Consider the following 57,016-nt stretch of genomic DNA (forward strand, 5'->3'; position numbering starts at 1 on the left):
TGGTGAGGAGCGGACTCTGGGTCAGCTCCGTGCGGACTGTCTGACGGGGATCGTGACCGGTCGGCTCGTTCCTGGGGATCGCTTCACGGCGACGACTCAGGTGGGCGAGGCCATATCCACAAGCGAGGGCGTGACCACAAGCTCGATCGTGGGTTCGGGCTCAGCCGCGGGCGCGACTACGAGCACGGACGCGGAGACGAGTGCGACAGCGAACGTCAGCACTGACACGGATGCCGGAGATGCCGGTCCTGTCTGTACATGCGGTGGTCAGGCGCCCGTCGTCCGCCGGACGGTCGTGCGGGTGACGCCCACACGGCCGGTCGTACGGGTGACCGTGCCGGCGAGCACGCTCCTGGGTCTGGATGACGCGCCCGGTGACCTGGACGGGTTCGGCCCGGTCCCGGCGGACGTCGTCCGAATCCTGGCCGAGGACGCCACGTGGCAGCGGCTTCTGACCGACCCGGTTACCGGTGTGCTCACCGACTACTCGACCACGTCGTACAAGCCGGGCCGGGTACTTCGTTCGGCGGTGGAGGCCAGGGATGGGACGTGCACCTTCGTCGGCTGCGACTCTCGGGCCGCAACATGCGATCTGGACCATATCGAGCCGTTCGACCACGACCAGGAAGCCGGTCAGTCCGCAGTCGGGAAGGACGCGCGTGGGCAGACCCGTGCCGACAACCTCCACGCGCTGTGCCGACGGCACCACTTGCTCAAGACGCACGCCGGTTGGGGTGTCGTGCGCGACCCGAGCACCGGGATCACGACCTGGACCACACCGGCGGGCCGGACGCATACCCGACCGCCGACGGTCTTGGACGCCCGGGTCGATCTCGACGATGTCGACCCGGCAACGAGCGGGGACCTGACTCTGCGTGCCCTCACCGGGCGCCGACTGCCTCGTGCCTATGCCGCGACCGCACCGGAGACGGCCGCACCCTCGACCGCCGACACCTCTGATCCCTCCGAATTCACCGCCCCATCCGAACCCGGCGAGCCGCCGTTCTGAGCCGGCAGCCGCCCAGTAAGCGAGACGACGTATCCCGGGCGATCGCCGACGCCGTTGCTTCGCCGCGGCCGTCCGGCGCCGCCGCGGCCCGCGCCGACCCCTGTCAACCCGGCGGGTTGTGATGCACCCGGCCGCGGCGCGTCCGTAGCCTGGAGGCCTGTCCGCACGCGAGGGGGTCGCTCATGGCTGGTCTGTGGGGTAGGAAGTCACGCGCGAAGAGCTGGAAGCGCGGCCTGTGGGGAAGCACGACCAAGGGCCGGAGCAAGAACCTCGCCAAGCGGCTGTGGGGGAGCAGCAAGCGCCGCAAGGGCGGCCTGTGGTGAGCCGCGGTTCCTAGGGGCCCTTCGGCTTCGCCTTCGTTTTCGCCTCTGGCTTCGCCTCCGCCTCGCTGAGCTCGTGGGCCCGCCGCAGCACGTCCAGCTGCGCCGAGCTGTACAAAGCCTGCAGGGCTTGCCCGACGGCGTTCCGCGCCGCCTCGGCCTGGCGGGTTGTCGTGGCCTTCGGTTCCAGCGTCACCGACCCGTTGGCGCCGACGAACGGCGCCATCCGTTCGGCGAGCGCCTGCCGCGTGGCCTCGTCGGCGTCCGCGGGGAGGTCGCGGAACGCCTCGTCGACCGCCTCGTGGGGGTTGGCCGCGAGCACGCCGCGCAGCGTGTCCATCGACTCCGCGGAGAACAGCTGGGCGTAGATCGTCAGGAGCGCGCGGTCGTTGTCGCGGAGCGGCCGTGCGACGTCGTGGAACGTGGCGGGCACGTCCGGCGTCGCGCCCGGCCGGGACAGCGCGGCCAGCTCCTGCCGGATGCCCTGGATCCGTTCGACCGTGGCCTCGAGCTCGGCGTCGATCTCCTGGAACAGGGAGGGGCGTCCGTCGTGCGCCGCTGTTCCCAGCTCCGCCACCTGGGCCAGCGACAGGCCCAGGCCGGTCAGCCGTTTGATCTGGAGGAGGCGCGTCAGGTGGCGCACCTCGTACCGCTTGTTGTAGCCGTTGGGCTCCCGGTCGGGCTCGTCGAGCAGGCCGACCTGGTGGTAGTACCGCACGGTCTTGACCGTCGTGCCCGACAGCTCGGCCACCTCGCGCGTGCTCCAGGTCATCGTGCGCGGCGCTCGCGTATCCAGACCAGGACGACCATGGCCACGTTGACGCCCGCGAGGATCAGCAGGGACGCGTCGCCGGTGTCGGTCGACCGGTCGATGGTGTAGCCCTCGCCGTCGGCCATCAGGGTGTTGACGCTCGAGAACAGGACGTTGTTCGCGACGTGGAACGCGACCGGTGCCTCGATGCCGCGGCTGATGATCGCCATGAGGGCCGTGGCGGCGCCGATGAACGTGTAGTAGCCGAACAGCCAGGGATCGCTGGAGCCGTGCACCACCGCGAAGGCCAGGCTGGACACCACGAGGCCGACGGCGAGGGCCGGGCGGACGGCGCGCACCCAGGACGCGGCGGCGGGCAGCACCGAGCTGCGGAACATCAGCTCCTCGCCCACGGCCTGGAGCGGGGTGCTCAGGAGCGTGACGACCAGCATGAGGACCGTGGTCCCCGAGACGCCGAACGCGACCCAGCCCGGCGACTCGGGCGCGACCAGCGCGACGACGCCGATCCCGGCCCCTACCAGCAGGGCAGCGCCCACCAGGTACTCCGCCAGGCGCGTCCCGTCGAACGCCCGGGGCGAGCTGATCAGGCTGCGCCACGGGACCCCGGCCAGCCGCGCCAGCAGCAGGATCGCCAGGACGCCCGCGAGGATCACGCTCAGGTTGATCGCCAGGAGCTTCAGCGGCGTGAACGTGGCCGACATCGGGTCGTCCGAGCCCTCGAGGACGCCCACGACCTGGTAGAGGACGACCTGCAGCACCACCATCGCCAGCGGCGGCACGACGATGACCACCAGCGGCTTCCACCAGCTCATGCGGAGGTGGGCGCCGAAGGGGCGCGAGAGGTCGAGGCCCTGGGGCCGGCCGGATTCTGGTGTGCGCACGATGAACGATCCTTCACTCGGGAGCGGATCGGCTGATCCACCCCCGAGTGGACTATGTGCCCCAAGGGCAGAGGCAAGCGCGCGCCTCAGGGCACGGCCTCCGCCCGGTCCGAGGGCCCGGACTGGCACGCCTCCGACGCGCGCTCGTCCGTGGTGGGCCGCGGGGTGCGCGGGGTGGCCGACGGCGTCGGCCGTGCGGGCGAGCACTCGCGCGGGTTCGTGCTCGGCGCGGGCTCGGGAGACCGGGGCGGCTCGGTGACCTCGGGCCTCGGCGACACGGAAACCCGCGACCCGGGAGGGGTCTCGTCGCCCCCGGGCCACAGCATCGCCGTGCCGACCCCCGCGCCGCACAGCAGCGCCACGGTCGCGGCCAGCGCCCAGACGGCCGCCCGACGGCGGGGCTGCGTGGGGCGCTGCCCGGACCTGAGGATCTCGACCTGGGAGTCGGGGTCGTCGTCCAGGGGAACCAGGTCCGGGTCCGGCCGGCGGTGCCCCGAGGTGACGGCGTGGAGGCGGGCCAGGTCCAGCTCCCCGTCGACCTGGTCCAGCGCCCGGCGGGCTCGTGCCAGGGGGTCGTTCTGCGCTCTCGTCAGCGGTCTCATGTCAGTCCTCCTGGCCTTCGGTCACCGTGCGGTACGCGGCCCGTAGCCGCCGTCGGGCCCGGTACACCCGGGCGGCCGCGGTCGCGGCCGAGCACCCGAGCACGCGGGCGATCTCGCCGGTGCTGAGCTCCGCGGCCGCCAGCAGCTCGACCACCTCGCGGTCGGCCGGGCGCAGGAGCGCCAGGGCCCGCTGGAGCAGGTCGAGCTCGTCGACCAGCCGTGCGTCGTCCGGCCCGGGTGGTGCGGGATGCCGCACGGCGCGATCCGCGAGCGCGGTGCGCCGCTGCTCGGCCCGGACCTGGTTGGCCAGCACCCGCCGGGCGATCGCGAGCAGCCAGGCTCGTGGCTCGTCCGGGACCTCGCCCTTGCGCCAGGCGATGAGGAACACCTCGGCCACGACGTCCTCGGCCTCCGCGGCGCTCAGCCGGGTGCGCACGTAGCGGTGCACGGCGCGCGCGTGCTCGTCGACCAGTACCTCGGTCTGCTGAGGTGTGAGCGTGCCCGGGTCGAGGTCACGCTGCTCGGCATGGGTGGACAGGGTTGTCTCCAGTGGATGGGAGCGGGTCTGCGAGATGGTCGGTGTCCGGCAGGGCCCTCGTCATGACACCTTGCCGATGTGGACCACGTCACATCCCGAAGCCATCATGGTTCACGCTCCGCCGCACACTGACCGTTGCGTGACCATCGAAAAGAACACCCCAGTCCAGCCGTCCACCGTCCCGACCCACCGTCGCGGTGCCTGGAGCTCCGCCGGCCGCGGTGTCGTCGCTGCGGGCGGCGCGCTCGCCGTCGCGCTCCTGGCGACGGCCTGCACGCAGGCCAGCGCCGCCGTCCCGGAGGAGCCGTCGGCCGTGCCGTCCGCCGTGTCTCAGCCTGCCGAGGCCGCGCCGAGCGACTCCGGCCCCTCCGACGAGAGCGACGAGCGCGAGGCCACGCCCGCCCCGGCAGCCCCGAGCGAGACCCGGCCCTCCGACGAGAGCGACGAGCGCGAGGCCACGCCCGCGCCCGCCGCTCCGAGCGAGACGCGGCCGTCCGACGAGGGCGAGCCGCGGCCCGTCCCGACGGTGCCCGGCGAGCGGGCGGAGCAGGAGCTCGCCGTCACCGGCTGAGCAAGTCCCGGTCTGCCTTCCAGGCCCTGACAGCGACGAGGCGCCCGCCCCGGTTCTCCCGGGGTGGGCGCCTCGTGCGTCCGGCGGCACCGTGCCCCTCCGTCGTTGTGCATCAATATGCAGGCTAGCGAGAATAGTCACCCTGCGTGTAGCGTGCCGGAGCGAGACACCCGCTCAACGTCATCTGGAGGATCGATGGAGATCACACGACGGACGGCCGTCACCGGGGCAGCGATTCTCGGCGCCGCCGCCGCGGTCGGACTGCCCACGTCCGCGTCCGCGTCGGGGCGGACGGCGCCCGCGGCACCTGTCGCACCCGCTGCGCCCGGGCCCGGCACGGCCGAGCGCTGGGGCCTGCACGAGATCGTTCTCGACGGCCCCGACAAGGGCAACCCCTTCGTCGACGTCACCCTCGCCGGCGTGTTCCGCAGCGGGGACCAGCGGATCAAGGTGCCCGGCTTCTACGACGGCGAGGGCACCTACCGCATCCGCTTCTCGCCGCCGCGGACCGGTGCGTGGAGCTGGAGCGTCGAGAGCAACGTCCGGGCGCTGCGCAGGTCCGGGCGGGTCACCGTGGTGGAGCCCGCCGCGGGCAACCACGGGCCGGTCCAGGTCGTGCCGGACGGGTACCACTTCGTGCACGCCGACGGGTCGCCGTACCGGCAGATCGGCACGACGTCGTACTCGTGGGCGCTGCAGGGCGAGGAGAAGTGCGCGCTGACGCTGGACACCCTGAGCAAGGCGCCGTTCAACAAGATCCGCATGCTGGTGTTCCCGAACGTCCCCGCCGCGTACACCGACCCGTTCGTGCGCACGGGCACGGAGCCCGGCGCCTGGGACCCGACCCGGTTCGATCCCGCGTACTTCCGAAACTACGAGCGCCGCATCGCGCAGCTGCTGGAGCTCGGCATCCAGGCCGACGTGGTGCTGTACCACCCCTACGACGAGGACCGCGGCTACTCGGACATGGCGCGCGCCGACGACGAGCGCTACGTGCGGTACGTCAGCGCCCGGTTCGGCGCCTACCGCAACGTGTGGTGGTCGATGGCGAACGAGTACGACGGCGTGGACAGCAAGTCGCTCGACGACTGGGACCACCTGTTCCAGGTGCTCGTGGCCGCCGACCCGCACGACCGGCTGCGCTCGATCCACAACGCCAACATCTACTACGACGCCCGCAAGCCCTGGATCACGCACGCGAGCGTCCAGAGCGCCGGCGCCTCGATGGACGGCCTGCGTGCCCACCTGCACCGGCAGTTCGCCCTCAAGCCGGTCGTGTTCGACGAGGTCGCCTACGAGGGCAACATCTCCGAACGCTGGGGCCAGCTCTCCGGCGAGGAGATGACCAGCCGGTTCTGGAACACCTTCGTCGGCGGCACCTACTGCGGCCACGGCGAGACGCTCAACCCCGAGCAGAAGCCCAGCATCTCGTGGCTCGGGCAGGGCGGGACCCTGAACGGCACCAGCGCCCCGCGCCTCGCCTTCCTCAAGCAGGTCATGGAGGACGGCCCGGCTCCGGGCATCAACGCCCTGCAGCCCGACTGGGACTACGAGATCGCCGGCGTCGACAACCAGTACTTCGTGAAGTACTTCGACGACGCCACCCCGACGCAGTGGGCGGCCGTGCTGCCGAACGGCGCCGGGCTGGCGTTCAAGGCCGACATCATCGACACCTGGAACATGACGGTCACCCCGGCCGGCACGTTCAACATGGCCAAGGTGCCCCGCGGGGCCCAGGACCCGGCCCGCCCGAACATCGAGCTGCCGGGCAAGCCCTGGATCGCGGTCAGGTTCACGAAGGCGTGAGTCGCCCGCCCGCCGACCGCGCCGACCGCGCCGTCCCCGTCGTCGAGGCGCCGCGTGTCGAGCACCACCGTGAGCCCCTCGGCATCGGGGAGCGCGCGCCGCGGCTGTCCTGGCGCATCGTGTCGGCGCCCGAGGGATGGCGACAGACCGCGTACCGCGTCAACGTCGAACGGGACGGCGCGACGACGTCCCACGAGTCGCAGGACCCGGACCAGGGCACGGAACAGGGCGCCGACCAGGTGCTCGTGGCCTGGCCGGGCCGGCCCCTGGGCTCGCGGGACGTCGCCGTCGTCCGCGTCGCCGTGCGCGGCGCGGACGGGGCGTGGTCGGCGCCATCACCCCCCACCACCCTGGAGGCGGGGCTGCTCGACCCCGCCGACTGGGTCGCGCGGCCCGTCGGCGCCACGCTGAACGAGAACCCGAACACGGACGACCGGCGCCCCTCGATCCTCCGCAAGGAGTTCGAGGTGCGCGCCGGGCTCGTGCGCGCCCGCCTGTACGCCACGGCGCACGGGCTCCAGGAGGCCGAGATCAACGGGCGGCGCGTCGGCGCCGACACCCTCGCGCCGGGGTGGACGGTCTACGGCGAGCGGCTGCGCTACGCCACCCATGACGTGACCGAGCTGCTCGAGACCGGCGCGAACGCGATCGGGGCGTGGCTCGGCGACGGCTGGTACCGGGGCCGGCTCGGCTGGCGGGGCGGGTTCCGCAACGTCTACGGCGACGACCAGTCCTTCCTCGCGCAGCTCGAGCTCGTCTACGCCGACGGCGGCCGCGAGGTCGTGCCGACCGACTGGTCGTGGCGGTCGGCGCCGAGCCCGATCCTGCGCAGCGGGATCTACGACGGCGAGGACCACGACGCGCGGGCGGAGCAGCCCGGCTGGTCGCGGGCCGGGTTCGACGACTCCGCCTGGGACGGCGTGCAGGAGCGGCGCCGCGACCCCGCGACCCTCGTCGCCCCTACCGGGCCGCCCGTGCGCGTGACGCAGGAGCTGCGGCCGGTCCGGCTGCTCACCGGCCCCAGCGGCTCCCGCATCCTCGACTTCGGCCAGAACCTCGTCGGGCGGGTGCGCATGCGCGTCAGCGGCCCGGCGGGCACCACGGTCACCCTGCGCACGGCCGAGGTGCTGCAGGACGGCGAGATCTGCACGCGGCCCCTGCGCGCCGCGCGGTCGGCCGACATCTACACCCTCGCCGGCCGCCCCGTCGAGGAGTGGGAGCCGAGATTCACGTACCACGGCTTCCGCTACGTGGAGGTGTCCGGCTGGCCGGGCGGCCCCGGCGGGCTGGACGACGACGTCGCGGCCGGCGCGCTCGTCGCCCGGGTCCTGCACACCGACCTGGAGCGCACGGGGTGGTTCACGTCGTCCGACCCGCTGCTGAACCGGCTGCACGAGAACGTGGTCTGGAGCATGCGGGGCAACTTCGTCGACCTCCCCACCGACTGCCCGCAGCGCGACGAGCGCATCGGCTGGACCGGGGACCTCCAGGTGTTCGCGCCGACGGCGTCGACGCTGTTCGACGTGTCCGGCATGCTGTCGGGCTGGCTGCGCGACCTCGCCGTCGAACAGCTCCCGGACGGCACCGTGCCGTGGTTCGTGCCGGTGATCCCCGCGGTGGACAAGTGGACGCCCATGCGCCCCGGCGCGGCCTGGGGCGACGCCGCGACGCTCGTGCCCTGGACGCTGTACGAGCGGTTCGGCGACGAGGGCGTGCTGCGCGCCCAGTTCGACAGCGCCCGGCGCTGGGTCGACCTGGTCGACCGCCTGGCCGGCCCGTCGCGGCTGTGGGACACCGGGTTCCAGCTCGGCGACTGGCTCGACCCGGCGGCGCCCCCGGAGGACCCGGCCGACGCGCGGACCGACCGCTACCTCGTGGCGACGGCGTACTTCGCACGCTCGGCGCGCACGGTGGCCCGCATGGCCGAGGTGCTGGGCCTGGACGCCGAGCACGCCAGCTACGCGGCGCTCGCGGACGAGGTCGCCGCCGCCTTCGAGGGCGCGTACGTGGCCGGCGACGGGCGGATGTCGAGCGACGCCCCGACGGCGTACGCGCTCGCGCTGCGGTTCGGCCTGATCACCGACCCGGTCCTGCGGGAGGCCGCGGCGTCCCGCCTGGCCGAGCTCGTGCGCCAGGCGGACAACCGCATCGCGACGGGCTTCGTCGGCACGCCCCTGGTCTCGGACGCGCTGAGCGCCGACGGCCACCTGGACACGGCGTACGACCTGCTGCTGGAGCGCGACTGCCCGTCCTGGCTCTACCAGGTGGAGCAGGGCGCGACGACGGTCTGGGAGCGCTGGGACTCCCTGCTCCCGGACGGTACGGTCAACCCCGGCCAGATGACGTCGTTCAACCACTACGCGCTCGGCGCCGTCGCCGACTGGATGCACCGCGTGGTCGCCGGCCTGGCGCCGGACGCGCCCGGGTACCGGCGCATCCGCTTCGCGCCCCGGCCCGGCGGCGGGCTCACGCACGCTGCCGCCCGCCACCTGACGCCGTACGGCGAGACGTCGGTCTCGTGGCGGACCGAGGGCGGCGAGCTGCGGGTCGAGGCCGTGGTGCCGATCGGTGCCACCGCGGTGCTGGACCTGCCCGGGGCCGCGGCGGAGGAGCTCGCGCCCGGGACCCACCGCCGGACGGCGCCGCTGCCCCCGTGAGGCGGCGACCTGTCAGCCCCGGGTCGCCTCCTCCAGCAGCTCCAGCACGTGCCGGTACGGGGCGCCGGTCGCGCGCGTCATGCCGATCTCGCAGGTCCGGTTGCACGAGGCGTGCGCGTCGCCGCCCAGTGCCCGCACCTCGGCCGCCTCCCGTGCGGTGGCGGACGCCGTCAGCTCCGGGTGCAGCATGCCGCGGTCCCCGGCGAACGCGCAGCAGCCCCACGCGTCGGGCACGGTCACCTCGTCCGCGACCGCGCGCGCCAGCGCCGTCAGGTCGTCGTCGAGCCCGAGGCGGGCCGACGAGCAGGTGGGGTGCAGGGTCAGGGTGGCGAGGGTCGGGGCCACGTCGAGCCGGGGGAGCAGCACCCGCGCGGTGAACCGGACGGCGTCCTCCACCTCGATGCCCGACTCCGCAAGGGTCTGCCGGAAGCCCTCCGTGCAGCTCGACGCGTCGGTGACGACGGTGAGGCGGCCGTCGTCGGACGCGGCGCGCAGGGCGTCCACGACCCGCGCCGCCATGGCGCTCCGGCCGGCGTCGTGGCCCTTCGACGCCCACGGGGTGCCGCAGCAGAGCCCGTCCGTCCCCGGCGGGACGACCAGCCGCGCGCCCGCCCGCTCGGCCAGCCGGGCGAACGCCGCCGTGACCCCGACGCCGTCGCCCTCCGGCCCGGACCCTTCCGGCCCGAACATCGTGTTGACGCACGCCGGGAGGTAGACCGCCACCGGCGCGTCCGGGCCCGCGCCGACGGCGTCCCCGAGCCGGCGCCGGGCCGCGCCGCCCGGCGGCAGGTCGGGGGTGTGGCGCGGGACCGTGTCCGCGCCGAGCACCGCCCGGGCCAGGTCCGTCGCGGCCGTGACCGGGCCGGACGGCAGCCGGCCGGCGAGCGTCAGCGCCGCGGACGCGCCGCGCGTGACGGCGCCCCACGACCCCGCGGCGGCGGTCCAGGCGGCGTCGAGCACGGGTCGGTGCTCGGCACCACGCAGGCGCTTGACGAGGTCGCCGGTGTTGATGAGCACGGGGCAGGCCGTCTGGCACATCCCGTCCACCGCGCAGGTCTGCACCCCGGCGTACTCGTAGTCCCGGTCCAGCTCGCGCAGCAGCGCCGTGTCACCTGCGGCCTCCGCGCGGGCCGCCGCGCGCCGGGCGACGATGCGCTGCCGGGGAGTGAGGGTCAGGTCCTTGCTGGGGCAGACCGGTTCGCAGTACCCGCACTCCACGCACCGGTCCACCTCGGCCTCGACGGGCTCGGCGAGCTTGAAGTTCTTGAGGTGCGCCTCAGGGTCGTCGTCGAGTACGACCCCCGGGCTGAGGATCCCCTCCGGGTCGAGGAGCCGCTTCAGGGACCGCATCACGTCGTAGAGCTCGTCCCCGTACTGGCGGCGCACAAAGGGGGCCATGGCGCGCCCGGTGCCGTGCTCCGCCTTGAGGTTCCCGCCGGCGCCGAGGACGAGGTCGACCAGGTCCTCGGTGAACGCGGCGAGCCGGCCGCGCTGCTCGTCGGTCTCGAACCGGTCGGTGAGCATGAAGTGCACGTTCCCGTCCTTCGCGTGGCCGAAGATCACGCTGTCGCGGTAGGCGTGCCGCTCGAACAGGTCCTGCAGCGCGGCGCACGTCGCCGCGAGCGCCGGGACGGGCACGACGACGTCCTCCAGCAGCGCGGTGGTGCCCCGTGGGCGGGCGCCGGCGACCGCGGCGTACAGGCCCTTGCGCAGCTTCCAGGCGGTGGCGCGGTGGGCGGCGTCGGCCAGGAGCGGGGCGGGCCGCAGGAGGGGCAGTGCCGCGAGCGCCCGGGATCCCGCGGCGGTCATCGCCTCGAGCTCGTCCCGCGTGTCCGACTGGTACTCGATCAGCAGGGCGGCCTCGGTGGTGACGTCCAGGCCGACGAGCGCCGCGGGCGGGTCGGCCTGTGCCTGGCCGACCCGGAGGCTGGTGGCGTCCATGAGCTCGAGGGTCGCGGCGCCGGTGGCGACCAGCTCGGGGAGCGCGCGGGTGGCGGCCTCCAGGTCGGGGAGGATCGCCAGCGCGGTCGCGGTGTGCGGGCGGAGCGGCACGGTGCGGAAGACCGCCTCGGCGACGAACGCGAGGGTGCCCTCGCTCCCGACGACGAGGTGGGCGAGGAGCTGGGCCGGCGACGTGAAGTCGAGGAACGCGTTGACGCCGTAGCCCATGGTGTTCTTCATGGCGAAGGCGCGCCGGATCCGGCCGACGGAGTCCGGGTTGCCCGTCACCCGGCGGCGGAGGCGTTCGAGGCCGTCGACGAGGTGCGGCTCGGCCGCCCGCAGCGCCGCGTCGGCGTCGGGGGAGCCGGTGTCGACGACGGTTCCCGACGGCAGCACGAGCACGAGCGAGTCGAGGGTGGCGTAGGAGTTCTCGGCGGTGCCGCACGCCATCCCGCTGGAGTTGTTGCTGACGACGCCGCCGACGGTGCACGCGACCTCGCTGGCGGGGTCGGGCCCCAGCCGGCGGCCGTGCCGCCGCAGCCGCGCGTTGACCTGGCGCACCGTGGCGCCGGGCTGCACGCGGACGCGGGCGCCGTCGTCCAGCACCTCGATCCGGGTGAAGGAGCGCCGGGTGTCGACCAGGATGCCGTCGGTGCCGGCCTGTCCCGACAGGCTGGTCCCGCCGGAGCGGAACGTGACGTGCGCGCCGCTCGCGGCGGCGGCGCGCAGGACGCGGCCGACGGTCGCGGCGTCGTCGGCGACGACGACGGCCTGCGGGGTCAGCAGGAAGTGCGACGCGTCGGCGGCGAGGGCGACGCGGTCGAGCGCGCGGGTGCTCGACGACCCGCCGGGTCCGACGGCGTCTGCCACGGCCCGGGGGATGGAGCCCGTGGTGCTGCTGAGGGTGGTCATCGCTCTCCTCGTCCGGCTAGTCTGAGGGTACATTCACAGAGGAATGATTATGCACCCACGATGGAGGGGCCGATGACCGCTTACTGGGAGAGCACGGCGCCGGGGGCCGGGCGCAGGCCGGCACGCGCGGACGCCCCGAGCGACGCCCGCGTGCTGAGCCTCAACGGGACGTGGCGGTTCCGGCTCGCCCCGACCGCCGACGGGACGGGTCCCGGGTTCGTCGCGGACGGGTTCGACGACTCGGGCTGGGACGAGATGCGGGTGCCCTCGCACTGGGTGCTGGAGGAGTTCACGCCGCTGGCCGGCGGGCCGGCGCGGTCGATGCTCGGCACCGCGGAGGGCCCGCTGTACACGAACACGGCGTACCCGATCCCGCTGGACCCGCCGCACGTCAGCACCGAGAACCCCACCGGCGACTACCGGCTGGTCTTCGAGCTGCCGGACGACTGGGTCGACGGCACGGTCCTGCGGTTCCAGGGCGTCGACTCCTGCGCCAAGGTCTGGCTGAACGGGACCGAGCTGGGCTGGTCCACGGGCAGCCGGCTCCCGTTCGAGCTGGACGCGCCCGTGCGGCCCGGCCGCAACGTGCTCGCCGTCCGCGTGCACCGGTGGTCGTCGGGCACCTATCTCGAGGACCAGGACATGTGGTGGCTGCCCGGGATCTTCCGGGACGTGGAGCTGATCGAGCGGCCGCCCGGGGCGATCGACGACCACTACGTGCACGCCGACTACGACCACGAGACCGGCACCGGCACGCTCCGGGTCGACGCGACCACCGAGGCCGTGGTGGAGATCCCCGAGCTCGGGATCCGCATGGCCACCGGCGAGACCGCCCGGGTCCCGGTCGAGCCGTGGAGCGCGGACGTGCCGCGCCTGTACCGCGGCACCCTCCGGTCGACCGTTGAGACCGTCGAGCTGGCCGTCGGGTTCCGGCACGTCGAGATCACCGGCGGCGTCTTCACCGTCAACGGGCGGCCCGTCACCTTCCGTGGCGTGAACCGGCACGAGCACCACCCGGACACCGGCCGCACCCTGGACCGCGAGACGATGGTCCAGGACATCGTCGCGATGAAGCGCGCCAACGTGGACGCCGTGCGGACCAGCCACTACCCGCCGCACCCCGAGTTCCTCCGGCTGTGCGACGAGTACGGCCTGTGGGTGCTGGAGGAGTGCGACCTCGAGACGCACGGCTTCATCTACGCCGGCTGGGAGAAGAACCCGCCCGCCGACCCGGCCTGGCGCGACGCGCTCCTGGACCGGGTGCGGCGCATGGTCGAGCGGGACAAGAACCACCCGAGCGTCGTCATCTGGTCGCTCGCGAACGAGAGCTGGACGGGCGAGACGTTCACGGTGCTCCGGCAGTGGGTCGCCGACCGGGACCCCAGCCGCCCCGTGCTCTACGAGCGCGACCCGAGCTACCGCGACTCCGACTTCTACTCCCTCATGTACCCCTCCCTCGAGGACCTGGACCGGATCGGGCGACGCGCGGAGGACACGCCAGACGGCGTCACCCCGGCCGAGGACGAGCGGCGTCGGTCGCTCCCGTTCCTGCTCGTGGAGTACGCGCACGCCATGGGCAACGGACCCGGCTCGCTCCAGGACTACCGCCGCATCATGCTGGAGCACGACCGGATCTGCGGCGGGTTCGTCTGGGAGTGGATCGACCTGGGCATCAACGCCGTCACCGCCGACGGCACCGCGCACGTCATGCACGGCGAGGACATCGACTACGAGCCGTGCGGCGGGCGTTTCAACCTCGACGGCCTCCTTTTCAGCGACCGGACGCCGACCCCCGCCCTGGCCGAGCTGGCCAAGGCGTACGAGCCCGTGCGCGTTACCGTCGGGGCCGACGGCGTGCTGGTCGACAACCTGCGCCACACGGCCGACACCTCGGACCTGACGTTCACCTGGACCCTGACGGACGACGGCGAGCCGGTGGCCGACGGGGTGCTCGACGTTCCCGCGGTCGGCGCGGGCGGGCAGGGGCGGGTCGCGGTGCCGGTGCCGGCGCACCCGCCCCGGGGCACCCTCGTGCTCACGGTCGAGGCGCGGACCGCGGCCGACGCGGTGTGGGCACCCGCCGGGCACGTCGTGGCCTGGGGGCAGCACGTGCTCGCTGAGCCGCCCGTGCGCCCGCTGCCGCGATGGTCCGACGACGGGGACCGGGCTCCCGGCGGTGCCGACGTGACCCTCGGGCCCGGCACGTTCGACGCGGCCACCGGCCGCCTGGTCCGCCTCGGCGACCTCGCGCTCGACGGGCCCGTGCTCGACGTGCACCGCGCGCCCACCGAGAACGACCACGGCCAGGGCGACCTGAACGATCTCGCGTCCGTCTGGTCCGCGACCGGGCTGGACCGCATGCTGCACCGCACGGACCTGGTCGAGCGGGCCGACGACCACCTGCGGGTGGCCGGCCGGACGGCACCCACGACGCACGCGCACGGCGTCGACTGGACGATGCTCTGGCAGCCGGACGGCGCCGCCCTCGTGCTCACCGTCGAGGTCGAGCTGACCGGCCCGTGGGCGGACACCCCGCACCGGCACCGGGACATCCTCCTGCCCCGGCTCGGGCTGCGGCTGTCGCTGCCGTCCGCCTACGCGCGCGCCCGCTGGTTCGGGCGCGGGCCGGGGGAGACCTACGTGGACTCGTTCGAGGGGTCGCGGCTCGGCACGTTCGACCGCGCCGTCGACGACCTGCAGACCCCGTACCCGGTGCCGCAGGAGAACGGCAACCACGTGCAGACCCGCTGGCTGGAGCTCACGGGTAAGGACGTGCCGCCGCTGCGGGTCGACGGCGTCGAGGGGTACCCGACGTTCGACTTCACCGCGCGCCGGTGGACGTCGCAGGACCTGCAGCGGGCCCGCAAGCCGCACGACCTGCGGGACTCCGGACGCGTCTGGCTCAACCTCGACCACCGGCAGCAGGGCATCGGGTCGGCGTCCGTGGGGCCCGCGTTGCCGGAGCGCTACCGCGTGCCGCGCGAGCGCACCACCTGGTCGGTCCGGCTGCAGGCCGGGTGAGCGGGAGGGTCCGGGACCTCAGCCTTCCGTGGGGAGGCCGAGCTCCCGGACCCGCTCGAACAGGTCGTCGTCGCCCACCTGGCCGCCCTTGAGCAGCAGCTCGGCGCCGTCGACCGCCGGGTCGGCGCTGTGCGCCCGGAGCAGCACGACGTTCGCCCAGGGGTTGGCGGCGATCGAGAGCGAGTCCACGCCGAGCAGCGTCGTGACCCGGCTGGAGCTGTCGCCGCCGCACACGACGACGCGGCGCGTGGCGCCCGCGCGCAGCACCCGGGCGACGGTCGCGGCCGCCGCCCGGGCGATCACGTCCAGGGTCGCGGCGGGGGAGGCCTGGGCGAGGTCGGCGTCGTCGGAGGTCAGGACGATGCTGCGGCCGGCGCCGAGCGCCTCCAGCACGTCCGCGTCCCCACTCCCGTCCTCACCCTCGGACCCGCCGGCGGCCAGCGGCCGCACCAGCCACCCCGCCGCCGCGGCTCGGTCGGCCTGCCGCCGCGTCTGCGGGGACCGGCTGCCCGACACGGCGAGGACGGGCCCGCGCGCCTCGGTCCGGGTCGGGAGCCGGACGGCGGACCGGGGCGCGGCCACCGCCACCGCCTGGCTCAGCCCGCCCGAACCGATCGCGAAGACCGGCGCCTCGATCCCCAGGAGCGCCGCGCCGATCGCACTCAGGTGCCCGTCGTCGAGCGCGTCGAGCACGACCGCGGCGGCGTCCGATCCCCGCAACCGCTCGGCGATCACGGCCGGCGACCCGTAGGCGGTCCACGGCAGCGAACCGACGGTCAGCGCCGTCTGCCGCCCGAGGTGCACCGCGAGGTCCGACTCCGTCATGGGGGTCGACGGGTGCGCCGACATCGTGGGCTGCCGGTCCAGGCGGTGGACCACGCCGCTCTCGGCCGCGAAGTGGTGGCCGAAGGCGGTGTAGCGCCCGAAGTCCGGCTGGGCGAAGAGCAGCGGCACCGGCCGGTCCGAGACGATCCGCCGGCCGAGCTCGATCACCCGCCCGAGGCTGCCCACCTCGGGCGAGGAGTCCGCCGTGGAGCACGCCTTGTACTGCACCAGGTGGGGCCGCAGGGCGGCGAGGCGGCGCAGCACCGGCTCGACCTCGCCGTCCAGCTCCGCCGTCGGCAGGGAGCGCGCGACGCCGGCCACGCCCACGACGTCGTGCGTCGCCGCCGCCCGGAGCAGCGTGGCCTGGTCGGGGAGGCCCACGAAGAGCCGCCCCGACCACCCGCGCCGGGCGAACTGCAGCAGCGCGTCCACGCTCCCGGTGAAGTCGTCGCCGTAGAACGCGACGCGCGGCTCACGCACGGGCCGGACCGAACCGTTCCGCGGCCCGGCGCAGCGGGCCGGAGGCGGCCAGGGCCTGCTCCAGGGTCTCGCCGCGCTCGGCCGACGCCCAGGCGTCACGCATGCTGGCCACCCCCGCGGCCGCGCCGTCCGGGTGCCCGTGGATGCCCCCGCCGGACAGGACCAGCAGGTCCGTCGACCGCACGGCGGCATAGGTCGCGTGGGCCAGCCCGCCCCACTGCCCCGAGGACAGCACCGGGACGGTCGGCGTCAGGCCGAGCAGCGGCGTCCGCACGGCGTCGATCGAGTCGAGCACCTCGGCGTCCGACTCGTAGAACTTGTTGCTGATGCCGTTGGTGTGCAGGTGGTCGGCCCCGGCCAGACGTGCCAGCTTCTGCCATGCCCGGAACGCTATCCCCACCTGGTCGCTGCGGGCCACGGACCCGAGCATGGCCCGGTGCCCGTGGATCGGCACCTGCGTGTGCCGCCGCAGCAGGTCGAGCCCGGCGAGCCCCATCAGGTTCACGCACGCCATGACGCAGGTGCCGCCGGCCGCGACGACGAGGTCGTGGTTGGCCTCGATCCGGTCGAGGTCGTCGGTGATGTTGAACGCGTACATCGGCATGACGCCGGTGCGGTCCGCGTGCCGGTGCAGCACCGGCATCACGGCCTCGACCCGGGCGCGCAGGGGGGCGCTGGGCCCGTTGCCCTGCAGCTCGTCGTCCTTGATGAAGTCGATGCCTGCCGCGGCGAGCTCACCGACCACCTCGGCGAGCTCGGCGGGGGCGAGCCCGATGCTCGGCTTGATGATGGTGCCGACCATGGCGCCGTCGGGCCGCCCCATGAGCCGGCGGGTGCCCTCGATGCCGAACGCGGGCCCGCCGTAGCGCTCCTCGAACGGCGCGGGCAGCTCGAGGTCCAGCAGGCGGATGGCCGCGAGCTCCTTGATCTCGAAGAGGTTCCCGGCCACGGCGGCCAGCAGGTTCGGCATCGACGGGCCGAAGTTGTCGAGCGGGAAGCGCAGCCGCAGGATGGCGCGGCGCCGCGCCGCGGGGTCGCCGACGGAGCCCGGGAGCGGGGACGCCCCCGTGAGCGGCACCTCCTGCACGCTCTCGACCTGGGCGGCGAACCGGGCGCGGACCTCGTCCGACTCGCGCTCGACGCGGACGAAGGTGCCGGTGGACTGCTCGCCGGCGAGGATCTCGGCCGCGCGCTCGAGCGCGATCGACGTCTCGATGACGTAGGTGGCGATGACGTGGGCGCCCGTGTGGCGGGGCGCGTCGGTCACGGGGCGGGGTGCGGTCTCGGAGGTCGTCATGGTCGTCCTCACCAGACCACGGGGAGCCAGACGGACATCTCGCCCGCCCCGCGGTTTCCCCAGGAGAAGTACGGGACGAGCCGGGCCGGGACCGGGCGCAGGGGCCCGTCCTCCAGGTCGTCGTAGAGCGCGCCGCCGTCGTGCACCGGCAGCTCCACGAGCTCGCCCTCCAGCGCGACCACGCGGACGTCGCCGATCGTGGCCTCGACCGGGCGCAGGGCCGTGCCCCGGCGCAGCGCGGCCTGCTCCAGGCGCGCGCCCGCGGGCAGGTCCGCGCTCTCGAGGCAGTACACGACCGGTCCGCGCCGCACGGTGACCTGGTTGGTGACCTCCTCGGCTAGCCGGTGGGCCCGCAGCGTGCGGACGGGCATCGGCAGGTCCAGGACGACGACGTCGCCCGCCGCCCACGTCCGCGCGACGCGCGTGTAGGTGCCGGGCGCGGAGACCTCGACCGGCTCGCCGTTCACCGTCAGCGTCGCGCCGGACGACCAGCCAGGAACCCGCAGGTGCAGGGGCAGCGCGCCCGCCGCGTCCGTGACGGTGAACGTGATGCGCCCGTCCCACGGGTAGTCGCTGTCCTCGCGCAGCGCCAGCCGGGCGCCGTGCCCGTCCGCGACGTCGACGTCGCTGCCGCCGTACAGGTGCACGTACACGCCGTCGTCGGCGAGGGACGCCACCCGCTCGTGGAAGGTCGCGAGCACGCGCGCGATGTTCGGGGGGCAGCAGAAGCAGGACAGGTAGCGCTGCCGCAGCCGCTCGTCGGACGGCGGCGGTTCCGGGACCACCACCTGCCCCGTGTCGCCCGGGCGGCGCAGCGGGTACGGCAGCCCGCGCACCTGGCGCAGCGCGTTGGTGTAGAAGTACTCGGAGCCCGCCAGGCTGACGCTCCCGAGCAGGCTGTTGAAGGCGATCTGCTCGATGACGTCGGCGTAGCGCGCCTCGCCCGTCAGGGCGAGCATCCGCTCGCTCCAGAAGATCATGCCGATGTTCGCGCACGACTCGGCGTGCGCCGTGGTGTTCGGCAGCTGGTAGGCGCGGCCGTAGGCCTGGTGCACGCGGCTGATCTCGCCCTGCCACGGGTACCCGTCGGGCGAGGCGCCGTCGTACAGGGCCCCGCACCCGCCCGTCACGTAGATCTTGGTGCCGACGACGTCGGTCCAGAGCCGCTCGAGCACGGCGCGCAGCTCGTCCTCGCCCGTCTCGGCGACGAGGTCGGCGAGCCCGGCGTACAGGTAGTTGGCGCGCACGGCGTGGCCGGCGGCGACCGTCTGGTCGCGCACGGGGAGGCGGTCCTGGTTGTCGTCGCCGCCGTCGAAGTCGTCACGCACGCGGACGAACGCCTGCGCGAGGCGCAGGTAGCGCTCCTCCCCGGTCGCCCGGTACAGGTCGATCACGCCCATGTAGTGCGAGGGGCAGATGGCGCTGCGGGCCAGCTCCAGCGGCTTGTCGGCGGCGAGGTGCTCGAGGAACCCGGCTGCGGCGCGGGCGGCGTCGAGCAGGACCGTGCTGCCGGTCACCTCGTGGTGCCGGACCGCCGCGGTGATCAGGTGGCCGAGGTTGTAGGTCTCGAAGTTGAAGCGGTCCGCCAGCGGCGCCGCCTCCTCGTCGTTGCGCGCCGCGATGGCCGTCGGCGTGTGCAGGTACCCGTTCTCCTGCTGCACCGAGGCGATGAGCCCGGCTACCTCCTCGACGGTCGCCGCGAGCGCGTCGTCGGGGTCCGTCTCGAGCCGCGCGACGGCGGCCTCGAGCCACTTGTAGAGGTCGCCGTCCATGAAGGGCGGGCCCACGTGCGTGCCGGTCTCCAGACCCGCGGCGATGCGGAAGTTGCGCAGGCCGGGGCTCGTGGCGGCGTCGCTGAGCGAGTCCCAGATGGTCGGGATCGTGACGTCGCGCGTGCGCTGGTGCACGTCGCCCCAGAAGCCCCGGCGCCATCGTGCCTGGTCCGCGCGCAGCGCGGCGAGCGGTCGGTGGGCCCGGCGCTCGGTGGTGGTGGGCATGTGTTGCGTCCTTCCGACGGCGAGTGTCCGGCTGGTCGACGCCTCGGCGAGAGGGCCTCCCGGATCGATTGACCCACATCGTGAATAGAATTTCAACCCTGAGTGTTGACACATGTACCGCTCCGTCCCTACCGTCGTTCGCACACGCTGGGCAAGGCATGGCCGTCAAGGAGGACGCGAAAATGACAACTCGACGCACCAGACCGTTCGCGGTCGCGAGCACGGCGCTCGTCGCGATCGCACTCACGGCCGGCTGCGCCGGCGGGGGCGGCCCGGCCGGCGGCGGGGAGGCGGCGGACCCGGACACGTTCACGGTGCTCACCCCCAACGAGAACGAGACGCTCGAGGCACAGCTCACGGCGCTGTCCGAGAACCAGTGCAAGGCCGAGAACGAGGCGCTCCCGCTGGAGCACCAGAAGGTCGCCCAGGCCGACGTCGTGCAGAAGGTGACGCTCCTGGCCAGCCAGGGCGCCCTGCCGGCGCACTTCGTCGCGGGGACCGACATGGTGCGCCCCGACGGCGACCTCGGCGCCTCGGACCGCGTGCTCGACTACGAGGAGCTGCTCACCGAGGCGGGCGTCTGGGACGACGTGCTCCCGGCCGCCGCGTCGACCGTCGAGGGCGCCTACGGCCAGATGGTCTCGCTGCCGTACCAGTACAACCTCGAGGGGATCTGGTACAACACGGCGATCTTCGACGAGCTCGGGCTCGAGGAGCCCCAGACGTTCGACGAGCTCCTGGCGGCCGCCGGCGAGGTCAAGGACGCCGGGTACCAGCCGTTCGCCCAGGCGGGCGCCGCGGGCTGGCCGCTGACGCGCCTGATGGGGATGTACATCTTCCGCGAGGTCGGCCCCGACGCGATGGAGAAGATCCGCGACGGCGAGGCGAAGCTCACCGACGAGCCGTACGTCGCCGGGGCCGCGGCATTGGCGGACATGGCCGCCGACGGGCTCTTCGGCGACGGCTTCAACTCCCTCGAGCCCGACGCCGCCACGGCGGCCTTCCTGTCGGGCCGCGCCGCCATGACGTACGACGGGACCTGGCTGCTGGGCAACATCAACGACCCCGCGCAGGACGAGATCGGCGCCGAGAACGTCGGGTTCATGCCGTTCCCCGCCGTCGAGGGCGGCGCGGGCACCGCGGACCAGTGGGCCGCGAACGCCGGGGCCGCGATGGCGCTGGACCCCGCGCAGGCGGGGCCGAAGGTGAAGGACTGGATCGCCTGCATCGCCGAGAACTACGGCCAGCAGGCCCTGCAGGACGCCGGCGTGCTGTCCGGCTTCCGGGTCAACGGCGAGGTCACCGACGTGCCGGAGACCACGGCGGCCGTGCAGGAGAAGCTCGAGGGGGTCGACGAGACCGTGCTCTGGTTCGAGGCGCTGCTGGACGCGAAGTCCAACTCGCTGGCGTCGACGAACGTCAGCCTGCTGACGACCGGCCAGATGACCCCGGAGCAGTACATGACCGAGCTGCAGGCGAGCGTCGATGCCGCGCGCTGACGCACCACCCGCACGGCGTACGCCCACGAACCGGGTGTTCGGCGACCGCACGGCGATCCTGTTCCTGCTGCTCCCGACGCTGGTCGTCTACGTCGCGCTCAAGGTCGTCCCCGTCGCCTGGTCGCTGGGCCTCTCGCTGTTCGAGGGCAACGCCCTGCGCGGCATGGAGTTCGTGGGCCTGGACAACTTCGCCACGTTCTTCACCGACGACGCCGCGCTGCACGCGCTGGTCGTCAGCGTGGTCTTCGCCGTCGTCGCGACCGTCTGCCAGGTGACGCTCGGGTACCTGCTGGCGCTGCTGTACGTCTTCGTGCTCCGCAGGGGCTCGGCGTTCGTGCGCACCGCCGTCTTCTTCCCGATGGTGCTGCCGACCGTCGCCGTCGCCCTGCTGTTCCGCAGCCTGGTGGGCGTGGGGGACAACCAGGGGCCCGTGAACGACGTGATCAACCTCTTCGGCGGCGAGAGCGTGGAGTTCCTCGTCTCGACGGCGGGGACCATGGTGGTCGCCGTGGCGATGACCCTGTGGAGCTCGATGGGCTTCTACGCGGTGCTGATGTACACGGGGCTGCTGGACATCCCCGAGGAGGTCATCGAGTCGGCCCGGCTCGACGGCGCCAGCGGCTTCCGCCTCGTGCGGCACATCGTGGTGCCCCTGTCGCTGCCGATCCTGCTGTCGTCGGTCATCTTCAGCCTGAACGCGACGCTCAAGGTGTTCGACAGCCTGCTCGCGCTGAACAACGGCGGGCCGGGCACCTCGACGGCGCCGCTGACGCTGTACATGTACCGGACCGCCTTCGAGTACGCCGAGTACGGGTACGGGAGCACGATCGCCGTGGTGCTGACGCTCCTGTGCCTCGTGTTCACGCTCGCCGTCTTCCGTTCGTCGAGCAAGCGCGTGGAGGACTGAGATGACGATCACCCGTCCCCCGGCCACCCGGCCCGCACCGCGACCGGCGCCGGAGCCACCGCGCAGACCCGGGCAGGCGGCGCGCACGGTGCGTGCCACCCTGCGGCGCGTGCCCGTGTGGATCGCCGTCACGCTGCTGCTCGTCGTCGTCCTGTACCCGCAGCTGTGGATGGTGCTGGGCTCGTTCAAGACCCCGACGGAGTTCTTCGAGAACCCCACCTGGGCGCTGCCCGAGACGTTCAACCTCGACAACTACGTCACGGCCTTCACCCGCGGCGACGTCGCCCTGAACTACCGCAACAGCATCCTGGTCACCCTGCCGTCGGTCGCCCTCATCATCCTGCTCGGGGTCGCCGCCGGCTACGTGCTCGAGGTGATGATCTGGCGGGGGCGGCGGCAGGTGCTCCTGTTCGTCCTGGCGGGCATCATGGTGCCCGGCCAGATGATCCTCGTGCCGCTGTTCAGCGTCTACTTCCAGCTGGGCCTGACGGACACGCTGTGGCCGCTGATCCTCACCTACACGGCGATGGGCCTGCCGCTGACGACGTTCCTGATGGCGGCCTACTTCCGGTCGGTGCCGCGCGAGATCTTCGAGGCCGCCGCCGTGGACGGCTCGTCCGCGCTGCGGTCGTTCTTCGTCATCGGGCTGCCGCTGATGAAGAACGCCATGCTGACCGTCGGGCTCGTGCAGTTCTTCGCGGTGTTCAACGACCTGCTCGTGGCGCTCACGTTCACCACGCGCCCCGAGCTGGCCACCATCCAGGTGGGCCTGCTGAGCCTCTCGGACGAGTACGGCTCCACGCAGTACGGCCCGCTGTTCGCCGCGATCAGCATCAACCTGCTCGTGCTGCTGGTCGTGTTCGCCTTCCTCAACAAGAAGATCATGGCGGGCCTGGCCGCGGGCTCGCTCAAGGGATGAGTCGAAAGGGATGGAAAAGATGACCGGACCGAGGATCGCCTTCCTGCACACCGGAGCCGTCGTGATCGCGCCGGTCATGGACCTGGCGCGGGACCTGCTGCCCGACGCGACAGCGATCAACTACCTCGACGACAGGATCGTGGCCGACCTCGCCGACCCGGAGCGCGCCGCGTCGGTGCCCGACCGGGTCGCCGGCCTCGTCGAGGCGGCCCGCACGGCGGGGGCGGACGTCGTCATGCTCACCTGCTCGTCCATCTCCCACCTGGCCGCCCCGACGGGCGACCGGGTGGGGGTGCCCGTGCTGCGCATCGACGAGGCGATGGCGGACCAGGCGGTCGGGCTCGGCGGGCGCATCGCCGTGCTGGCCACCCTGCCGACGACGTGCGCGCCCACCACGGCCCTGATCCGCGAGCGGGCCGAGGCCGCCGGGGTCGCGCCGACGATCACGAGCGAGGTGATCGACGGCGCCTTCGCGGCGGTGGCGGGCGGCGACCGGCCGACCCACGACCGCCTGGTCGGCGCCGCGATCGAGCGGGTGGCCGCCGAGGCCGACGTCGTCGTGCTGGCGCAGGCGTCGATGGCCGGCGCGGCCGAGGCCGTCCAGGTCGGCGTGCCCGTCCTGACGAGCCTCGCGCCGGGCATCGAGCGGCTGCGCGAGGTCGTGGCCGGCGTCAGGCCGTGAGCTCCTCCGCGGTGCGCAGGTCGGTCACGAGCGTGGTGACCCAGCGGCCCGCGAGCGCCCCCCGGATGGCCTCCAGCTTCCGGGGGCCGCCGGCGACGCCGACCCGGCGGGGGATGCGCAGCAGGTCCTGGGCGGGGATCGCGATGACCCGGTCGTCGAGGTCGCCGCGCACCAGGGTCCCGTCTGCGCGGAAGATGCGGTGGCAGATGTCGCCGACCGCGCCGTCCGCGAGCAGCGCGTCGCGCTCCTCGGGGGAGAAGGCGTTGCCGGAGGTGGCGAGCACGCTCGACGGCTCGACGCTGCCGATGCCCATGATCGTCATCGTCAGCTCGCGCCAGTGCCGCAGCACCTGCTGCATCGAGGCGTCCTCCAGGAGGCTGTCGCGGATCGCGGGGTTGGCCACGAGGCCGGGTGCGGAGACGTACACGGGGTCGGCGCCGATCCGGCGGGCGAGGTCGCCGAGGATGCGGTTCGAGTGGCTCTGGGCCTCGGGCGCGCCGACGCCGCCGAGGAGCTGGACGACCTCGATCGCGCCCCTGGTCGTGAAGGGCCGCAGCCGGTCGACCATGGCGAGCACGGTCTCGCTCCACGAGCTGACGCCGATGCGGTCGCCCCCGGAGAGCGTCGCCTCCAGGTAGGCGGCGGCGCCGGCGCCGATCGCCGCGAGCGTCTCCGGCTCGTCCGCGTCGGGCTCGATGTCGACCACCACGGCCTCGGTGAGCCCGTACCGGTCCTCGAGGCGTTCCTCGAGGTCGGCGTACACCCCGGGCGCCGCGGTGACGATCGTGCGGACGATGCCGACGCTCTCCGCGCGCTTCAGGAGCCGCGAGACCTTGGCCTGGGAGATGCTCAGGGCCGTGGCGATGTCCGCCTGCCGTGCGCCGCGCTCGTGGTACATGCGCGCGACCTTCGTCATGAGGCGCATCTGCCCGTCGTGCTGACGTGCCATGGAGGACTCCTCGATCGCAATTTCACACCAGAATGATTATGCATTCTACGGGACCCGTACCACATCGCGATACAGCAGGAGGCAGACGAATGATCGCAGTGACAGGGAGCAGCGGCAAGCTCGGGCGGGCCACGGTCGAGCGGCTCCGCGCCGACGGCCGGGACGTGCTCGGGCTCGACGTCGCCGGACCGGCCGGCCCCGGCTTCACGCGCGTCGACCTGACCGACGGCGGCCAGACCCTCGACGCGCTGCTCGGCGTCACCGCGCGGCACCAGGGGCTGGAGGCGCTCGTGCACCTGGCCGCCGTGCCCGTCAACGGCATCGTGCCCGACGCCACCACGTTCCGCACCAACGTCCTGGCCTCGTTCAACGTGCTGCACGCCGCCCAGCGGGCGGGGATCACCACGGTGGTCCTCGCGTCCAGCATCACGGCCATGGGGTTCCCGTTCGACGAGGCCCCGCCGGCGCTCCCGGTCGACGAGTCGTACACCAGCGCCAACAACACCTACGGGCTCGGCAAGGTGGTCGAGGAGGCGATGGCGGCGCAGCTGGTGCGGTGGCTGCCCGGCGCGTCGTACACCGCGCTGCGGTTCACGAACGTAGTCGGCGCCGACGAGTACGACACCTTCGACCGGGCCGCGGACCCGCTCTACCGCCGCGACCTGCTCGGCTCCTGGGTCGACGCGCGGGACGGCGCCGCCGCGGTCGCCTGCGCGCTCGCGGCGGCCCGCCCGGGGTTCCGCGTGTACAACGTGGCCGCGCCCACGTCGGGCTCGGCGATCACGTCGCGCGAGCTCGCCGGGTCGTGGTTCCCCGGCACTCCGGTCGCGGACGACCTGGGCGAGTTCGAGTCGCTCGTCTCCACGCGGCGCATCCAGGCGGAGCTGGGCTTCCGCGCCGAGCACGACTGGCGGTGACGGGTGGGGCGGCTCAGCCCGGCTCAGTCCGGCTCAGCCCGGCTGCGTGAGCAGGCGCACCGGGCCGAGCAGCCCGGCCGGTGACAGGGCCGCGTCGTCGAGCCGGAACGGCGCCATGCGCCAGGTCGCCCGGTCCGCCTCGGGCAGCGTCTCGTCGAGGATCATCCGGTTGGCCCAGGTGCCGGCGACCTCGACCTCCAGGACGTTCTCGCCGTCCCGCAGCGCGTCGCCGATCTCGGCGACGTAGGGCGGCGTCCACACGACGCCGCGGTCCTCGCCGTTCACGCGGACCCGGGCCACGCCGGCGACCGAGCCCAGGTCCAGGCGGGCGCCCGGGCTCCGGCCCGGTTCGAGCCGGGTCCGGTAGGTGACCGTCCCGGCGTGGTGCCGCACCCGGGGGTCCGGGTGGCCGGACAGGTCGGCCAGGGCGTCGAGGCGGACCGGCCCGGCGGGGGAGTGCGGGCTCGCGGAGAACGTCACGGTCCACGGGGCGTCGTGCTCGACGACGGCGGCCGGGGCAGCTCGGGGGACGGTCGTGCGGGCCCCGGGCGTCCCGGCACGCTCGAACCGGAGGAACAGGGAGCCGGCGACGTCGAGGGTGACCGGGACGAACGTCCGGCCCTCCGCCGTCCACCAGCCCGCGGCGTCCTCGGTCGTCCCGGCGAGCGGGTCGTCGAGGACCGGCACGCGGCCGGTGCCGCGCGTCGAGACCACCAGCGTGCGGCGGCGGGGCGCCTGGTTGGAGAGGAAGTAGACGTCGGCGGCGCCGTCGCGCCGGTGGGTCCAGGCGAGGGGCTCCTCGGCGGCGTCCTCAGGAGCATGGAAGAGGACGTCCGGCTCGATGCCGACGTCGCGCAGGTCGGGGCGGTGCCACGGCAGCGCCGCCTCCTGCACAGAGTCGTGCGGGCCGCCCCACAGCCGGTCGATCGCCCGCGTCCAGGACGCCTCGTCGGGCTCGTGGCCCGGGCTGCGCGCGGGGCGCTCCCCGAGCAGGAGGGTCAGGCCCGCGTCCCGCAGCTCGGCCAGCCGGCGGGCCGTCGCCGTCGAGAGCACGGGGACCGGCGACGTCGGGCCGGCGCCGGGCACCACCAGCACCGCGTAGCTCGCCCCTCCCTCGAAGGTGAGGCGGCCGTCCGTCACGCGGGCGAGCCGGAGCAGGGCGTCGGGGTTGACGCTGTCGTACGCGTAGCCGCGCAGCGGGTCGACCCAGTCGCCGGTGCCGACGACGTGGGCGCTGTGCAGGGCCTCCTTCGGGAGCCGGCGCAGCGGGCGCCCGGTGTTGGCGAGCCGGTGCGACTCGGCGCGCACCCGGTCCGCGCCGACCAGGCCGGGCAGGGTCGGGACCAGGCGTTCGGGCAGGACCGCCCGGCTCGGGATCTCCTCGCCGGTGAACACGGCGACGTCCACCACCGGCGCGCCGCGCTGGAGGCGGTCCTGCACGCGGCGGTGGTACCCGACGAGCGCGGGGGCGCCCAGGTGCCACCACGGCTGGTCGCGCTGGAAGACCGTGCCGGTGTTGTCGAGCGTCATGCCGGGCGCCCGGCCGGTCCACGGGTTGTGCACGAACACGTGGTAGAAGAACCGGTTCGCGCCGAGGGCGAAGTTGAGGTCGCCCAGGGCCTTGAGCGTGCCGGGGTGCTCGTCCCAGTCGATGCGGAGCTGGGTGAACGCCTCGGCCTGGACGATCTGCCGCCCGTAGACGTGGGCCGCGGAGATCGCGTCCCGCATGTCGTTGGGCTTGTCGTGGGTGGGGCTGCGCAGCCAGAACTCGCCCGCGGGGAGGTCGACGTGCCGGAAGTGCGCCATCCCGTCGGAGGTCATGGTCGGTGCGACGCACTCGCTGCTGAACGCCGTCCCGGCGGCGTGCGCGCGGTCGGCCATCGTGGCGAAGAAGACGTCCACCACGAGCTCGGAGATGGTGCGCCGCACGTCGTGCAGCACCTGCTCGCCCCGGCGCACGCTCTCCAGCGGCACGCCGGCGAGCAGGGGGAGCCAGGGCAGCAGGTCGTAGCCGCGCCGGCGGGCGAACTCGTCCGCGAACCGGGGCGACCAGTTCTGGCTACCGCACTCCCAGCTGTCGATGTGGAACACGCTGAGCACGCGCCCGGCCAGGTCGCCCGCGGTGCGCAGCGCCTGCCCGAACCAGGAGTCGAACTGGAGGGCGGCCGCCTCCGCCGAGAACTTGTCGGCCTCCAGCCCCTGTGCCGCTCCCGCGGTCTCGTTGCGCCGGCCCGTCGACGTGTGCCCGATCCGGACGACGCGCCACGACCCCTCGGGCGGCGACCAGTGCAGCACGCCCGCGTCGTCGACGTGCGCGGTCACGTCGACCAGGTCGTCGGGCCGGTAGCAGTCCTCGTCGGTCAGCGCCCCGGGCGCCGGCTCGGGGGCGATGCGCCAGACGGCCCCCGACTTGCCCTCGACGTGGTCGACGACGGGGCGCGCCGACGGCCGCAGGCCGCGCAGCACGCAGGTCGGCGCCCACTTCGCGGCGTCGAGGTCCTCGGTGCCGGGCTCGGTGCCGTCCGGGTCGTGCACGAACCGCCAGCGCCGCGCCGTCCGGGGCGGCAGGGCGTGCGTGTAGTCCGCGCCGTCGTCCTGCCAGCCCGCGCGGGCGGGGCGCAGCCGCAGCACGGGCTCCAGCACGTCGTCGCCCGCGAGGACGCGCAGGCGCTGCGGCTGGTGGGAGCGCAGCCCGGGAGCGACCCGCAGCGCCCGCAGGGTGACCGGCTCGCCGAAGTCGAGCTCCACCCAGCCGCCCTCCTCCAGGTGCAGCTCCCGGTCGGCGCCGCCGTCGTCGTCCAGCAGGAAGCTCGCGTCCAGGCCCTCGTCGGTGCGCACCACGGGCCGGGGCAGCGGGGCGTCCGTGGCCCGCGGCGGCAGGGCGACCGTGCGCAGGTCGCGGTAGTGGCCCTCCCGCGTCGGCGGCAGCGGCAGGGCCGTGGGTCCGCCGCCGGCGGGCACGAGGGCCTCGGACCAGGTGATCCGCTGCATGCTCAGCTCGGGCGTGATCCAGGGGCCGCCGGCCACCGCGAACCCGTCGCAGGCGTGCATGGCCAGCTGGAGCCCCAGCCGGTCGGCCTCCTGAAGGGCGTGCCGCACGAGCGCCCACCACCGCGGCGTGCCCTGGTGCACGGGCGGGTCGAGCAGGGGCGGCGTCGTCGCGCCCTTGATCGGCATGAGGTACGCCCCGCCGACGCCCGCGTGCGCCATGGCCTCGAGGTCCGCCGTGATCTCCTCGGCGGAGTACGCGGAGTACATCCAGTACCAGTAGACCCAGGGTGCCATCTCAGCCCTTCACCGCCCCGGCCGTCGCGCTGCTCATGACCTGCCGGCGGAAGAACAGGAACAGCACGATCAGCGGGATCGTGGCGAGCAGGGTCGCCGCCATCACCACGGGGTAGTCGCTGGTGCCGTGGCTGCCGTTGAGCTGCTGCAGCGCCACAGGCAGCGTGTACTTCTCCTGGTCGTTCAGCACGAGCATCGGCCAGAGGTACTCGTTCCAGTTCCACATGAACTGGAAGACGGTGAACCCGGCGACCGCCGGCCGCAGGGCCGGCAGCGCCACGTGCCAGAACACGCGCAGGAACCCGGCGCCGTCGACCCGGGCGGCCTCCATCACCTCGTACTGCACCGCCTCGCGCGCGGCCTGCCGCATCCAGAAGATCCCGAACGCGCTCGCCGCCCCGGGGACGATCAGCGGCAGGTAGGTGTTCAGCCAGCCCAGGTCGGCGTAGATCTGGAACGTCGGCACGAGCATGACGCCGGTGGGCAGCGTCATGGTGACCAGCAGGACGGCGAACAGCGGGTCCCGGCCGGGAAAGCGGTACATCGCGAAGACGAACCCGGACAGGGCGGCGATCGTGACCGTCAGGAGGGTCGCGGTGACCGAGACGACGACGGAGTTGGCGAACGCGCCCAGGAAGTCGACGCTGCCGGTCAGCCGCTCGATGTTCGACACGATCTCGCCGCCGGGGACGAGGCGGGGCGGGCTGGAGAAGATGTCGGACGTGCGGCTTGTCGCCATCACCGCGAGCCAGTAGAAGGGGAACGCGAAGAGCGCGGCGGCGGGGATCAGGACGGCGTGCTGCAGCCAGGCGTGGCGGCGGGACCTCATGACATCTCCTTGCGGCGCCCGTTGATGACGCGCGAGTTGAACAGGGCCAGCAGGATGAGGACCACGAAGATCCCCCAGCCGATGGTGGTCGCGAAGCCCAGGTCGGGGGCGACCGTCGGCAGCGTCGAGCCCATGTAGCCGACCTGCAGGAACATCAGGGTCACGACCGAGCCGTCCGGCCCGCCCAGGCCGTTGGTGAGCACCTGCGGCTCGGTGAAGATCTGGAAGCCGCTGATCGTGCCGGTCACGGCGACGAACAGGACGGTGGGCCAGATCATCGGCACCGTGATGGAACGCAGGATGCGCCACGGGCCGGCCCCGTCCAGGCGTGCCGCCTCGTAGAGGGTCGGCGGGATCGACGCGATGCCGGCCAGGAAGATGACGACGAAGTACCCGAAGCCGCGCCAGAAGATCATCAGCGCCACGACGAGCCGCACGCCCCACGCCGTCGTCATCCACGGCACGGCGCCGAGCCCGACCGCCTCGAGCAGCGTGTTGATGATCCCGAACTCGTTGGAGAAGAGGGACTGGAACACGATCGCGACGGCGACGATCGACGTCACCTGGGGCAGGAAGAAGAGGGTCTGGTAGATGCCCCGGCCCTTCAGGCGGGGCGAGCTGAGCAGCGCCGCCGCGCCCAGGGCCGCGAGGATCACGGGGACCTGGGCGATCAGGAAGATGATGACGGTGTTGCCGAGGGCGTCGAGGAACTCGCCCGAGCTCACGAGGCGGAGGACCTGGTCGAGGCCGACCTGGTCGGGCTCGCCGAGCCCGTCCCACGAGACGGTCGACAGGTACAGCGCGAACACCAGCGGGAAGAGCCCGAAGACGGCGAACAGGACGTAGAAGGGCGAGATGGCGAGGTACTCCCGCCAGTACCGCCGAAGGGCCGGCTGGTCGGCCCTCCGGCGGGTGGTGGGCACGGCGGGGCGTGCGGTCCTCCTGGGCATGCGTGGGCCTCCCGTGGGCTATCGGCCGGAGTTCGCGTCGACGAGCGACCGGTAGACGGTCTCCGGGTCGTCGCCGCTCGCCGCGAGGTCGCTGAGCGCGACGAAGAACTGCGCCGCCACCACGCTCGACCCGGTGCCCTGGTAGACGACGGGCGCGTCCACGGCCGTGGCGGCCAGGGCACCGAGCGTGTCCTGGCCCCCGTAGTAGTCCTGGGGCACGGCGACGTCGGGATCGGTGTGCACCTGCGTCGAGGGCGGGAACAGGCCCTTGTCGAGGTACCCGGCCTTCTGCGACCTGGGCCCGCCGAGGAAGGCGGCCACCTCGGCGGCCGCGTCCGCGTGGTCGCTCGCCGCGAGGGCCGAGACGAACGAGCCGCCGGTCGCGGCCGCCCCGCCGGGCACCGCGGTCACGCGCCAGTCGCCCGCCTGCTGCTCCCCGGCGGACTTCAGGAGGCCGTCCTCCCAGGCCGGGCCGACGAAGCCGACGATCTTCTCCTGGGTGAGCGCCGCGTTGAACTCCGGCGTGTACGGCTCGGTGTTCGCGCACAGCCCGTCCTGGGCGAGCGCGGCGGAGCCGACGAAGGCGTCGTGGGACACGGGGGAGTCGACGACGTTGCTCTCCTGCCCGTCCTCGAGCGCGAAGTAGGCGTAGCCGTTCTGCGCGAGCATCGCCTGGTAGTTCTGGCCGGCATGGTCGCAGACGTACACGTCCTGGTCGGCGGCCTTCTGGGCCAGCTCGCGGTACGCGTCCCAGGTGCCGACCTCGGCGGCCACCTCGTCGGGCTCGGCCGGGTAGCCGAGCTCCTCGAGGGCGTCGGCCCGGTAGAAGAAGCCCCACGGGCCGATGTCGGTGGGCAGCGCCACCTGCCGGCCCTCGGGGTCGCGGCCGAGCTCCAGGGCCCAGTCGACGGCGTCGCCCGCGGCCGCCTCGTCGGACAGGTCCACGAACTGGTCCGCGACCTCGAAGAAGGACGGCAGGCTCCCGCCCATGACGACGACGTCCGGCAGGCCGCTGCGCGAGCGCAGCGCCGCGCGGAGCTTGTCCTCCACGTCGGGGATGTCCTGCACCGTGATGTCGTAGTCCGGGAACTCCTCGTCGAGCAGCGTCTCGACGTCGTCGGGGAGCGAGGCCCCGCGTACCCAGAGGGTCAGCTCGACGGCGCCGTCGCCGCCGCCCGTCGTGCTCCCGCATGCCGTGACCAGCCCCAGGGTCGCGAGCGCCGCGACGGTGGTGGTCAGGGGTCGTGCTGCTCTCATGTCGTGCCTCCGCTTGTTGGTGAAACGTCGTTGTCCTTCGCCAGCGAGGCGCCAGTCATGCATGGTGAATGATCATTCGCTGTTGGATATAGTACGCATCGCGTTGATACCTTTCAATGGAGCGACGAGGAGGGCCATGACCCGCACGACGAGCCGCACGACGATGTACGACACGGTCGAGCTGTCCTTCCGGGGCGACGACGCCCTGCCGGTGGGCGGGCAACCGCCGTTCACCGTGCGCCTGACCTGCGACGACGGCGGCGAGCCGGTGGTGGTCGCGGGTTTCTGGGACGGCGGCCACGACTACCGGGCGCGGTTCTGCGCCGAGCGCGAGGGGCGCTGGACGTGGGAGGTCGCGGACGCGCGGACCGCGCTCGACCGCACGGCCGGCGCCTTCGACGTCCGCGGCGCCCGGGGTCCGGGCCCGGTGCGGGTGGCGCACCGGTTCCACTTCGCCCACGCGGACGGCACCCCGTTCCGGCCCGTCGGGACCACCGCCTACAACTGGCTGCACCAGGACGAGCCGCTCTTCGGCGACACGGTCGCCGCGATCGCCGAGGCGGGGTTCAACAAGCTGCGTTTCATGGTCTTCCCGCAGGCCGGCGGCTACGTGGAGCACGTCCCCGAGCTCCTGCCCTTCGAGCGGGCCGAGGGCCGGTGGGACGTCTCGCGCCCGGTGCCGGCCTTCTTCCGCAGGCTCGACGCCGCCGTGGCCACCCTGGGGGAGCACGGGATCCAGGCGGACGTGCTGCTCCTGAACGCGTACGACCGCGGGTTCTTCGGGCTCGACGGGCTGTCCGAACAGGAGGACGCCGTCTACCTGCGCTACCTCGTGGCGCGGCTCGCGGCCCACCCGAACGTGTGGTGGTCGCTGTGCAACGAGTTCGACCAGCTCGAGCGCCCCGCGGAGCGCTGGGACCGGGCCGGTGCGCTGCTCGCCGAGCTGGACCCGCACCAGCACCTGCGCTCGATCCACAACTGGGTCGAGCTGTACGACAACAACCAGCCGTGGGTCACGCACGCGTCGCTCCAGAACGGGTCGGCGACGACCGAGCCCGGCCGGGCGAACCTCTACCGGGACGTGTGGGGCAAGCCGGTGGTGCTCGACGAGATCAAGTACGAGGGCGACATCCCGCTGCGGTGGGGCGACCTCGACGCGCGGCAGCTCGTGCACCAGTTCTGGAACACCACCGTCGCCGGGTGCTACGCGTCGCACGGCGAGAGCTTCGTGACACCGAGCGGCAGCCTGCACATGGTCGAGGGCGGGCGCCTGCGCGGCGCGGCGCCCGCGCGGCTGGCGTTCCTGCGCGAGGTGCTGGACGGGCTGGACGTGCCCGGCCTCGACCCGATCGACAAGTGGGACGACCCGGCGCACGTGGCCGGGGCGCCGCGCCGGCAGTACGTGCAGTACCTCGGCCGGTCCGCGCCCGAGCAGTGGGAGTTCCGCCTCCCCGTGGGCTTCCCCGGCGAGCGGCCCGAGCCGGGCGACGAGTTCGTGGTCGACGTGGTCGACACGTGGCACATGACCGTCGAGCGCGTGCCCGGCCGCTTCTCCCTGACGGACGTGGGCCGCAACGAGGCGCGGGACCGGGCCTCCGACCCGGTGCCGCTGCCGCGGGGCGAGGCCGTCGCCCTGCTGGTCACGCGCGTGGAGCCGGTGGGATGACCGTGCGGCTGGGCACGGCCTACTACAACGAGTACCTGCCCGACCCGGGGCGCCTGGAGACCGACCTGCGGCTCATGGCCGAGGCGGGTATCGGCTGTATCCGGGTCGGCGAGTCCGTGTGGTCCACCTGGGAGCCGGCGGACGGCCGGTTCGACCTGGAGTGGCTCACCCCGGTGCTCGACGGCGCGGCCGCGCACGGGATCGACGCGATCCTCGGCACGCCCACCTACGCGGTGCCGCCCTGGCTGAGCCGAAAGCACCCCGAGCTCGCCGTCCGGCGGCGCGACGGGTCGCGCGTGCCGTGGGGCGCGCGGCAGGAGGCCGACTTCACCGCCGACACCTTCCGGGCGTATGCCGAGCGCGTGATCCGCGCCGTGGTCGGGCGGCACGGCCGGCACCCGGCCGTGGTCGGCATCCAGCTCGACAACGAGCCGGGGCTGCACCTGATCCACAACGAGGGTGTCGTCGCACGCTTCCGCCGCTGGGTCGCCGACCGGTACGGCGACCCGGAGACCCTGAACCACGAGTGGGGCCTGGCCTACTGGTCGCACCGGATCGCCGACTGGGACGAGCTGTGGGAGCCGGCAGGGAACACCACGCCCGCGTACGAGCTCGCCTGGCGGCGCTTCCAGGCCGAGCAGACCACCGAGTTCATCGCGTGGCAGGCCGGGATCGTGCGCGAGCTGGTGGCCGACGACACCTTCCTCACCACCTGCATCGCCTACCAGCGGCCCGCCATGGACGACGTCGCCGTCGGCGCGGCCCTCGACGTGGCGAGCGGCAACGCCTACTACCTCGCGCAGGACGCCCTCGCCCTGGCGACGGACGGCGCGGGCGGGCACTGGTACGCCGACGACGTGCCGCAGGTCGTGCTCATGGCGGACCGGGTGCGCGCCACCAAGGAGGCGCCGTTCCTCGTCACCGAGACCGGCGCCGGGTCGATCGGGCCCGCCCGCCTGACCCGCCCGCCGTACGACGGCCAGCTCGGCCAGGCGGCCTGGCTCCTGGCCGCGCGGGGCGCCCGGCTGGTCTCGTACTGGCACTGGCACACTCTGCACTCGGGCGCCGAGGCGCACTGGGGCGGCATCCTCGGCCACGACCTGGAACCCGGACGGGTCTACGACCAGGTCGCGGCGACCGGCCGGCAGCTCGCGGCGGCAGCGCCCTGGCTCGCCGACGCCCGCCCCGACGAGCAGGTCGGCGTGGTCCACGACCACGACAGCGAGTGGCTGACGGCGTTCGACCCGCCGTTCGGCACCGAAGGCGCCCCCGACCGCGCGTCGTACCAGAAGATCGTGGGCGCGTTCGGCCGGGGCGCCGTCGACGCGGGGTTGCAGGTCGGCTACCTGAACGCCCGGCGGCTGCCGCCCGCCGGGGAGCTCGTCCGGCGGTACCCGACCCTCGTCGTCGCCGGGCTGATCGCCGCTCCCGACGCCACCCTCGCAATACTCGCCGAGTACGCCCGCCTGGGCGGGCGGCTCGTGCTCGGACCGCGGACCGGCTACGGCGACCACGAGGGCCGGATGCGGCCGACCCGCGCCCCCGCCCTCCTCGGCGACGCGGCCGGGGTCACCTACCGGGAGACCGCCGCCCTCGCCGACCCCGTCGAGGTACGGCTCGGCGACCTCGCCGGCACCGCCCACGGCTGGGCCGACTGCCTCGAACCCGACGGCGCCACCACCCTCGCCAGGTACGACCACCCCCACCTCGGCCGCTGGGCCGCGGCGACCCGGCGCGCCGTCGGGCAGGGCGAGATCACCGTGGTCGGCACCATGCTGGACCGGCGGCTGCTCGCCCGGGTCATGGCGGACGCCGCCGGCCCCGCCGTACCCGCCTGGCCTGTCGTCGAACGTCCGGAGGCGGTGACCCTGCACTCGCTCGTCGGCGCTCGCGGCCGGGTGTGGGTGCTGCACAACTGGTCGGCCGTGGCTTGCGAGGTGGTGACCGCACGCGGGGTGGACGACGTGCTCGCGGGGTCGTTCCTCGACGACGGCGAACGAGTCGTCCTGGGGGCGTGGGGCGTGGCGGTGTGGGGCGAGCCGGTGCTCGATCCGGCTGCGTGAGCGGCACAGGTGCTGGTGCGGGCCTGCGGGTCCCGACCGAGGCCGGGACCCGCGTCCAGGCCCGACTCAGGCCCAGACGCTCGTCCATGTCTGAGGTGCCAGCCGGAGCCCCACCCTGCGCGCGGTCGCCGCGTCGCCGTCTTCGGGTTCGTCGTGCCCGGTATCGACCACGACCGTGACGGTCCGCGCCCGCCGGTCGAGGTTCGCCGCGAGCACCAGCGTGCCGGCGCCGTCGCGGGCGCCGAGCGCCCAGACGCGCCCGTCCGGGCTGGCCCCCGACAGGAGCTCCCGGCCCGCGAGCCCCGCCAGCACGCGCACCGGTTCGGCCACGGGGCGCGGGACGCCCGCCGGGCCGACCAGGCCGCGTGGGCCCTGGTCCTCGAACCAGGCGATGCTCGCGACCCCGGGCACGGCAAGGGCGGCGGCGCCGGCCACGACCCAGGCGGCGAGTTCCGCGCGGGACTGGCGGGGGTCGGCGTCGTGCGCCGGGTCGGCCCGGCGGTCCTGGTGCGGCTCGGCGACGTCGTTGAACCGGGGCCGGAGCGTGACCGGTCCGACGTGCACGGGGCGGCGGCCGGCCGCGAGGTCGACGGCCTGCGCGGCGACGAGCCGCTGCATCGCGACCGACTCGACGAGCTGCTCCGTGTCGCCGGAGTGGAACAGGGGCGTGGTGCTGAAGGTGAGGCCGTCGACGTCGGCGGGGACCAGGTCGTGGCAGCGGTTCAGCTCGGTGAAGTGCGCACGCACCCCGCCGAGCACCTTGGCGCTCGTCCCGGTGCGCGCGAGGGCCGCGCGCAGGGCGGAGACCTCGGCGGCCCCCGCGACGTGGGTCGTGGGGGAGAAGGCGGCGATGCGTGCGACGGGTAGGGCGCGTAGAGCGGCGACCGCCTGAGCGAGTGCGGCCGTGGAGGTGACGGCGACGGCATCGGCGGCGGGCAGGTGATGGTCGGGCAGGTCGTCAGGCAGGATCAGGCGCACGTCGAGCGGCAGACCCGGGTCCGCCGCGCGCGCCAGCACGGCGGGCCAGGTCGTCGTGGCGAGGTCGAGCTCGACGAGGAGGGCGTCACCCGGGGGCGGGACGGCCGGCGCGGGGCCGCCGGCCGTCGAGGCCGAGGTGATGACGGAGGGGAAGATCCCCGCCGCCCGGAGCCGCACCACGGCGGGGCCGTCGTCCTGGTCCCGCGCCCGGACCGCCCGGCCCGACGCCGTGACCTCCACCGCCTGCCGCAACGGCGCCCCGGCCCGCAGCAGGTACGGGAACGGCAGCGTCAGGGGCCGGCTGTAGGTCTTGAACGACGCGTCGGTCCAGTTGCGCTGGTCCTCCATCTCGAACACGTCGCCGCGCAGGTCGAGCCGGAGGTCGAGGCCGCCGTCGTGCCAGGCCAGCGCCGCGATGTCGCGGGCGGGCTGGTGCGGGCTGATCGCCCGCGGGAAGCGTGTGCGCGTGACCGAGGCGTCGGGGTGGCTTACCTCCAGCGCGGCCCCGGCCACGTGCGGCGGGTGCAGCACGACCAGCCCGGTCCGGTTGGTCAGCAGGTCCCCGGCCGGCGCGCCGGCCCACGCGACCGTCAGGCGCGGACCGGCGGCGGCGACGCGGATCGTGCCCCGGACGTCGACGCCCCCGGCCGCGGTGCGCACGTCGACCGAGAGCCCGTCCGCGTCGTCCCGCACCTGGCCGACGACGAGGTCGGCGGTGCGCCAGGCGTCGTCGCGCACCACGAGCCGCACGCTCCGCAGCACGAGCACGCCGTCGTACCGGACGTCGGCGATCTCGTCGCCCCGCCGCTCGACGGACCAGCGCCCCCGGCTCCAGGGCTCGGCCGGCGTCCACCAGCCGGGCGGTTCATGGGTCGCCACGTCGTCCTGGGCGTTCACCCGAGGCGCTCAGCGCTCGATCGTGTCGAGGTGCAGCATGCGGGCGAGGTTCTTGTCGAGCTCGTCGTCGCGGAAGATCTTCTTCCAGTCCTCCTTGACGATCGACTCGCGGCCGTAGTCCATGGCGATCAGGCAGGCGTCGCTGAACGGGTTGTCGCCGCGCAGCCCGTTGGCGAGCGCGACCTGGGTGTGGCCGTACAGGATGCTGCGCGCGGCGGCCTCGGGCACGCCCATCGTGTGCACGGCCTCGTCGAGCGCCTCGTTGAGCAGCGCGCCGATCATGCACGCGATCGTCTCGACCAGGGTGGGCTCGAGCTGCGCGAGCTGCTTGACGGTGACCCAGTGCACGTCGATCACGGGCGCGTAGATCGCCCGGACGGTCGCCTCGACGACGTCCCGCGCGGCGGGGTCGTCGGACTCGACCGCGGCGATCGCGTCCTGCGGCGCCGCGATCCCGCCGAACGTGTCGGCCCACTGCTCCTTCGTGGTGCGCTCGAGGAACACGGACGGGTGGCAGGGGTGCGCGACGGCCTGGACCACGTCCTCGCGGGTGGTCAGCAGGCCGGCGTAGGCGGCCGCGGGGTCGAGCGTCAGGACGATCGCCCCGGGCCGCAGCTGCGGCACCAGCTCGGCGGTCACGGCCGGCAGGGCGAGGTCCGGCACGGCCAGGACCACGATGTCGGCGTCGGCCACGGCCGTGGCGGCGTCGGTCAGCTCGCGGCCGGCCTCCGTCGTGCGCTGCCGGCCGGCCGGGGAGGTCTCGACGTACGCGACCTCGTGGTCCGTCTGGACCAGATTGTTCGAGACGCGCATGCCCATCTTCCCGCCGGCTCCGACGACGGCGATCCGGTAGCTCTCGCTCATGGTGTGCTCCTCAGGTGCTCCAGGGTGGTGCGGGTCCAGTCCCGCTCGGTACGGATGGTCGTGGCCGCGTCGCCCCGCCACGGCAGCCAGTGCTCGACGACCTCGTTGATGTCGCGCTCGCGCGGCCGGACGGTCCGCAGCAGGTGCGCGTAGTCGTGCAGGCCCTCGCCCATCGGCGCGCCGGAGTAGGTGAAGCCCACCCAGCCGTCCTGCCGGTCGAAGGCGAAGTCCTTGACGTGCACGTTCCGCACGTGCGGCGCGGTGCGCTCCACGCACTCGCGCGGCTGCTCCAGGCGGGCGACGACGTTCGCCGGGTCCAGGCAGATGCCCAGCCGCGGGCTGCCGACCCGCTCGACGAGACCGACGAGGTCGGCCGTGGCGACCTGCTCGTACGTCTCCAGGGCGAGCGTGACGCCGGCGGCCTCGTAGGCGGGCAGCGCGGCCCGCAGCTGCACCTCCGCGCGGGCGAGCGACGGCCGCCGGCCGTGGGCGCCCACGACCATGCCGCGCACCAGCCGGGCGTCGAAGACCCGGGCCAGGTCGAGGAACCGGGCGAGCCGGCCGGGCTCGACACCCTTGGTGCCGAGCTCGATCGTCAGGCCGAGGTCGCGGGCGGCGGCCGCGGCGTCGCGCAGCTCGGCGTCGGACATCGACTCCAGCGGCGCGTGGTCGCAGATCTGGTAGAGGCCGACGCCGAGCTCGCGCGTGGCGGCGAACGTGTCGCGCAGGGTCAGCGGCTCCGGGACGCGGTCCGACTGCTGCCAGAAGAAGGCGTAGCTCCCGAGGCCGATCACGCGCGCGCCCCGGCGAGCGAGCGGGCCTCGTCGAGGACGGTCTCCAGCGCCCCGACGTCGTGCGCGAACCGGCCCAGGAAGAGGCCGTCGACCGCCGTCCCCAGCGCCGTGAGCAGGCCCGGCCCGGCCGACCCGCCGTACAGGACGCGCGACCCCTGCCGCGCCGGGTCCGAGCGCAGGCCGTCGCCGAGCGCGCCCGCCACGGCCCGGATGTGCCCGGCGGGCGCGGGTAAGGGCGCGCCGATGGCCCAGACCGGCTCGTAGGCGACCACGAGGCCGCCGTCCGGCACGCCTCGCGTGGAGCGGCCGAGCTGGTCGAGCGTCTCCCGCGCCGCCTGCTGCGGCGTCGTCCGGTCCTCCTCGCCGACGCACACGACCGGGGTGAGCCCGTGCCGCAGCGCGGCGGCCGCCTTGCGGGCCACGACGTCGTCGGTCTCGTGGAACAGCCGGCGCCGTTCGGCGTGGCCGACCTCCGCCAGCCCGACGCCGGCCTCGGCGGCCTCGGCGGCGCCGACCTCCCCGGTGAACGGCCCGGCGTCGTCGGCGGCCACGTCCTGGACGGCGACCCGGACCCGCGTGCCGGCGAACGTGGCGACGGCGGCGGGGACCTGCAGGTACGTGGGCGCGACGAACAGCTCGACGGCGCCGTCGGTGACACCGGGGTGCAGGGCCGCGAGCCGCGCGACGTCGGCGCACCAGGCCGCGGCGCGGGCGAGGCCGAAGTACATCTTCAGGCTCACGCCGATGGTGACCGTCATCAGCAGGAGCCCGTCGCCTCGTACTCGCCGATCACGGCGACCTTGGCGGCCGACGGCGAGGTCGGGTCGAACCGGTAGGTGAGCCACTCGCGGACCAGCCGGCGCGCGAGCTCGATGCCGATGACGCGCTGGCCCAGCGTGAGCACCTGGGCGTCGTTGGACAGCACGCCGCGCTCGACGGAGAAGCTGTCGTGCGCGGTGACCGCGCGGATGCCGGTGACCTTGTTCGCGGCGATCGCCACGCCGAGGCCGGTGCCGCACACCAGCAGCGCGCGGTCGGCGTCGCCCGCCGCGACCCGCTCCGCGGCGGCCACGGCGATCCGGCCGTAGAGTGTGCCGCCCCCGGCGTCCACGCCCACGTCCACGACCGACGCCACCCCGGCGTGGCCCTCGAGGTCCGCCTTCAGCACCTCCTTGTACTCGAACCCGGCGTCGTCGCTCCCCACGACGATGCGCAGCCTGTCCATGTCAGCTCCTTCCGGTGGCGGCGGCGAGGGTGGCCCCCACCGCCGTGACGACGAGGGCCAGCGACCGGGCCCCGGGGTCGGGCGTCCCGAGCGCCCGCTCGGCGTGCGTCCGCGCACGTCCGGCGCGCGGCACGAGGTCCGCGGTGGCGGCCGCGGCGGCGACCGTCGCCTCCGCCGCTGACCGCCAGACCGGGACCAGCGCGTCACCCGCGCCGACCCCGCGCGACAGCTCGGAGCTGAAGGCGGCCAGGGCGTCGACCAGGGTCTTGTCCCCGGGCCGCGCCCTGCCGTAGGTCATGACGTCCTCGAGGGCGGCCGCGGCCCCTGCCGCGACCCCCTGCGGCTCCGGACGGCCCGTGTCGCCCAGGCGGGCCGCGAGCGCGTGGAGGATGAGGCCCCACAGGGCGCCCGAGGTGCCGCCCGCCCGGTTCGACCACGCGTCGGCCGCGCCGGCGAGGACGGTCCGGCTGCCGGCCCCGGCCGCGAGAGCGGCGGCTGCGGCGTCCGCCGCGGCGTGGGCGCCGCGCTGCATGCCGATGCCGTGGTCGCCGTCCCCGGCCACCGCGTCGAGGCGGCCCAGCTCGGCGGCGTGCTCGTCGATCGTCGTGACGACGGCCCGGAGCGCGTCGACGACGACGGCGGCGATGCGGCGGGACGGGGCGTCCGAGGCGGGCACTGTGGTCGCCGGGCTGGTTGCCGGCACGGTGCCTGCCGTGGTGTCCCGGGCCTCGTCCGGATCCTGGTGCGGCGCCGCGGCCGACGGCGCGGGCGCGCCCCGCCGATACCCCGGCGCGTCGACGGGCGTGCCCCACAGGGGCTCCAGGTCGGCGTCCGGCCAGAAGAGCGTCAGCGAGAGGCCCGCCATGTCGAAGCTCGTGCAGAACTCGCCCACGTGCGGGTCGAGGATCTCGTGCCCGGACTCCGCAAGGAGCTGGGCGACGGTGCGGTAGACGACGAACATCTCCTCGTACTTGACCGACCCGAGGCCGTTGAGCACCGGGACGACCCGTCCGCCGGCGTCCGCCGGCTTCTCCGCGAGCAGCCGCTCCACGAGCTGGTGGGCGAGGTCGTCGGCCGACGGCGTCGCGCGCTCGTCGATGCCCGGCTCGCCGTGGATGCCGAGCCCGACCGCCATCCGGCCGTCGGGCACGGTGAACAGCGGCTCCGGCGCCCCGGGGAGCCGGCAGCCCGAGAAGGCGACGCCGAACGAGCGGGTCAGGTCGTTCGCCCGCCGGGCGAGCGCGGCCACCCCGGCGAGGTCGCGCCCGGCCTCGGCGGCGCCCGCCGCGATCCGGAACACCACCAGGTCGCCCGCGACGCCGCGCCGGCGGTGCCGCTCGCCCGCGGGCGCGCTCGCGACGTCGTCCGTGACGACGACCGTCTCGCACGCGATCCCCGCCGCGCGCAGCCGCACCTGGGCGGCGTTGAAGTTGAGAACGTCCCCTGCGTAGTTGCCGTAGGTGAGCAGCACGCCGCCCCCGCGCTGGGCGGCGCTCGCCACCGCGTGCACCTGCTGGGCGGACGGCGACGCGAACAGGTTGCCGACCGCGGCCCCGTGCGCGAGCCCCGTGCCGACCAGCCCGCCGAACGCGGGGTAGTGGCCGGACCCGCCCCCGACCACCACGGCCACCTGGCCCTCGGGAGCCGGGGCGCGGCGCACGACGCCGCCGTCGACCCGGCGGACGTGCCGCGGGTGCGCCGCGACGAACCCGTCGAGCATCTCGTCGGCGAAGTCGGCCGGCTCGTTCCACAGTCTCGTCATCGAGGGGCCTCTCCGGTAGGGGCGGTTGCGGTGCCAGTGTGGCCAACCGGTTGACCAATTGCAACCCCCTGATCCGACCGGTGCCGCTAGATTGGCCCCATGCCCGCGTACCCCGACGCCCGCCCGCACGAGATCGCCGCGTCCCTGGGTGCGCTGCCCGCCGGCACGCCCGCCTCCCAGGTCGCCCGCCGGCTCCTCGACCTCTTCACCGACGGCACGATCCCGCCCGGCACGCGGCTGCCCCCGGAACGCCAGCTCGCCGCCTCGCTCGAGGTCGGGCGGTCGGCGGTGCGCGAGGCGCTCGCGGCCCTGGAGATCCTCGGGGTGGTCGACGTGCGACCGGGTTCGGGTACCTATCTCCGCGGCGCCGCGAGCGAGCTGCTCCCGCAGACGCTGCGGTGGGGGCTGCTCATCGGCGAGCGCAGCACGACGTCGCTGCTGGAGCTGCGCGCCGGGCTGGAGATCTACGTCGCGCGCCTGGCCGCGAACCGCGTGGACGCCGCCCAGCGCGAGCGCCTGGCGAAGCACCTCGACCGGATGCGTGACTCCGTGACCGACCTCGGCGCGTTCGCCCGCGCGGACCAGGACTTCCACCACGTCCTCGCCGACGCGGCCGGCAACCCGGTGCTGCTGGACCAGCTGCACGTGGTCCGCTCGCTGCTCCAGGTGTACGCGGACCGCGCGGTGGGGGACGAGGACGCCGCCCGGGTGGCGCTCGGCGAGCACGAGCAGATCCTGGCCGCGGTCGCGCGGGGCGACGAGGACGGTGCCGCGTCCGCGATGGCGGTGCACATGACGACCGCGACCGCGCGGCTCCAGCGGGAGGTCGCTCCCTAGCGTCGGGGCGTTGCACCGATACAACCTCGCCGTTCCACCGATACAACCCGGCGAACGGTTGACGGCGTTCGCGCGGCTGCGCTGGCCTGACGGCTGACAACCAGTCGAGCCGGCCGGACAACGAGGTTTCCCGCATGCCGAAGACGATGCCGAAGATACCGAAGTCGATGCCGAAGCAGTGGACCGCGGTGGCCGCCGTCGCGGTGGCCGCCCTGATCGCGGCGGGGCTCCCGGCCCACGCCGACCCGCGCAGCACCCACAGCACCGCCCGCCCGGCCGTCGCGTGGCGGGGCGGCTCGCTCGGCGTCGAGACGGAGGGGCTTGTGTCCAGGTCGGACCTGGTCCTGGAGTCCCCGGCCGGGCGGGCGGAGCAGAGCATGCCGCTCGGCAACGGCCGGCTGGGTGCGGCGGTGTTCAACCGGGACGGCCTGACCGCCCAGCTCCAGCGCAACGACACGTTCCCCGACCTCCCCGGCGCCGGGCGGCTCGTGCTGCCGGGCCTCATGCCCCTGGCGACGGCGGCCGACTACTCCGGCCGCGTCGACCTGTACGACGCCCAGCTGCGGCAGTCGGGCGGCGGCATGTCCGCGAGGACCTACGTGCGCGCCGACGCCGACCAGCTCGTCGTCGAGGTCACCGGCGCGCCCAGGGACACGGAGCAGACCGCGGAGCTCCGGCTCCCGGTGGACCGCGAGCCGGAGACGTACGCGGGTGGCGGCGTCGCCGCCCTCGCCGAGACGTTCGACGCCCGGAACGGCACGACGGGCGCGGTCGCGGCGGTGACCGCGCACGCGCGCGGGGTCCGTGCCGAGGTCGTGGACGCGCACACCGTCCGGCTGACGTTCACGCCGCGCCACGACGGGACGTTCACGATCGTGGTGGGGGCGCCGTCGTACACCGGGGGCGACCTCGCCGAGGCGAGCCGGGAGGCGGTCGCCGGTCCGGCGGCCCTCGACCGCGAGCACCTGCGGTGGTGGCACCGGTTCTGGGACGACCAGGTCGCGCCCCTGCGGATCGACTCGCCGGACGGCACCGGCGAGTACCTGGAGGCGCTGCGCGCCCAGCAGCTCTACACGACCGCCTCGACGCAGCGGAACGATCTGCCGACCGGCCAGGCCGGCGCGGTGGGCATGCTCTACCCGTGGCCGGACGCGGCGCTGTCCCCGTCGACGTGGTTCCACTTCAACCTGCGCCAGCAGGTGTACGCGAACTACGGCGCCGGCACGGCGTCCTTCAACGCGCCCTACCTGCGGCTGTACACCGAGCACCTCGACCAGCTGCGGGCGGCCACGCGGGAGCTGTGGCCCGACGCCGAGGGCGCGTGCGTGCCGGAGCTCCTCGACTACGACGGCACGACGGCGGAGGGCTGCGACGGCGGCACCGAGCCGGCCTGGAACAGCCGCGTCCTGACCGGCGGCCTCGAGGTCTCCCACGACGTCTGGCAGACCTACCGGTACACCGGCGACGACGCCGTCCTCGACCGCGGCTACCCGCTGATGCGCGACGTTGCGCGGTTCTACCTCTCGGTCCTTCAGGAGGGCGACGACGGGAGGCTGCACCTGAACCACGTGAACTCGCTCGAGACGCAGTGGGACACCACGGACCCGACGCCCGACGTCGCCGGGATGCACGCGATGTTCCCGGTGATCGCGGACCTGGCGCGCGAGCGCGGCGACGCCGGCCTCGCCGACCGGCTCGACGCGGCCGTGCCGAAGCTGCCCGAGCTCCCGACGACGACGCGCCGCGGCGCGGAGGTCGTGGCGTGGTCCGCGACCGACGAGCCGGCGAAGAACACGCAGAACACCGACATGGAGGCCCTGTACCCGTGGGGCCGGCTCGACGCGGGCTCCGACCTGATGCAGGACACGTTCGACCAGCGCGTGTTCCCGCTCACCCGGGAGTGGGGCGAGGACCCGATCTGGGCGGCCCGCCTGCACCGCGGTGAGGAGATGAAGGACCTGCTCGTCCAGGGCACCTCCGACCTGCAGAAGTTCCCGAACGGCTTCACCGTGCACGGCAAGAACGACGACCCGGCCGCCCGGCGCCACCTCTTCAGCTCCTGGAACGCCGTGGTCGCCGGGGCGCTGCAGGACGCCCTGGTCCAGTCGTACGACGGCACGGTGCGGGTCGCCGCGGCGCTCCCGGCGGACTGGGACGTGGCGGGGAGCGTCCACCTGCCCGGCGGGCACCTGGTCAGCACCGAGGTCCGCGACGGCGCACCCCTCTACGTCGGGATCGAGGCCGGCTCGGCGGAGACCCTGACGGTCGCGAACCCCTGGCCGGGCGAGCGCGTGCGCGTCGTCTCCGGCGGGCGGACCGTCGTCGGGCCGACGGACGGGCGGACCGTGCGCCTGACCGTCGACGACGGTCGCTCCTACGTGCTGGAGCGCGTGGGGCGTCCGGCGGCGTCGTACGGGTACCGGGCGCTCACGGGCGTGGCCGAGACCGGTGCGAAGCACCTGGGGGAGCGGACCCTCGGGATCGACGGCGGGGTGCCGCAGGTGGAGTCGGACCTGGTCTCGGCCGTCGCGCCCGAGAAGCAGGGCGCGCTGCTTACCGCCGCCGAGGGCAACCCCCTGTACGTCGACAGCGGCGACACGGTCGCGGACCTGCCGGACCCGCTCGACGGCGCGGTGCAGATCCAGGGTGCCCGGCCCGACGCGGGCGCCACCGGCCCGAACGGCGGCGTGCAGTTCGACCTGGCCCGCCCGGCGACCGTCTACACCGCCCTCGACGCGCGCGGGGAGGGGAGGTGGTGGCCGTCCTGGCTGCGGGAGGAGGGCTGGACCCGGACGTCGATGGAGGTCGGCACCCGGCAGTACGCCCGGCCGTTCGACCTCCAGGACGGGCACGTGCGCGCTTCGGGCGGCGGCGCCACGCTCACCACCGCCGGGGCCGGCTGGGGCGACCAGGTCGTCGAGGCCACGGTGCGGCAGATCCAGGTCGGGGCGAGCCTGATGTTCCGGGCCCGCGACGAGCGCAACGGGTACGTGTGGACGATCGGCGGGCCCCTGGGCAGCGAGGGCGGGCTCGGCCAGCTCCGGATGAGCAAGGTCGTCGACGGCCGGACCACGCTGCTCGGCACGGTGGTGCCGCTGACGCCCGCGCCCGGGAACACGTACCGCCTGCGCGTCGAGGCGGTCGGCGACCACATCCGCACGTTCGTCGACGACGTCCTCGTCGACGAGCGCGTCGAGGAGACCTTCGGGCAGGGCCGGGTCGGGACCTACCTGGGGAACGCGGACGTCGGCGAGTACGACGACCTGACCGTCCGCACGCCGGACGGCGGCCTCCTGTTCGAGGAGGACTTCTCCGGCGACCTGTCGGCGTGGGACCTCCCGCCGGCGCGCCAGGACGTGCCGCTCGTGGTCTTCGCCAAGCAGGTGCCCGCCGGCCGCGTGGTGCTGGGTCCGACGTCGGCCGACGGCAAGGAGGACGCGCCCGCCGTGACGTTCGTCGCCGAGTAGGCGGGCCGGGCGGCCGCCCCCGGGACCAGGTCGTTCGCCGGACGGGCCCTAGCTGCCCGCCGCCGGCGGACGCACCTGGCTCGGGGGGTAGCCGAAGCGCCGGCGGAAGGCCCGCCCGAAGGACCCCGGGTCGAGGAATCCGGAGCGCTGGCACGCCGTCTGCACGCCGTGCCCCCGTTCCAGCATGCTGTGCGCGAACTCGAGCCGGACCCGCCGCACCTCGGACGCGGGCGATCGCCCGACGTCCGCGAACAGCGCCTGCAGCGAGCGCACCGAGACGTGCGCCTCGGCGGCCAGGTCGGCCACGGTGAACATGGGGTCCGCGAACCGTTCGTGGATGATCGCGTACAGGCCGTCGCGGAGCGCCGCCCGCGAGCGGAAGGGAGCGGGGGTCGGCGCCGAGTCGCGCAGCCGCGCCTCGGCGCCGTGCCGCACGGCGTCGGAGGCGGTGGGCATGAAGCTCAGGACCGTCGCGCCCGTGCCACCCAGCCTTCTTGTCGACCAGTGCACCGGACGTGGGTCTCCCGCACGTGTCACGAACCATTCCTGGCCGCGGTGCTCCAGCCCCTGCGCGCAGATGATCGGACACTCGTCGGGTGGATAAGAGGTCCCGTCGAGCCGGTTGCGGTGGAGCAGCTCGTGACTGGGTCCGCCGACGAGATCGAGATCATTCCGGTAACCGAGGAAAGAGACCGCCGCCCTGTTCGCGACCTCCACGGATCCTTCGGGCCCGATGACCCATAACGGAACAGGAGCCTCACTGACCACATCGGCGAGCAGCAGCAAATCCGCCGCCTGCTCGGCGGCGGGTCTCGTCGGGTATTGCGTCAGTCCGGCCATCGGTTCCTCCGTTCCCCTCCGCTCCTCGGGGACGGTACGCGCCGGGCGATCCCGCATTCGTTGCCCGGACGTTTCGCGCTCGTAAAAGCACGCCGCCGCTTCGCGTTCTGCGCATTGTCGTTCGCAAACGGCCTGGGCGGGTGCGGTGGCCGTTCGGTGAGGTGGAGCCACACGGGCGGTACCTGACCGCCTCCGTCCCACCGGAGATCAGATGACCACCTGGAACAGCACGCGTGAGGCAGCGACGCAGGACGTCCGCACATCCCTGCGCCGGTCGGGAACGACCTGGGCGGAGGTCGCCGAACAGGTCGACCGCCCCCTGCTGTGGACCATCGCCGCGCTCCTGGGCTCGCACCCCGTCCCGGCCGACGTCGCCGAGGCCGTCGGCCGGCTGCTCGCGCTCGACGAGGACACCGTTGTCGCCCTCCAGGAGCAGCCGTACCGCCTCAACGGCGACAGCCTCCGGGCGGACCCGACGATCTACCGCTTCTACGAGCTCCTGGACGTCTACGGTCCGGCCCTCAAGGAGGCCATCCACGAGGAGTTCGGCGACGGGATCATGAGCGCGATCAACTGCAACGTCGAGATCTCCCGCCGGGAGGACCCGGACGGGGACCGGGTGCGCGTCGTCATCGACGGCAAGTTCCTGAAGTACCAGTGGTGACCCGGACCTGGAAACGGAGCCCCTCATGTCTTACGTAGCCCCCAAGGACTTCGCGATCCGGATGGTCGACGCCGGCCAGTCGAAGGCGTTGATGTCCACCCGCGACACCCTTATCCGCAGCTACATGGCGGGCGCGATCCTCGCCCTGGCCGCCGCCTTCGCCGTGACCGTCAGCGTGCAGACCGGTCAGCCGCTCGTGGGCGCCATCCTCTTCCCGGTCGGCTTCTGCATGCTCTACCTGCTCGGCTACGACCTGCTGACCGGCGTGTTCACGCTCGTCCCGCTCGCGTGGCTGGACAAGCGCCCCGGCGTGACGGGCGCGGCCGTGCTCCGCAACTGGGGACTCGTCTTCCTGGGCAACTTCGCCGGGGCGCTGACGACCGCCCTGCTCATGGCCATCGTGTTCACCTACGGCTTCTCCAGCCCGCCGAGCGAGGTCGGCCAGGCGATCGGCGTGATCGGTGAGGGTCGGACCGTGGGTTATGCGGAGCACGGAGCGGCCGGAATGCTGACCCTTTTCGTGCGCGGAATTCTCTGCAACTGGATGGTCTCGACCGGCGTCGTCGGCGCCATGATGTCGGACAGCCTCGCGGGCAAGGTCATCGCGATGTGGATGCCCATCCTGGTGTTCTTCTACATGGGTTTCGAGCACTCCGTCGTCAATATGTTCCTCTTCCCGATCGGGCTCATGCTCGGCGGCAATTTCACCATCGGTGACTACCTGCTCTGGAACGAGCTGCCGACCGTTCTCGGAAATCTCGTCGGCGGATTGATGTTCGTCGGACTCGTGATCTATCGCACGCACCTCAAGACGTCCCCGGCCAGGGTGTCGGTCAGGGCCTGACCGGGGTCACGCTCAGGCCGCGGAGCTCTCCCGGACGACGAGGGAGGGGGCCAGGCGGGCCGGGGAGCCGGCCGGTGCGGTGGTCGTCGCGGCGGCCCCCAGTCCGGCCAGCAGGAGCTCCGCCGCGGCCGCCCCGACCGCCTCGCCGCCGTGCCGCACCGACGAGAGCGGCACGGCGGCGCACGTGGCGAACGGGCTGTCGCCGTAACCGACGAGCGCTGTGTCGGCGGGCACCGCGATGCCCGCCGAGAGCAGCGCGTGCTGCAGCCCGAGGGCGTGCGTGTCGTCCGTGGCGAAGATCCCGTCCGGGCGCTCGCCGGGCGGGAGGCCGGCGATCCGGCGGCCGAGGTCCCGGCCGCTCTCCACGCCGGGCGCGGGGGAGCGCACCACGGTCGCCCGGGCCCCGCGGGCGGCCGTCACGCGGCTGAGGAACCCCTCCTCCTGCTGCTGCGCCGGCCCGGTGCCGCGCGGCCCGGTGGCCAGCCACAGGCGGCGTCGTCCGCGGGCGAGGAGGTGTGCGGCGACCGCGCCGCCGCCCGCCGTGTGGTCGACGCCCACGCCCGGGATGCTGCCGGCCGGGTCGTCGCGGTCGAGGAGCACCAGGGGAGTTCCCCGGGGCCTCGTCCGCGCGAGCGAGTCCACGGGGCCGGACGGCGCCACGAGGACCCCGTCGAGGCGCAGCTCCTCGAAGAGGTCCAGGAGCTTCGTCTGCTGGTCCGCGGACCCGCCCGAGCTCCCCACGACCACCGCGAGGCCCGCCTCGTCGAGGACGCGCTCGGCTGCCCGCACGAGCTCGGCGGTGTGCGGGTGCGACGTGTCGCCGACGCAGATGCCCACGATCCCGGAGCGGCCCCACCGCAGCTGCCGGGCGGAGCGGCTCGGGACGTACCCGAGCCGGTCGATGACCATGCCGATCCGGGCGGACGTGTCGCGCGCGACCTTGTGCGGGCGGTTGAGGTAGTTGGAGACGGTCGTGGACGAGACTCCGGCCTGATGGGCGACGTCGTAGATCGAGACCATGGTTTTCTCCACGTCGTCGGGGATGCCCGTACGGTTCTCGTGGCCGAGCCGTCGCGTGATCGGGCGCTTCTCTGCGCCAGGGGAGTCTAAGCATGCTCGATCTACGATGCAAGGCTGCATAATGATGCAAAGCAACCGTGGGAGAGGTCGATGACGCAGAAGACCAGCACGATGAACGTCAGTCCGGTCACGCTCGGCACGTCAGGCCTGGGCCGGGACACGGAGCCGGGTTCCGCGGGCGAGCACGCCGCGGTCGAGGTCGCGCTCGACCTGTTCGGCAGCGGCCATGCCTACCTCGACACGTCCAACAACTACTCCGGCGGCAGGTCGGAGGCCGTGCTCGGCCTGGCGATCGCCCGCCTGGGGCCGGACGCCGCCGCCCGCGTCGTCTCGAAGGTCGACCCCGACCCCGAGACGCGCGCGTTCGACCGCGACCGCGTGCTGCGGTCGTTCGACGAGACGACGGCGCGCCTCGGCGTCGAGCGGCTGCCGCTGCTGCACCTGCACGACCCGTACTCGGTGACGTTCGAGGAGGCGGTCGCGCCGGGCGGCGCGGTCGAGGGGCTCCTCGAGCTGCGTGACTCGGGGCAGGTCGACGCGATCGGCGTCGCCGCCGCGCCGGTGCCGCTGATGGCCAGGTACGTCGGGACCGGCCTGTTCGACGCCGTGCTGATCCACAACCGCTTCACGGTCATCGACCAGTCGGCGGCGCCGGTGTTCGCGGACGCCAAGGAGCGGGGGATGACGGTGTTCAACGCCGCGCCGTTCGGCTCGGGCCTGCTCGCCAAGGGCCCGCACGAGGGCGCGGTCTACAACTACCGGCCCGCGGGCAGCGACCTGCTCGCCTGGACGCGACGCCTCCAGGAGGTCTGCGACGCCCATGGCGTCGCCCTGCCCGCCGTCGCGCTGCACTACTCGCTGCGGTCGCCGCTGGTCGACTCGACAGTGGTGGGGGTCGTCTCGCCGGGGCGGCGGGCACAGCTCGACGAGCTCGTCGCGACCCACGTCCCGGAGGAGCTGTGGGCGGAGCTCGAGGCGCTCGGCCCGGCGCCGTCACCGGTGGACGACAGCGCCTACGCCTGACGGCGAGTGACGGGTACTGACAGGGACTGGCACGAGGGCCGGGATGCGTCTTGACTCGAGTCGGGCGCCCTGCAGCAGCCGTGCGCAACCGGACAGACGGAGACGACGTGAGTGACAACGGGTTCGACCAGATCTTCCCGCTCGGGGAGAAGAACGACGCCTACGCGCAGTACTTCACCGGCCAGAGCTACCTGGCCCCGCTCGCGGCGGGGAGAGTTCCCGTCAGCAACGTGTCGTTCGAGCCGGGCTGCCGCAACAACTGGCACATCCATCACGGCACCGGCGGTGGCGACCAGATCCTGCTGTGCACGGCGGGCAGCGGCTGGTACCAGGCCGAGGGGGAGGAGCCCGTGAGCCTGGAGCCGGGAACGGTGGTCCGGGTGCCGGCCGGCACCAAGCACTGGCACGGCGCCAAGGCCGACTCGTGGTTCTCCCACGTCGCCCTCATCACCCCGGCCGACGACCTCAGGAACGAGTGGCTCGAGCCGGTCACCGACGACGTGTACGGCAGGCTGCCGAAGGCCGCCGTCAGGCCGTAGCGGTAGGTGACCGATCTCGCCGTCGCGCTCCCGGAACTTTTTGGTCGCAGCCCAGTTGATCTGCGTAGGGTCTGGATCTTGGGAGGGAACGAGGATGGCGTTACGTGAGCGGCGGCTGCGCCCCGCGCGCGGATCGGTCGCGACGGAGAACCACGCGCTGCTCTCCGCGCTGGTCGCGCTGGCGGTGAGCCTGGTGGCGGGGATCGTGGTGTTCGCGGGGGACACGGTGCCGCTGTTCGGGGGAGTGTCGGCCGGCCTGGTCGCGGCGGTCGCCTCCGGCGTGTCCGGGGCGGCGGCGTTCTGCACCGGCTACGTCCGGTCCTCGCGCGCGCCGCGTCTCGGCAGGGGCGTCGGCAGGGGCGTCGGCAGATGGCGCCGCGGCTTCGACGCCGTCGTGCTGACCGTCACGGCGGCCGGCATCGTCGTGCTGCTGACCGCCTCCGCCTTCGCGGTGTTCGACCTGGCGTTCCGTGAGCTGCGTCTGGACGCGCTGATGGCGGCCGTCCTCGTCGGGCTGTCGGCGGCCGTGGCCGCCTACCTGCTCACGCTGGTCTCCGTCGAGGTGACGTCGATCGCGATCGCGAACCTGCTCGCCCTGTTCCTCGTCAGCGGCGCCCTGGCGAGCATGCTCTCGGCCAACGACCCCCACTGGTGGCAGGTCAACTTCAGCGCCCTCGGCGTCGGCGGTGGCTTCTCGGCGTACGCGTTCAACATCACGCTGATCTTCGCCGGCCTCGCGATGACGACGCTGACCCACTACGTGATCGGCGACCTGCGCACCTGGGCGACGGCCCCGGAGCTGCGGCGGCTCGAGGTGCTCCGTACCTGGCTGATCGGGGTGGCGGTCCTGCTCGTCGGGCTGGGCTGGGTGACGGTCGAGGTCGCCAAGGTGCTCCACACCGCCATCGCGTCGGTCATGACGGTGCTGTTCGCGGGACTGATCGTCGCCACGCCGTACCTGGTGCCGCGCCTGCCGCGGAGCTTTCTCGTCACGTCGTCGCTCTTCGTGAGCGTCTTCGCGCTCGTGGTGCTCCTGATGTGGCCGGTGGGCTACTTCAACCTCACCGCCGTCGAGTTCCTCGGGTTCTTCCTCCTGCTCGCCTGGCTCTTCCTGTTCGTGCGCACGGTCGCGGCGTGCCTCCAGGACGCGCGGGAGGCGCCGGCCGCGTTCGGCTAGCGGTCCTTGCGGAAACGGTTGAGCAGCGTGATGCCGCCGAAGGTGATCCAGGCCACCACGACCGTGGTGACTGCCGCGACGAAGAGGCCGCTGCCGAGCGTGTACGCGATCACACCCGAGACGGCCCCGGCGATGAACGGCATCAGGGTGTCGCCGTCGACCCGGCGTCGTCCGGGGGTCTGATCCATGCGTACGAGGCTAACAACCCCTCCCTCCGCGAGAGAGGAAGGGGTTGCGCTCAGGTCACATCAGCTCGACACCGTCGGCCTGCGGTCCCCGGTCGCTCTGGCGCACCTTGAACCGGACCCGGTCGCCCTCCTCCAGGACCTCGTCGCCCCGCACGACCGACACGTGCACGAACAGGTCCTCGCCCCCGGCGTCGGGGGTGATGAAGCCGAAACCGCGGTCCGCGTCGTACCGCGCGACCGTGCCCTGCCCGCCGCGCACCGGCCCGCCGGATGCCGCGGGACGGCTCGGCCGGCCGCGGTCCGTGGCCGCGCGCCCACTCCCGGAGCCGCGCACGAGCTGCACGTTCCGAGCGTTCGGACCCTTGTCGCCGTCGACGACGTCGTACGTCACGCGCGCACCCTCGGAGAGCTCGGTCAGACCCCGGCCGAGCCCGCTGACGTGGACGAAGATGTCCTCGCCACCCGAGTCGGGAGCGACGAACCCGAAGCCCTTGGTGTCGTCGTACCAGGACACCGTGCCGTCCCCGCCGTCGGACGCCGGCTGCGCGGCCTGCGCGGCCTGCGCCCCGAGCGGCAGGAGGTGGTCCGCCTGCGGCCCCTTCTCCCCGTCGACGACGAGGAACGCCACCCGCTGTCCCTCCGCGATCACACCGCCCCCGACGATCGCCGAGCTGTGCACGAAGATCTCGGCGCGACCGCCGTCGGGCGTGACGAAGCCGTATCCCTTGGCCGGCTCGTACCAGGTGACGGTGCCGAGCACGCCCAGGGGCGCGTCGGCGGCGCGGTCGCCCGTGACCCGGACCCGGCGAGCCATGGGGCCACGCTCACCCTCGCCCACCTCGAACTCGACGGCCTGCCCCTCGCGGAGCTGTTTCGGTCCGTCGTCGCCGACGATCTCGGACGCGTGCACGAACAGGTCTTCGGCCTCGTTCCCGAGGTCGATGAAACCGAACCCTCGGTCGGCGTCGAACCATCGGACAGTTCCCTGGGGCACCTAAGACTCCTCATCTGGCAGACATTGCTTCGTCAAGTGTCCCTGACAGAACCCGGCTGATCGTCCGCGCCTCGGGCCAGAGGTCGGGGGAGGGTGAAAGCGCACCGCATGGCGCAACACCTCTTGACCCCCACGCGCTGCCCCGATAGTCCGGTATGTGCCGATGGCATGGTGTGCACGATGCGAGTCGTCACCGGCAACAGATCCGGCCGCTATCAAGGAGAGTCGTGAGTCGTACCCCACGCACCACCCGCGTCCTGAACACCGTGCTGGCCCCGCTCGTCACGGGCTACCAGGACCCCGCCCGGTCCTGGGCGAAGACGGTCGCGCAGGTCGAGAAGACCGCGGCCACCCAGGACCGCCCGTTCGCCGACGACCTCGGCCAGGTCCTCCAGGGGGCCGCGGAGATACCGCGGCTGTCGCCGCTGGGCTGGTTCCTGATCTTCAACGAGGTCAAGGGCAAGTACGTCAACCGGCTGCGGGTCAACCGGGTGCTGTCCGACCACCCGCGGGTCGCCGACGAGCAGATCGTCGCGCCGGTGTTCGTGTGCGGGCTGCCGCGCACCGCCACGACGCTGGCCCACCGCGTCCTGGCGCAGTCGCCGGAGCACCGTGGTCCGCTGACCTGGGAGCTGCAGCACACGACGCTGCACGACCCGCGCACGGCGCGGCGGGTGATCAAGCAGCTCGAGCAGGCGCTGTCCCTGATGGAGCTGGTCGCTCCCGGTCTGCAGCAGAAGCACCCGACCTACATCGACCGGCCGGAGGAGTCGGTGCTGTTCTTCGCGCACGGGCCCCAGTGGCCGCTGCAGCGCGGGCCGATGCCGTCCTACAGCGCCTGGCTCGCCGACCGGCACGACGTGGGGTCTCAGTACGAGTACCTGAAGCTGGGGCTGCAGGTGCTCCAGCACGGGCGCGAGCCCAAGCGGTGGGTGCTGAAGTACCCGGGGCACCTGGGCGACATGGACACCATCCGGAAGGTGTTCCCGGACGCGACGTTCGTGTGGACCCACCGTGACCCCGTCACGGTCATCGGTTCGTTCGCCAGCCTCCTGGAGACGCTGCAGGCCATGTGCCAGTACGAGGCCGACCCCGAGGTGATCGGACGAGCGGCGCTGGATCATCTGGTCACCCAGGTCGAGCGCGGCCTGGCCGCGCGGACGAACATGCCGCCGTCCTCGATCGTGGACGTGCCCTACCACATGCTGTCCGCCGACCCGTTCACGGTGGTGCCACAGCTGTACGCGGCGATCGGGGCACGGTGGACCACCCGCGACCAGGAGCACCTGGCCGAGGTGGTCGCCAGGCCGAAGGGAGCCCCGGCCCACCGGTACGACCTGTCCCGCTACGTCGACCGTGCCGAGGCCGAGGCGGCCTTCGCGCAGTACAACCGCATGCTGGACCGCCTGGACCTGCGCGACGCCACCCCGACCGCCGAGCTGTGAGTGGGCCCCGCCCGACGTCAGTCCCGCTCGAGGTCAGTCCCGCCGGAGGTAGAGGTCGCGCAGCAGGGCTGTCTCGGCGCCGTGATGGATCAGCTCCCGGTTGACGTGCAGGACCCGGTTCTCCAGGGGGAAGGGCTCGGGCCCGACGGAGGGCGGGTTGTCCAGGTCGGCGTCCGAGAGCTGGCGGACCCCCGCGGCCCACCTCCCGTACATCTCGTCGAGCTGCCTCAGCGCCTGGTCCGCCGTCCCGGCATACTCGAACGTCTCGGCATCGATGGCCGGGCCGCCGAAGTACCACCCGACCCGATAGCCCAGGCACGAGACGATGACGTGCGCCAGCCGCCAGGCGATGGTGGTGACCGGCGCCGGCACCGGCTCAGGGGACGCCGAGTCCATCGCCCACCGGCCCGGACCTTCCGGCGTCTGCGTGGTCGACGCGTCACGCCGGCGGATGCTCCAGCAGTCGCGAACCGGTTCCCAGAAGTACTCCTCGTCGGTGAGGCCGACCAGCCGAGGCCGCAGGTTCTTGTGCCAGTACCAGTCCAGCTGCTCCGCGAGCCGCTCGCTCCGTGTCATGGTCGCACGCTACTGGCCGCCTCCGGATATCCCGGTACCTTGCCCGGCTGCCGAATGGTGAGTGCCGCCAGGACCGCCGCCGCGAGGAACAGCAGGGCGCAGATCCTGATCGCGGTATGGAACGCGGTCAGGAAGACGGCGGGGTCGGTGTACGCCGCGGCGGTGAGTCCCGCGGCCGCCGGGATGGCGGCCACGGCCAGCAGCTGTGCCGCCCGGGCGACGGCGTTGTTGACGCCGGAGGCGATCCCGGCATGCTCCACGGGCGCGGCCGCCAGTGCGGCGGAGGTGAGCGGGGCGACCATGACGACCAGGCCGCACCCGAAGGCGACGGCCATCGGAAGGACATCGGTGAGGTAGTCGCTGTCGGCCCGCAGCCTGAGCCCGAGAAGGGTGGCGAGGCCGAGCAGGAGCGGTCCTGCCGTCAGCTGGACCCGGGGTCCGATCCGGCTGGCCAGGGCACCGCTGCGTGCGGAGAAGATCAGGACGACCAGCGTGATCGGCAGGAGCGCCGAGCCCGCGACGAGCGGGCTGAACCCCGACACCACCTGGAGCTGGAGCACGAGGAGGAACAGGGTCGCGCCGATCGCGCCGTAGACAAGGAACGTCACCGCGTTGATGGCACGGAACTGCGACAACCCGAACAGGGCCGGCGGCAGCATCGGGTTGTGCACACCGCGCTCGATCAGCACGAAGGCGACGAGCCCCGCGAGCCCCAGACCGGCCGGGAGGACGACGCCGGACGAGCCCGCACCGGACTCGGGGACGGAGATCAACGCGTACGAGATGCCGCCGAGCCCGACGACACCGGCGAGCGCGCCGGCGACATCGAGGCGACCACCGGCCGCGGGATCCCGGGTCTCGGGGACGTGCTTGAGGCAGAGCCAGACCACCAGCGCCGCCAGGGGCAGGTTGATGAGAAAGATCCAGCGCCACGAGCCGGCCTCGATCAACCAGCCGCCCAGGAACGGGCCGAGCGCGGAGGCCACGCCGCTGAAGCCCGCCCAGGTGCCCACGGCGCGCGCCCGGTCAGCCTCGGCGTAGGTCGCCTGGATGATCGCCAGGCTCGCCGGGGTGAGCAGGGCGGCGCCCAAGCCTTGGACGGCGCGGGCGCCGATGAGCAGGCCTTCCGTGGGGGCGACCGCGCACAGCACGGACGCCACGGCGAACCAGACGATGCCCACGAGGTAGACCCGGCGGCGTCCGAACCGGTCGCCCGCCGAGCCGCCCAGCAGGATGAACGACGCCAGGGTCAGCGTGTACGCCGTGAGCG

General features: G+C 73.6%; 46 protein-coding genes (1 of these 46 cut by a window edge). 21 read left to right on the top strand and 25 right to left on the bottom strand.

The features are described from left to right. The first annotated feature begins 301 nt into the window (after positions 1-301). Entirely contained in the window at positions 302-1,009 is a 708-nt protein-coding gene (locus tag ACFU5G_RS05075) for an HNH endonuclease signature motif containing protein (protein ID WP_377241427.1), read from the top strand. A gap of 182 nt (positions 1,010-1,191) precedes the next feature. Then, positions 1,192-1,332, top strand: a complete 141-nt coding sequence (locus ACFU5G_RS05080) for a hypothetical protein (protein ID WP_377241429.1) — start codon at positions 1,192-1,194, stop codon at positions 1,330-1,332. Positions 1,333-1,342: 10 nt separating this feature from the next. On the opposite strand, the gene ACFU5G_RS05085 is transcribed toward ACFU5G_RS05080, so the two are convergent. The 4 genes from ACFU5G_RS05085 to ACFU5G_RS05100 all read right to left on the bottom strand — a co-directional run bounded on the left by ACFU5G_RS05085 (position 1,343) and on the right by ACFU5G_RS05100 (position 4,032). After that, entirely contained in the window at positions 1,343-2,101 is a 759-nt protein-coding gene (locus ACFU5G_RS05085) for a MerR family transcriptional regulator (protein WP_377241431.1), read from the bottom strand. Continuing rightward, positions 2,098-2,982, bottom strand: coding sequence for a CPBP family intramembrane glutamic endopeptidase (locus tag ACFU5G_RS05090; protein ID WP_377241433.1), 885 nt, complete (start codon positions 2,980-2,982; stop codon positions 2,098-2,100). Before ACFU5G_RS05090 ends, ACFU5G_RS05085 begins: the two co-directional genes overlap by 4 nt. A gap of 86 nt (positions 2,983-3,068) precedes the next feature. Then, on the bottom strand, positions 3,069-3,584 hold the full coding sequence (locus ACFU5G_RS05095; protein WP_377241435.1) for a hypothetical protein: 516 nt from the start codon (positions 3,582-3,584) through the stop codon (positions 3,069-3,071). A gap of 1 nt (position 3,585) precedes the next feature. Then, positions 3,586-4,032, bottom strand: coding sequence for an RNA polymerase sigma factor (locus ACFU5G_RS05100; protein WP_377241437.1), 447 nt, complete (start codon positions 4,030-4,032; stop codon positions 3,586-3,588). A gap of 229 nt (positions 4,033-4,261) precedes the next feature. Between ACFU5G_RS05100 and ACFU5G_RS05105 the strand changes: the two genes are divergently transcribed. The 3 genes from ACFU5G_RS05105 (at position 4,262) to ACFU5G_RS05115 (ending at position 9,156) form a co-directional block, all read left to right on the top strand. Continuing rightward, entirely contained in the window at positions 4,262-4,693 is a 432-nt protein-coding gene (locus ACFU5G_RS05105) for a hypothetical protein (RefSeq protein WP_377241439.1), read from the top strand. A gap of 195 nt (positions 4,694-4,888) precedes the next feature. Further along, on the top strand, positions 4,889-6,499 hold the full coding sequence (locus tag ACFU5G_RS05110) for a DUF5060 domain-containing protein (RefSeq protein ID WP_377241441.1): 1,611 nt from the start codon (positions 4,889-4,891) through the stop codon (positions 6,497-6,499). Further along, on the top strand, positions 6,496-9,156 hold the full coding sequence (locus ACFU5G_RS05115; protein ID WP_377241443.1) for a family 78 glycoside hydrolase catalytic domain: 2,661 nt from the start codon (positions 6,496-6,498) through the stop codon (positions 9,154-9,156). Before ACFU5G_RS05110 ends, ACFU5G_RS05115 begins: the two co-directional genes overlap by 4 nt. Positions 9,157-9,168: 12 nt before the next feature. On the opposite strand, the gene ACFU5G_RS05120 is transcribed toward ACFU5G_RS05115, so the two are convergent. Further along, positions 9,169-12,009: an FAD-binding and (Fe-S)-binding domain-containing protein gene (locus ACFU5G_RS05120; RefSeq protein WP_377241445.1), complete on the bottom strand. Its 2,841-nt coding sequence runs from the start codon at positions 12,007-12,009 to the stop codon at positions 9,169-9,171. Positions 12,010-12,081: 72 nt separating this feature from the next. Between ACFU5G_RS05120 and ACFU5G_RS05125 the strand changes: the two genes are divergently transcribed. Continuing rightward, on the top strand, positions 12,082-15,030 hold the full coding sequence (locus tag ACFU5G_RS05125; RefSeq protein WP_377241447.1) for a glycoside hydrolase family 2 TIM barrel-domain containing protein: 2,949 nt from the start codon (positions 12,082-12,084) through the stop codon (positions 15,028-15,030). A gap of 18 nt (positions 15,031-15,048) precedes the next feature. Here the strand turns inward: ACFU5G_RS05125 and ACFU5G_RS05130 are convergent, their stop codons facing one another. From ACFU5G_RS05130 to ACFU5G_RS05140, 3 genes are read right to left on the bottom strand one after another with little or no spacing between them, the layout of a single operon-like run. Next, positions 15,049-16,335, bottom strand: a complete 1,287-nt coding sequence (locus tag ACFU5G_RS05130; RefSeq protein WP_377241449.1) for a four-carbon acid sugar kinase family protein — start codon at positions 16,333-16,335, stop codon at positions 15,049-15,051. After that, positions 16,328-17,632, bottom strand: a complete 1,305-nt coding sequence (locus ACFU5G_RS05135) for a RuBisCO large subunit C-terminal-like domain-containing protein (RefSeq protein ID WP_377241450.1) — start codon at positions 17,630-17,632, stop codon at positions 16,328-16,330. The genes ACFU5G_RS05130 and ACFU5G_RS05135 overlap by 8 nt, the downstream gene beginning before the upstream one ends. An 8-nt stretch (positions 17,633-17,640) precedes the next feature. Beyond that, positions 17,641-19,629 carry a glycoside hydrolase family 127 protein gene (locus tag ACFU5G_RS05140; RefSeq protein WP_377241452.1) on the bottom strand — a complete coding sequence of 663 codons (1,989 nt, stop codon included), beginning with the start codon at positions 19,627-19,629 and terminating at the stop codon, positions 17,641-17,643. A 182-nt stretch (positions 19,630-19,811) separates the two neighbouring features. Here ACFU5G_RS05140 and ACFU5G_RS05145 point away from each other — a divergent pair, with 182 nt between their 5' ends. From ACFU5G_RS05145 to ACFU5G_RS05160, 4 genes are read left to right on the top strand one after another with little or no spacing between them, the layout of a single operon-like run. Continuing rightward, a complete protein-coding gene (locus tag ACFU5G_RS05145; protein ID WP_377241454.1) occupies positions 19,812-21,128 on the top strand; it encodes an ABC transporter substrate-binding protein in 1,317 nt (438 codons plus the stop codon). Next, complete coding sequence (locus ACFU5G_RS05150; RefSeq protein WP_377241456.1) at positions 21,115-22,035, top strand: carbohydrate ABC transporter permease; 921 nt, start codon at positions 21,115-21,117, stop codon at positions 22,033-22,035. The genes ACFU5G_RS05145 and ACFU5G_RS05150 overlap by 14 nt, the downstream gene beginning before the upstream one ends. 1 nt (position 22,036) lies before the next feature. Next, positions 22,037-22,954 (top strand): carbohydrate ABC transporter permease, encoded by a 918-nt coding sequence (locus tag ACFU5G_RS05155; RefSeq protein WP_377241458.1) that lies wholly within the window; start codon positions 22,037-22,039, stop codon positions 22,952-22,954. 19 nt (positions 22,955-22,973) lie between these two features. After that, the gene (locus ACFU5G_RS05160; protein ID WP_377241461.1) at positions 22,974-23,636 is read left to right on the top strand and encodes an aspartate/glutamate racemase family protein; all 663 of its coding nucleotides are present in this window, start codon (positions 22,974-22,976) and stop codon (positions 23,634-23,636) included. Here the strand turns inward: ACFU5G_RS05160 and ACFU5G_RS05165 are convergent. Next, positions 23,626-24,585 carry a sugar-binding transcriptional regulator gene (locus ACFU5G_RS05165; RefSeq protein ID WP_377241463.1) on the bottom strand — a complete coding sequence of 320 codons (960 nt, stop codon included), beginning with the start codon at positions 24,583-24,585 and terminating at the stop codon, positions 23,626-23,628. The two genes, ACFU5G_RS05160 and ACFU5G_RS05165, sit on opposite strands and share 11 nt — an antisense overlap. Before the next feature lie 89 nt (positions 24,586-24,674). Between ACFU5G_RS05165 and ACFU5G_RS05170 the strand changes: the two genes are divergently transcribed. Next, positions 24,675-25,502 (top strand): NAD-dependent epimerase/dehydratase family protein, encoded by an 828-nt coding sequence (locus tag ACFU5G_RS05170; RefSeq protein ID WP_377241466.1) that lies wholly within the window; start codon positions 24,675-24,677, stop codon positions 25,500-25,502. Between the two features lie 33 nt (positions 25,503-25,535). Here the strand turns inward: ACFU5G_RS05170 and ACFU5G_RS05175 are convergent, their stop codons facing one another. Genes ACFU5G_RS05175 through ACFU5G_RS05190 form a run of 4 tightly spaced genes read right to left on the bottom strand, consistent with a single transcriptional unit; the run spans position 25,536 to position 31,823 of the window. Then, positions 25,536-28,787 carry a glycosyl hydrolase gene (locus ACFU5G_RS05175; protein ID WP_377241468.1) on the bottom strand — a complete coding sequence of 1,084 codons (3,252 nt, stop codon included), beginning with the start codon at positions 28,785-28,787 and terminating at the stop codon, positions 25,536-25,538. Position 28,788: 1 nt separating this feature from the next. Further along, entirely contained in the window at positions 28,789-29,616 is an 828-nt protein-coding gene (locus ACFU5G_RS05180) for a carbohydrate ABC transporter permease (RefSeq protein ID WP_377241470.1), read from the bottom strand. Continuing rightward, positions 29,613-30,566 carry a carbohydrate ABC transporter permease gene (locus tag ACFU5G_RS05185; RefSeq protein WP_377241472.1) on the bottom strand — a complete coding sequence of 318 codons (954 nt, stop codon included), beginning with the start codon at positions 30,564-30,566 and terminating at the stop codon, positions 29,613-29,615. The genes ACFU5G_RS05180 and ACFU5G_RS05185 overlap by 4 nt, the downstream gene beginning before the upstream one ends. An 18-nt stretch (positions 30,567-30,584) precedes the next feature. Next, positions 30,585-31,823: an ABC transporter substrate-binding protein gene (locus tag ACFU5G_RS05190; RefSeq protein ID WP_377241474.1), complete on the bottom strand. Its 1,239-nt coding sequence runs from the start codon at positions 31,821-31,823 to the stop codon at positions 30,585-30,587. Between the two features lie 136 nt (positions 31,824-31,959). Between ACFU5G_RS05190 and ACFU5G_RS05195 the strand changes: the two genes are divergently transcribed. Together ACFU5G_RS05195 and ACFU5G_RS05200 are read left to right on the top strand one after the other, a co-directional pair. Further along, positions 31,960-33,489 carry a DUF4038 domain-containing protein gene (locus ACFU5G_RS05195; protein ID WP_377241476.1) on the top strand — a complete coding sequence of 510 codons (1,530 nt, stop codon included), beginning with the start codon at positions 31,960-31,962 and terminating at the stop codon, positions 33,487-33,489. Next, complete coding sequence (locus ACFU5G_RS05200; RefSeq protein ID WP_377241478.1) at positions 33,486-35,552, top strand: beta-galactosidase; 2,067 nt, start codon at positions 33,486-33,488, stop codon at positions 35,550-35,552. The genes ACFU5G_RS05195 and ACFU5G_RS05200 overlap by 4 nt, the downstream gene beginning before the upstream one ends. Before the next feature lie 66 nt (positions 35,553-35,618). On the opposite strand, the gene ACFU5G_RS05205 is transcribed toward ACFU5G_RS05200, so the two are convergent. The 6 genes from ACFU5G_RS05205 to ACFU5G_RS05230 are packed head-to-tail and all read right to left on the bottom strand — an operon-like array spanning position 35,619 to position 42,072. Next, complete coding sequence (locus ACFU5G_RS05205; protein ID WP_377241480.1) at positions 35,619-37,427, bottom strand: hypothetical protein; 1,809 nt, start codon at positions 37,425-37,427, stop codon at positions 35,619-35,621. Between the two features lie 9 nt (positions 37,428-37,436). After that, positions 37,437-38,291 carry a phosphogluconate dehydrogenase C-terminal domain-containing protein gene (locus ACFU5G_RS05210; RefSeq protein WP_377241482.1) on the bottom strand — a complete coding sequence of 285 codons (855 nt, stop codon included), beginning with the start codon at positions 38,289-38,291 and terminating at the stop codon, positions 37,437-37,439. Then, positions 38,288-39,085, bottom strand: a complete 798-nt coding sequence (locus tag ACFU5G_RS05215) for a sugar phosphate isomerase/epimerase family protein (protein WP_377241484.1) — start codon at positions 39,083-39,085, stop codon at positions 38,288-38,290. Before ACFU5G_RS05215 ends, ACFU5G_RS05210 begins: the two co-directional genes overlap by 4 nt. After that, entirely contained in the window at positions 39,082-39,843 is a 762-nt protein-coding gene (locus ACFU5G_RS05220) for a triose-phosphate isomerase family protein (protein ID WP_377241486.1), read from the bottom strand. Before ACFU5G_RS05220 ends, ACFU5G_RS05215 begins: the two co-directional genes overlap by 4 nt. Then, positions 39,843-40,310, bottom strand: a complete 468-nt coding sequence (locus tag ACFU5G_RS05225) for a ribose-5-phosphate isomerase (protein ID WP_377241488.1) — start codon at positions 40,308-40,310, stop codon at positions 39,843-39,845. Before ACFU5G_RS05225 ends, ACFU5G_RS05220 begins: the two co-directional genes overlap by 1 nt. Before the next feature lies 1 nt (position 40,311). Then, positions 40,312-42,072 (bottom strand): dihydroxyacetone kinase family protein, encoded by a 1,761-nt coding sequence (locus tag ACFU5G_RS05230; protein WP_377241490.1) that lies wholly within the window; start codon positions 42,070-42,072, stop codon positions 40,312-40,314. Between the two features lie 99 nt (positions 42,073-42,171). Here ACFU5G_RS05230 and ACFU5G_RS05235 point away from each other — a divergent pair, with 99 nt between their 5' ends. Both ACFU5G_RS05235 and ACFU5G_RS05240 read left to right on the top strand, forming a co-directional pair. After that, entirely contained in the window at positions 42,172-42,909 is a 738-nt protein-coding gene (locus tag ACFU5G_RS05235) for a FadR/GntR family transcriptional regulator (protein ID WP_377241492.1), read from the top strand. A gap of 134 nt (positions 42,910-43,043) precedes the next feature. Then, positions 43,044-46,376 carry a hypothetical protein gene (locus ACFU5G_RS05240; RefSeq protein ID WP_377241494.1) on the top strand — a complete coding sequence of 1,111 codons (3,333 nt, stop codon included), beginning with the start codon at positions 43,044-43,046 and terminating at the stop codon, positions 46,374-46,376. 48 nt (positions 46,377-46,424) lie between these two features. Here ACFU5G_RS05240 and ACFU5G_RS05245 read toward each other — a convergent pair whose 3' ends face one another. Then, complete coding sequence (locus ACFU5G_RS05245) at positions 46,425-47,216, bottom strand: helix-turn-helix domain-containing protein (RefSeq protein WP_377241496.1); 792 nt, start codon at positions 47,214-47,216, stop codon at positions 46,425-46,427. Between the two features lie 211 nt (positions 47,217-47,427). Here ACFU5G_RS05245 and cynS point away from each other — a divergent pair, with 211 nt between their 5' ends. Further along, on the top strand, positions 47,428-47,880 hold the full coding sequence (gene cynS, locus ACFU5G_RS05250) for a cyanase (protein WP_377241499.1): 453 nt from the start codon (positions 47,428-47,430) through the stop codon (positions 47,878-47,880). A 25-nt stretch (positions 47,881-47,905) separates the two neighbouring features. Then, entirely contained in the window at positions 47,906-48,724 is an 819-nt protein-coding gene (locus ACFU5G_RS05255) for a formate/nitrite transporter family protein (RefSeq protein ID WP_377241501.1), read from the top strand. Between the two features lie 12 nt (positions 48,725-48,736). On the opposite strand, the gene ACFU5G_RS05260 is transcribed toward ACFU5G_RS05255, so the two are convergent. Then, positions 48,737-49,744, bottom strand: coding sequence for a LacI family DNA-binding transcriptional regulator (locus ACFU5G_RS05260; protein ID WP_377241503.1), 1,008 nt, complete (start codon positions 49,742-49,744; stop codon positions 48,737-48,739). Between the two features lie 150 nt (positions 49,745-49,894). Between ACFU5G_RS05260 and ACFU5G_RS05265 the strand changes: the two genes are divergently transcribed. The 3 genes from ACFU5G_RS05265 to ACFU5G_RS05275 all read left to right on the top strand — a co-directional run bounded on the left by ACFU5G_RS05265 (position 49,895) and on the right by ACFU5G_RS05275 (position 52,543). Then, positions 49,895-50,827, top strand: a complete 933-nt coding sequence (locus tag ACFU5G_RS05265; protein WP_377241505.1) for an aldo/keto reductase — start codon at positions 49,895-49,897, stop codon at positions 50,825-50,827. Between the two features lie 107 nt (positions 50,828-50,934). Further along, positions 50,935-51,366 (top strand): cupin domain-containing protein, encoded by a 432-nt coding sequence (locus ACFU5G_RS05270; RefSeq protein WP_377241507.1) that lies wholly within the window; start codon positions 50,935-50,937, stop codon positions 51,364-51,366. A gap of 94 nt (positions 51,367-51,460) precedes the next feature. Beyond that, positions 51,461-52,543, top strand: a complete 1,083-nt coding sequence (locus ACFU5G_RS05275) for a hypothetical protein (protein ID WP_377241509.1) — start codon at positions 51,461-51,463, stop codon at positions 52,541-52,543. Here ACFU5G_RS05275 and ACFU5G_RS05280 read toward each other — a convergent pair. Beyond that, positions 52,540-52,731 (bottom strand): hypothetical protein, encoded by a 192-nt coding sequence (locus tag ACFU5G_RS05280; protein ID WP_377241511.1) that lies wholly within the window; start codon positions 52,729-52,731, stop codon positions 52,540-52,542. The two genes, ACFU5G_RS05275 and ACFU5G_RS05280, sit on opposite strands and share 4 nt — an antisense overlap. A 55-nt stretch (positions 52,732-52,786) precedes the next feature. Beyond that, the gene (locus ACFU5G_RS05285) at positions 52,787-53,725 is read right to left on the bottom strand and encodes a cold-shock protein (RefSeq protein ID WP_377241513.1); all 939 of its coding nucleotides are present in this window, start codon (positions 53,723-53,725) and stop codon (positions 52,787-52,789) included. Between the two features lie 227 nt (positions 53,726-53,952). On the opposite strand from ACFU5G_RS05285, the gene ACFU5G_RS05290 reads away from it, so the two are divergent. Continuing rightward, a complete protein-coding gene (locus ACFU5G_RS05290) occupies positions 53,953-55,170 on the top strand; it encodes a sulfotransferase family protein (RefSeq protein WP_377241515.1) in 1,218 nt (405 codons plus the stop codon). Positions 55,171-55,203: 33 nt separating this feature from the next. On the opposite strand, the gene ACFU5G_RS05295 is transcribed toward ACFU5G_RS05290, so the two are convergent. Then, positions 55,204-55,746 (bottom strand): DinB family protein, encoded by a 543-nt coding sequence (locus ACFU5G_RS05295; RefSeq protein WP_377241517.1) that lies wholly within the window; start codon positions 55,744-55,746, stop codon positions 55,204-55,206. Further along, positions 55,743-57,016, bottom strand: the 3' portion of a protein-coding gene (locus tag ACFU5G_RS05300) for an MFS transporter (protein ID WP_377241519.1). The gene runs 196 nt beyond the window's last position; 1,274 of the gene's 1,470 nt are visible here — the last part of the coding sequence; the start codon falls outside the window, past its right edge; its stop codon occupies positions 55,743-55,745. Before ACFU5G_RS05300 ends, ACFU5G_RS05295 begins: the two co-directional genes overlap by 4 nt.

The sequence above is a fragment of the Promicromonospora sp. NPDC057488 genome (assembly GCF_042802395.1).
In the GTDB taxonomy this organism is placed as follows: domain Bacteria; phylum Actinomycetota; class Actinomycetes; order Actinomycetales; family Cellulomonadaceae; genus Promicromonospora.

Bases quoted from the DNA above. Each gene is read 5' to 3' on its own strand.
- ACFU5G_RS05080 (WP_377241429.1), top strand. From the start codon at position 1,192: ATGGCTGGTCTGTGGGGTAGGAAGTCACGCGCGAAGAGCTGGAAGCGC.
- ACFU5G_RS05085 (WP_377241431.1), bottom strand. From the start codon at position 2,101: ATGACCTGGAGCACGCGCGAGGTGGCCGAGCTGTCGGGCACGACGGTC.
- ACFU5G_RS05095 (WP_377241435.1), bottom strand. From the start codon at position 3,584: ATGAGACCGCTGACGAGAGCGCAGAACGACCCCCTGGCACGAGCCCGC.
- ACFU5G_RS05110 (WP_377241441.1), top strand. From the start codon at position 4,889: ATGGAGATCACACGACGGACGGCCGTCACCGGGGCAGCGATTCTCGGC.
- ACFU5G_RS05120 (WP_377241445.1), bottom strand. From the start codon at position 12,009: ATGACCACCCTCAGCAGCACCACGGGCTCCATCCCCCGGGCCGTGGCA.
- ACFU5G_RS05125 (WP_377241447.1), top strand. From the start codon at position 12,082: ATGACCGCTTACTGGGAGAGCACGGCGCCGGGGGCCGGGCGCAGGCCG.
- ACFU5G_RS05135 (WP_377241450.1), bottom strand. From the start codon at position 17,632: ATGACGACCTCCGAGACCGCACCCCGCCCCGTGACCGACGCGCCCCGC.
- ACFU5G_RS05140 (WP_377241452.1), bottom strand. From the start codon at position 19,629: ATGCCCACCACCACCGAGCGCCGGGCCCACCGACCGCTCGCCGCGCTG.
- ACFU5G_RS05145 (WP_377241454.1), top strand. From the start codon at position 19,812: ATGACAACTCGACGCACCAGACCGTTCGCGGTCGCGAGCACGGCGCTC.
- ACFU5G_RS05150 (WP_377241456.1), top strand. From the start codon at position 21,115: ATGCCGCGCGCTGACGCACCACCCGCACGGCGTACGCCCACGAACCGG.
- ACFU5G_RS05155 (WP_377241458.1), top strand. From the start codon at position 22,037: ATGACGATCACCCGTCCCCCGGCCACCCGGCCCGCACCGCGACCGGCG.
- ACFU5G_RS05160 (WP_377241461.1), top strand. From the start codon at position 22,974: ATGACCGGACCGAGGATCGCCTTCCTGCACACCGGAGCCGTCGTGATC.
- ACFU5G_RS05165 (WP_377241463.1), bottom strand. From the start codon at position 24,585: ATGGCACGTCAGCACGACGGGCAGATGCGCCTCATGACGAAGGTCGCG.
- ACFU5G_RS05170 (WP_377241466.1), top strand. From the start codon at position 24,675: ATGATCGCAGTGACAGGGAGCAGCGGCAAGCTCGGGCGGGCCACGGTC.
- ACFU5G_RS05175 (WP_377241468.1), bottom strand. From the start codon at position 28,787: ATGGCACCCTGGGTCTACTGGTACTGGATGTACTCCGCGTACTCCGCC.
- ACFU5G_RS05180 (WP_377241470.1), bottom strand. From the start codon at position 29,616: ATGAGGTCCCGCCGCCACGCCTGGCTGCAGCACGCCGTCCTGATCCCC.
- ACFU5G_RS05185 (WP_377241472.1), bottom strand. From the start codon at position 30,566: ATGCCCAGGAGGACCGCACGCCCCGCCGTGCCCACCACCCGCCGGAGG.
- ACFU5G_RS05190 (WP_377241474.1), bottom strand. From the start codon at position 31,823: ATGAGAGCAGCACGACCCCTGACCACCACCGTCGCGGCGCTCGCGACC.
- ACFU5G_RS05195 (WP_377241476.1), top strand. From the start codon at position 31,960: ATGACCCGCACGACGAGCCGCACGACGATGTACGACACGGTCGAGCTG.
- ACFU5G_RS05200 (WP_377241478.1), top strand. From the start codon at position 33,486: ATGACCGTGCGGCTGGGCACGGCCTACTACAACGAGTACCTGCCCGAC.
- ACFU5G_RS05210 (WP_377241482.1), bottom strand. From the start codon at position 38,291: ATGAGCGAGAGCTACCGGATCGCCGTCGTCGGAGCCGGCGGGAAGATG.
- ACFU5G_RS05220 (WP_377241486.1), bottom strand. From the start codon at position 39,843: ATGACGGTCACCATCGGCGTGAGCCTGAAGATGTACTTCGGCCTCGCC.
- ACFU5G_RS05225 (WP_377241488.1), bottom strand. From the start codon at position 40,310: ATGGACAGGCTGCGCATCGTCGTGGGGAGCGACGACGCCGGGTTCGAG.
- ACFU5G_RS05230 (WP_377241490.1), bottom strand. From the start codon at position 42,072: ATGACGAGACTGTGGAACGAGCCGGCCGACTTCGCCGACGAGATGCTC.
- ACFU5G_RS05235 (WP_377241492.1), top strand. From the start codon at position 42,172: ATGCCCGCGTACCCCGACGCCCGCCCGCACGAGATCGCCGCGTCCCTG.
- ACFU5G_RS05240 (WP_377241494.1), top strand. From the start codon at position 43,044: ATGCCGAAGACGATGCCGAAGATACCGAAGTCGATGCCGAAGCAGTGG.
- ACFU5G_RS05245 (WP_377241496.1), bottom strand. From the start codon at position 47,216: ATGGCCGGACTGACGCAATACCCGACGAGACCCGCCGCCGAGCAGGCG.
- cynS (WP_377241499.1), top strand. From the start codon at position 47,428: ATGACCACCTGGAACAGCACGCGTGAGGCAGCGACGCAGGACGTCCGC.
- ACFU5G_RS05255 (WP_377241501.1), top strand. From the start codon at position 47,906: ATGTCTTACGTAGCCCCCAAGGACTTCGCGATCCGGATGGTCGACGCC.
- ACFU5G_RS05260 (WP_377241503.1), bottom strand. From the start codon at position 49,744: ATGGTCTCGATCTACGACGTCGCCCATCAGGCCGGAGTCTCGTCCACG.
- ACFU5G_RS05265 (WP_377241505.1), top strand. From the start codon at position 49,895: ATGACGCAGAAGACCAGCACGATGAACGTCAGTCCGGTCACGCTCGGC.
- ACFU5G_RS05275 (WP_377241509.1), top strand. From the start codon at position 51,461: ATGGCGTTACGTGAGCGGCGGCTGCGCCCCGCGCGCGGATCGGTCGCG.
- ACFU5G_RS05280 (WP_377241511.1), bottom strand. From the start codon at position 52,731: ATGGATCAGACCCCCGGACGACGCCGGGTCGACGGCGACACCCTGATG.
- ACFU5G_RS05295 (WP_377241517.1), bottom strand. From the start codon at position 55,746: ATGACACGGAGCGAGCGGCTCGCGGAGCAGCTGGACTGGTACTGGCAC.